The organism is Synechococcus sp. MW101C3, from assembly GCF_002252635.1.
GTDB lineage: Bacteria > Cyanobacteriota > Cyanobacteriia > PCC-6307 > Cyanobiaceae > MW101C3.
Map to the genome: position 1 here is coordinate 220,360 of NZ_NQKX01000006.1, position 55,125 is coordinate 275,484.

The 55,125-nt window shown below is 67.3% G+C and carries 56 protein-coding genes, 1 tRNA gene and 1 pseudogene (2 of these 58 cut by a window edge); 34 read left to right on the top strand and 24 right to left on the bottom strand.

Going from position 1 to position 55,125, the window contains the following annotated elements:
- The 7 genes from CJZ80_RS09415 to CJZ80_RS09445 all read left to right on the top strand — a co-directional run.
- On the top strand, positions 1-1,530 hold the 3' portion of the coding sequence (locus CJZ80_RS09415) for a phycobilisome rod-core linker polypeptide (protein WP_094512734.1). It extends 1,488 nt beyond the left edge of the window; only the last 1,530 of its 3,018 coding nucleotides appear in the window; its start codon lies off the left edge, out of view; it ends in the stop codon at positions 1,528-1,530.
- Positions 1,531-2,031: 501 nt separating this feature from the next.
- Positions 2,032-2,517: an allophycocyanin gene (locus CJZ80_RS09420; protein WP_094512735.1), complete on the top strand. Its 486-nt coding sequence runs from the start codon at positions 2,032-2,034 to the stop codon at positions 2,515-2,517.
- A gap of 42 nt (positions 2,518-2,559) precedes the next feature.
- The gene (gene apcB, locus CJZ80_RS09425) at positions 2,560-3,048 is read left to right on the top strand and encodes an allophycocyanin subunit beta (protein WP_094512736.1); all 489 of its coding nucleotides are present in this window, start codon (positions 2,560-2,562) and stop codon (positions 3,046-3,048) included.
- Between the two features lie 33 nt (positions 3,049-3,081).
- The gene (locus tag CJZ80_RS09430) at positions 3,082-3,282 is read left to right on the top strand and encodes a phycobilisome linker polypeptide (RefSeq protein ID WP_094512737.1); all 201 of its coding nucleotides are present in this window, start codon (positions 3,082-3,084) and stop codon (positions 3,280-3,282) included.
- A 154-nt stretch (positions 3,283-3,436) separates the two neighbouring features.
- Positions 3,437-4,675, top strand: a complete 1,239-nt coding sequence (locus CJZ80_RS09435) for an FtsW/RodA/SpoVE family cell cycle protein (RefSeq protein ID WP_369803022.1) — start codon at positions 3,437-3,439, stop codon at positions 4,673-4,675.
- Positions 4,676-4,723: 48 nt separating this feature from the next.
- Positions 4,724-5,446, top strand: coding sequence for a cytochrome c biogenesis CcdA family protein (locus CJZ80_RS09440; protein ID WP_094512739.1), 723 nt, complete (start codon positions 4,724-4,726; stop codon positions 5,444-5,446).
- Entirely contained in the window at positions 5,443-6,807 is a 1,365-nt protein-coding gene (locus CJZ80_RS09445; RefSeq protein ID WP_094512740.1) for a cytochrome c biogenesis protein ResB, read from the top strand. The genes CJZ80_RS09440 and CJZ80_RS09445 overlap by 4 nt, the downstream gene beginning before the upstream one ends.
- 77 nt (positions 6,808-6,884) lie before the next feature.
- On the opposite strand, the gene queF is transcribed toward CJZ80_RS09445, so the two are convergent.
- Positions 6,885-7,289, bottom strand: coding sequence for a preQ(1) synthase (queF, locus tag CJZ80_RS09450; RefSeq protein ID WP_094512819.1), 405 nt, complete (start codon positions 7,287-7,289; stop codon positions 6,885-6,887).
- A gap of 350 nt (positions 7,290-7,639) precedes the next feature.
- On the opposite strand from queF, the gene CJZ80_RS09455 reads away from it, so the two are divergent.
- The gene (locus CJZ80_RS09455; RefSeq protein ID WP_094512741.1) at positions 7,640-7,861 is read left to right on the top strand and encodes a DUF4278 domain-containing protein; all 222 of its coding nucleotides are present in this window, start codon (positions 7,640-7,642) and stop codon (positions 7,859-7,861) included.
- A 354-nt stretch (positions 7,862-8,215) separates the two neighbouring features.
- Positions 8,216-8,554, top strand: a complete 339-nt coding sequence (locus CJZ80_RS09465) for a P-II family nitrogen regulator (RefSeq protein WP_094512742.1) — start codon at positions 8,216-8,218, stop codon at positions 8,552-8,554.
- Between the two features lie 590 nt (positions 8,555-9,144).
- On the opposite strand, the pseudogene CJZ80_RS15690 reads toward CJZ80_RS09465, so the two are convergent.
- Positions 9,145-9,841 (bottom strand): annotated as a pseudogene (locus CJZ80_RS15690) (TlyA family RNA methyltransferase); the annotation flags it as partial.
- Between CJZ80_RS15690 and CJZ80_RS15695 the strand changes: the two are divergent.
- Positions 9,779-9,937, top strand: a complete 159-nt coding sequence (locus CJZ80_RS15695; protein ID WP_233132963.1) for a hypothetical protein — start codon at positions 9,779-9,781, stop codon at positions 9,935-9,937. The pseudogene CJZ80_RS15690 and the gene CJZ80_RS15695 sit on opposite strands and share 63 nt — an antisense overlap.
- A 128-nt stretch (positions 9,938-10,065) precedes the next feature.
- The gene (gene purB, locus CJZ80_RS09475) at positions 10,066-11,367 is read left to right on the top strand and encodes an adenylosuccinate lyase (RefSeq protein WP_094512821.1); all 1,302 of its coding nucleotides are present in this window, start codon (positions 10,066-10,068) and stop codon (positions 11,365-11,367) included.
- A 161-nt stretch (positions 11,368-11,528) separates the two neighbouring features.
- On the opposite strand, the gene CJZ80_RS15700 is transcribed toward purB, so the two are convergent.
- From CJZ80_RS15700 to CJZ80_RS09485, 3 genes are all read right to left on the bottom strand, one after another.
- On the bottom strand, positions 11,529-11,720 hold the full coding sequence (locus CJZ80_RS15700; protein ID WP_144037002.1) for a hypothetical protein: 192 nt from the start codon (positions 11,718-11,720) through the stop codon (positions 11,529-11,531).
- Positions 11,721-12,232: 512 nt separating this feature from the next.
- Entirely contained in the window at positions 12,233-13,657 is a 1,425-nt protein-coding gene (locus CJZ80_RS09480; RefSeq protein WP_094512744.1) for a sodium/glutamate symporter, read from the bottom strand.
- A complete protein-coding gene (locus CJZ80_RS09485; protein ID WP_233132949.1) occupies positions 13,654-15,687 on the bottom strand; it encodes a prolyl oligopeptidase family serine peptidase in 2,034 nt (677 codons plus the stop codon). The genes CJZ80_RS09480 and CJZ80_RS09485 overlap by 4 nt, the downstream gene beginning before the upstream one ends.
- Positions 15,688-15,727: 40 nt before the next feature.
- Between CJZ80_RS09485 and def the strand changes: the two genes are divergently transcribed.
- The 4 genes from def (at position 15,728) to rpsU (ending at position 17,817) form a co-directional block, all read left to right on the top strand.
- Positions 15,728-16,333 (top strand): peptide deformylase, encoded by a 606-nt coding sequence (def, locus tag CJZ80_RS09490; RefSeq protein WP_094512745.1) that lies wholly within the window; start codon positions 15,728-15,730, stop codon positions 16,331-16,333.
- A gap of 6 nt (positions 16,334-16,339) precedes the next feature.
- The gene (locus CJZ80_RS09495; protein ID WP_094512746.1) at positions 16,340-16,537 is read left to right on the top strand and encodes a hypothetical protein; all 198 of its coding nucleotides are present in this window, start codon (positions 16,340-16,342) and stop codon (positions 16,535-16,537) included.
- Positions 16,538-16,600: 63 nt separating this feature from the next.
- Complete coding sequence (locus CJZ80_RS15940) at positions 16,601-17,590, top strand: DUF3747 domain-containing protein (protein WP_094512747.1); 990 nt, start codon at positions 16,601-16,603, stop codon at positions 17,588-17,590.
- A 56-nt stretch (positions 17,591-17,646) separates the two neighbouring features.
- Entirely contained in the window at positions 17,647-17,817 is a 171-nt protein-coding gene (gene rpsU / locus CJZ80_RS09505) for a 30S ribosomal protein S21 (protein ID WP_006172073.1), read from the top strand.
- Between the two features lie 373 nt (positions 17,818-18,190).
- Here the strand turns inward: rpsU and CJZ80_RS09510 are convergent, their stop codons facing one another.
- A complete protein-coding gene (locus CJZ80_RS09510; RefSeq protein WP_094512748.1) occupies positions 18,191-19,819 on the bottom strand; it encodes a YifB family Mg chelatase-like AAA ATPase in 1,629 nt (542 codons plus the stop codon).
- A 56-nt stretch (positions 19,820-19,875) separates the two neighbouring features.
- On the opposite strand from CJZ80_RS09510, the gene CJZ80_RS09515 reads away from it, so the two are divergent.
- Genes CJZ80_RS09515 through CJZ80_RS09525 form a run of 3 tightly spaced genes read left to right on the top strand, consistent with a single transcriptional unit; the run spans position 19,876 to position 22,513 of the window.
- Positions 19,876-20,235: a histidine triad nucleotide-binding protein gene (locus tag CJZ80_RS09515; RefSeq protein WP_094512749.1), complete on the top strand. Its 360-nt coding sequence runs from the start codon at positions 19,876-19,878 to the stop codon at positions 20,233-20,235.
- A gap of 57 nt (positions 20,236-20,292) precedes the next feature.
- Entirely contained in the window at positions 20,293-22,278 is a 1,986-nt protein-coding gene (locus tag CJZ80_RS09520; RefSeq protein ID WP_094512750.1) for an ABC transporter ATP-binding protein/permease, read from the top strand.
- Positions 22,279-22,285: 7 nt separating this feature from the next.
- Complete coding sequence (locus CJZ80_RS09525) at positions 22,286-22,513, top strand: chlorophyll a/b-binding protein (RefSeq protein WP_144037003.1); 228 nt, start codon at positions 22,286-22,288, stop codon at positions 22,511-22,513.
- Positions 22,514-22,534: 21 nt separating this feature from the next.
- Here the strand turns inward: CJZ80_RS09525 and CJZ80_RS09530 are convergent, their stop codons facing one another.
- From CJZ80_RS09530 to psbX, 5 genes are all read right to left on the bottom strand, one after another.
- Entirely contained in the window at positions 22,535-24,067 is a 1,533-nt protein-coding gene (locus CJZ80_RS09530) for a DUF2079 domain-containing protein (RefSeq protein WP_094512751.1), read from the bottom strand.
- 91 nt (positions 24,068-24,158) lie between these two features.
- Positions 24,159-24,644 (bottom strand): hypothetical protein, encoded by a 486-nt coding sequence (locus CJZ80_RS09535; RefSeq protein WP_094512752.1) that lies wholly within the window; start codon positions 24,642-24,644, stop codon positions 24,159-24,161.
- A complete protein-coding gene (locus CJZ80_RS09540; protein ID WP_233132950.1) occupies positions 24,641-25,159 on the bottom strand; it encodes a Tol biopolymer transporter periplasmic protein in 519 nt (172 codons plus the stop codon). The genes CJZ80_RS09535 and CJZ80_RS09540 overlap by 4 nt, the downstream gene beginning before the upstream one ends.
- A gap of 55 nt (positions 25,160-25,214) precedes the next feature.
- Complete coding sequence (locus CJZ80_RS09545) at positions 25,215-26,228, bottom strand: Ycf66 family protein (protein ID WP_094512753.1); 1,014 nt, start codon at positions 26,226-26,228, stop codon at positions 25,215-25,217.
- Positions 26,229-26,540: 312 nt separating this feature from the next.
- Entirely contained in the window at positions 26,541-26,663 is a 123-nt protein-coding gene (gene psbX, locus CJZ80_RS09550) for a photosystem II reaction center X protein (protein WP_094512754.1), read from the bottom strand.
- Between the two features lie 78 nt (positions 26,664-26,741).
- Here psbX and CJZ80_RS09555 point away from each other — a divergent pair, with 78 nt between their 5' ends.
- Positions 26,742-27,071: a YggT family protein gene (locus tag CJZ80_RS09555; RefSeq protein WP_094512755.1), complete on the top strand. Its 330-nt coding sequence runs from the start codon at positions 26,742-26,744 to the stop codon at positions 27,069-27,071.
- Between the two features lie 154 nt (positions 27,072-27,225).
- Here CJZ80_RS09555 and accC read toward each other — a convergent pair whose 3' ends face one another.
- Positions 27,226-28,575, bottom strand: coding sequence for an acetyl-CoA carboxylase biotin carboxylase subunit (accC, locus tag CJZ80_RS09560; protein WP_094512756.1), 1,350 nt, complete (start codon positions 28,573-28,575; stop codon positions 27,226-27,228).
- Positions 28,576-28,803: 228 nt separating this feature from the next.
- Between accC and CJZ80_RS09565 the strand changes: the two genes are divergently transcribed.
- The 3 genes from CJZ80_RS09565 (at position 28,804) to msrB (ending at position 30,651) form a co-directional block, all read left to right on the top strand.
- Positions 28,804-28,885: transfer RNA gene (locus CJZ80_RS09565), tRNA-Leu, on the top strand.
- A 15-nt stretch (positions 28,886-28,900) separates the two neighbouring features.
- The gene (locus tag CJZ80_RS09570) at positions 28,901-30,172 is read left to right on the top strand and encodes a glycosyl transferase (protein WP_094512757.1); all 1,272 of its coding nucleotides are present in this window, start codon (positions 28,901-28,903) and stop codon (positions 30,170-30,172) included.
- A 38-nt stretch (positions 30,173-30,210) separates the two neighbouring features.
- Positions 30,211-30,651 carry a peptide-methionine (R)-S-oxide reductase MsrB gene (msrB, locus tag CJZ80_RS09575; protein ID WP_094512758.1) on the top strand — a complete coding sequence of 147 codons (441 nt, stop codon included), beginning with the start codon at positions 30,211-30,213 and terminating at the stop codon, positions 30,649-30,651.
- A gap of 136 nt (positions 30,652-30,787) precedes the next feature.
- Here msrB and CJZ80_RS09580 read toward each other — a convergent pair whose 3' ends face one another.
- Entirely contained in the window at positions 30,788-31,987 is a 1,200-nt protein-coding gene (locus CJZ80_RS09580) for a PRC-barrel domain-containing protein (protein WP_094512759.1), read from the bottom strand.
- A 79-nt stretch (positions 31,988-32,066) separates the two neighbouring features.
- The gene (smc, locus tag CJZ80_RS09585; protein ID WP_094512760.1) at positions 32,067-35,651 is read right to left on the bottom strand and encodes a chromosome segregation protein SMC; all 3,585 of its coding nucleotides are present in this window, start codon (positions 35,649-35,651) and stop codon (positions 32,067-32,069) included.
- Between the two features lie 111 nt (positions 35,652-35,762).
- Here smc and CJZ80_RS09590 point away from each other — a divergent pair, with 111 nt between their 5' ends.
- On the top strand, positions 35,763-36,179 hold the full coding sequence (locus CJZ80_RS09590) for a hypothetical protein (RefSeq protein WP_094512761.1): 417 nt from the start codon (positions 35,763-35,765) through the stop codon (positions 36,177-36,179).
- Positions 36,176-36,580 (top strand): phage holin family protein, encoded by a 405-nt coding sequence (locus CJZ80_RS09595; RefSeq protein ID WP_094512762.1) that lies wholly within the window; start codon positions 36,176-36,178, stop codon positions 36,578-36,580. Before CJZ80_RS09590 ends, CJZ80_RS09595 begins: the two co-directional genes overlap by 4 nt.
- 61 nt (positions 36,581-36,641) lie before the next feature.
- On the opposite strand, the gene CJZ80_RS09600 is transcribed toward CJZ80_RS09595, so the two are convergent.
- Entirely contained in the window at positions 36,642-37,817 is a 1,176-nt protein-coding gene (locus CJZ80_RS09600) for a class I SAM-dependent RNA methyltransferase (RefSeq protein ID WP_094512763.1), read from the bottom strand.
- A 1,008-nt stretch (positions 37,818-38,825) separates the two neighbouring features.
- On the opposite strand from CJZ80_RS09600, the gene CJZ80_RS09610 reads away from it, so the two are divergent.
- Positions 38,826-39,617, top strand: a complete 792-nt coding sequence (locus tag CJZ80_RS09610; protein WP_158217463.1) for a M23 family metallopeptidase — start codon at positions 38,826-38,828, stop codon at positions 39,615-39,617.
- A 41-nt stretch (positions 39,618-39,658) separates the two neighbouring features.
- Here the strand turns inward: CJZ80_RS09610 and CJZ80_RS09615 are convergent, their stop codons facing one another.
- On the bottom strand, positions 39,659-39,868 hold the full coding sequence (locus CJZ80_RS09615; protein ID WP_094512765.1) for a hypothetical protein: 210 nt from the start codon (positions 39,866-39,868) through the stop codon (positions 39,659-39,661).
- Positions 39,869-39,970: 102 nt separating this feature from the next.
- On the opposite strand from CJZ80_RS09615, the gene CJZ80_RS09620 reads away from it, so the two are divergent.
- Entirely contained in the window at positions 39,971-40,513 is a 543-nt protein-coding gene (locus tag CJZ80_RS09620) for a hypothetical protein (protein WP_094512766.1), read from the top strand.
- Positions 40,514-40,518: 5 nt separating this feature from the next.
- The gene (locus CJZ80_RS09625) at positions 40,519-41,214 is read left to right on the top strand and encodes a GAP family protein (protein WP_094512767.1); all 696 of its coding nucleotides are present in this window, start codon (positions 40,519-40,521) and stop codon (positions 41,212-41,214) included.
- Here CJZ80_RS09625 and CJZ80_RS09630 read toward each other — a convergent pair.
- Positions 41,192-41,638 (bottom strand): hypothetical protein, encoded by a 447-nt coding sequence (locus CJZ80_RS09630; RefSeq protein ID WP_233132951.1) that lies wholly within the window; start codon positions 41,636-41,638, stop codon positions 41,192-41,194. The two genes, CJZ80_RS09625 and CJZ80_RS09630, sit on opposite strands and share 23 nt — an antisense overlap.
- A 149-nt stretch (positions 41,639-41,787) precedes the next feature.
- Between CJZ80_RS09630 and CJZ80_RS09635 the strand changes: the two genes are divergently transcribed.
- The 5 genes from CJZ80_RS09635 (at position 41,788) to CJZ80_RS09655 (ending at position 47,023) form a co-directional block, all read left to right on the top strand.
- Positions 41,788-42,768: a DnaJ C-terminal domain-containing protein gene (locus CJZ80_RS09635; protein WP_094512768.1), complete on the top strand. Its 981-nt coding sequence runs from the start codon at positions 41,788-41,790 to the stop codon at positions 42,766-42,768.
- A gap of 71 nt (positions 42,769-42,839) precedes the next feature.
- A complete protein-coding gene (hemB, locus tag CJZ80_RS09640) occupies positions 42,840-43,841 on the top strand; it encodes a porphobilinogen synthase (protein WP_094512769.1) in 1,002 nt (333 codons plus the stop codon).
- Positions 43,838-44,086, top strand: coding sequence for a hypothetical protein (locus CJZ80_RS09645; protein ID WP_233132952.1), 249 nt, complete (start codon positions 43,838-43,840; stop codon positions 44,084-44,086). Before hemB ends, CJZ80_RS09645 begins: the two co-directional genes overlap by 4 nt.
- 61 nt (positions 44,087-44,147) lie before the next feature.
- Positions 44,148-44,630 carry a VOC family protein gene (locus CJZ80_RS09650; RefSeq protein WP_094512771.1) on the top strand — a complete coding sequence of 161 codons (483 nt, stop codon included), beginning with the start codon at positions 44,148-44,150 and terminating at the stop codon, positions 44,628-44,630.
- Entirely contained in the window at positions 44,627-47,023 is a 2,397-nt protein-coding gene (locus tag CJZ80_RS09655) for an endonuclease MutS2 (RefSeq protein ID WP_094512772.1), read from the top strand. Before CJZ80_RS09650 ends, CJZ80_RS09655 begins: the two co-directional genes overlap by 4 nt.
- Before the next feature lie 151 nt (positions 47,024-47,174).
- Here CJZ80_RS09655 and CJZ80_RS09660 read toward each other — a convergent pair whose 3' ends face one another.
- The gene (locus tag CJZ80_RS09660) at positions 47,175-48,434 is read right to left on the bottom strand and encodes an ABC transporter ATP-binding protein (protein ID WP_094512773.1); all 1,260 of its coding nucleotides are present in this window, start codon (positions 48,432-48,434) and stop codon (positions 47,175-47,177) included.
- Positions 48,435-48,498: 64 nt separating this feature from the next.
- Between CJZ80_RS09660 and cgtA the strand changes: the two genes are divergently transcribed.
- Positions 48,499-49,518, top strand: coding sequence for an Obg family GTPase CgtA (cgtA, locus tag CJZ80_RS09665; protein ID WP_094512774.1), 1,020 nt, complete (start codon positions 48,499-48,501; stop codon positions 49,516-49,518).
- Here the strand turns inward: cgtA and CJZ80_RS09670 are convergent.
- From CJZ80_RS09670 to CJZ80_RS09685, 4 genes are all read right to left on the bottom strand, one after another.
- Positions 49,506-49,724 carry a Calvin cycle protein CP12 gene (locus CJZ80_RS09670; RefSeq protein ID WP_094512775.1) on the bottom strand — a complete coding sequence of 73 codons (219 nt, stop codon included), beginning with the start codon at positions 49,722-49,724 and terminating at the stop codon, positions 49,506-49,508. The genes cgtA and CJZ80_RS09670 overlap by 13 nt on opposite strands.
- Positions 49,725-49,870: 146 nt before the next feature.
- Positions 49,871-51,844 (bottom strand): ABC-F family ATP-binding cassette domain-containing protein, encoded by a 1,974-nt coding sequence (locus CJZ80_RS09675; RefSeq protein WP_094512776.1) that lies wholly within the window; start codon positions 51,842-51,844, stop codon positions 49,871-49,873.
- Complete coding sequence (locus CJZ80_RS09680) at positions 51,841-52,503, bottom strand: DUF2301 domain-containing membrane protein (protein ID WP_094512777.1); 663 nt, start codon at positions 52,501-52,503, stop codon at positions 51,841-51,843. Before CJZ80_RS09680 ends, CJZ80_RS09675 begins: the two co-directional genes overlap by 4 nt.
- The gene (locus CJZ80_RS09685; RefSeq protein ID WP_094512826.1) at positions 52,500-53,468 is read right to left on the bottom strand and encodes a glutathione S-transferase C-terminal domain-containing protein; all 969 of its coding nucleotides are present in this window, start codon (positions 53,466-53,468) and stop codon (positions 52,500-52,502) included. Before CJZ80_RS09685 ends, CJZ80_RS09680 begins: the two co-directional genes overlap by 4 nt.
- Before the next feature lie 86 nt (positions 53,469-53,554).
- Here CJZ80_RS09685 and CJZ80_RS09690 point away from each other — a divergent pair, with 86 nt between their 5' ends.
- Positions 53,555-54,520, top strand: a complete 966-nt coding sequence (locus CJZ80_RS09690; protein ID WP_094512778.1) for an aspartoacylase — start codon at positions 53,555-53,557, stop codon at positions 54,518-54,520.
- 12 nt (positions 54,521-54,532) lie between these two features.
- On the opposite strand, the gene CJZ80_RS09695 is transcribed toward CJZ80_RS09690, so the two are convergent.
- Both CJZ80_RS09695 and CJZ80_RS09700 read right to left on the bottom strand, forming a co-directional pair.
- Positions 54,533-54,964, bottom strand: coding sequence for a hypothetical protein (locus CJZ80_RS09695; RefSeq protein WP_094512779.1), 432 nt, complete (start codon positions 54,962-54,964; stop codon positions 54,533-54,535).
- Positions 54,965-54,995: 31 nt separating this feature from the next.
- Positions 54,996-55,125 carry the 3' end of a hypothetical protein gene (locus CJZ80_RS09700; protein WP_094512780.1) on the bottom strand. 200 nt of this gene lie beyond the right edge of the window, so the window shows 130 of its 330 coding nt (coding positions 201-330); its start codon lies off the right edge, out of view — the gene reads right to left on this strand; its stop codon occupies positions 54,996-54,998.

Consider the following 55,125-nt stretch of genomic DNA (forward strand, 5'->3'; position numbering starts at 1 on the left):
GGCAACGGCATGAAGCAGCCGGGTCAGATGGACAGCCCCCAATTCCGCGCGTCCACTCCGCGACGGGTGGGGCCGAAGGTGGTTCGCCTCCAGCAGATTTCCACCGGTGGCGCCTCCGTGCCCCGCCGCGGTGGAGAACCCAGCATTCGTGGCACCGAATCCAGCACCCAGGCGGTGATTCGTGCCGTCTACGTCCAGGTGCTCGGCACCGCTGGCTACCAGGGCGAACGACTCACTGTCGAAGAGATCAAGCTGGAGAACGGTGACATCTCCCTGAGGGAGTTCATCCGTCTGGTGGCGCGTTCGAATCCCTTCCGCCGCCGCTACTGGTCGGGTCTGTACATCACCAAAGCGATTGAGGTGATCCATCGACGTCTGCTCGGCCGGCCTACCTTCGGCCGCTGGGAGATCAACAGCTACTTCGACACAGCTGCTCGCAAGGGCTTCTACGGCGTCATCGACGCGATCCTTGAAAGCGCCGAATACAGCCAGTCCTTCGGTGAGGACACCGTTCCCTACGAGCGGTTTGTCACGCCGGCCGATCTCAACGCCCGTCGGGTGCCGAAGCTGAAGGTGCCTTACAACGCGGCAGCGGTTGTGGAGCTCACCCCTGTGCGCCGCCCCGAAACTGCCCGTAACGAGTCGTTCCGCGGTAGCGGCGACCTCACCCAACGCAACCTGCCAGACCGTCGCCTGCAGCGCGTTGTGGGCGGCTGGAGCCCCAAGATCGCCGATGGCGAGCAGCCTGCTGCCCGTCCTTCGGTGGAGGGACCCCAGAGCATCAAGCAGCCGCCGGAGCCCACCCGGCGCTGGAGTGCTGCACGTCAGCGCTTTGGCTACGCGGCTCCTGCCTGGTCACCCGCTCCCGCCCAGACCACGCGCCAGCTTTCTTCCCCGCCGGTGGGGGGCTGGTCTGCCCGCCTGAGCGGCAATGGCGCCAGCTTCACCCAGGTTCGCGAACCCCAGGCCGCGATGGCGAACGCCCTCCAGGGTGCCCGTCCCCAGGGCTTCAGCCGCCGACGTGGCATCGGCGCGCCGATCACCTGGCGGCCCGGAGCCAGCGAGTCTTCACTTCAGGCTGTGATTGCAGCCACCTACCGGCAACTGCTGAATCGCATGCCATTGGCAGCTGAACGGCTCGGCGACGCCGAATCCCAACTGCGTGATGGGCAGATCTCCCTGTCCGAGTTTGTCGGGATCGTCGCGTCCAGTGACCTGTTCCAGCAGCGCCTCAACCGCATGGCCCCGCTTCGCGCCGCCTCTGCGGCCTATCTCGCCCTGATGGGGCGGGCCGGTCAACCCAAAGAGGTGAGTGATTTCCTGGCCGTGCGCGGCAAGCAGGGCCAGACGACCGCCCTGAGCGCTCTGCTCACCAGCGAGGAGTATGCCGCCCGCTTCGGCCGCGACACCGTTCCTTATCTCTGGGGCCTCAACACCGAGGACGGCATCCCATTGCCCACTGTGAACCGAACCGCTGCGCTCTACGCCGGCAACGCCGGACTCACCCCACCCACCCGGGGCGCCATCTGAGCATCAAGCCCAGACACTGATTCAATCGCATCTGCGCCACCCTGCACCTCCTGGATCTCAATCCAGGAGGTTTTTTGTGCTTGGGTATCAATCTGGCCCAACCAAGTGCGCAGATCGAAGTGAAACCTTGGTCAAACTTCAGGGGAGACCTCGCATGATCCTGACAAGTTGGGCGATCAACGTCCAACGGCAGCCAATGTTTTCCATGGAGTTTCCTGACAATGACCCCCAGGAACACGGCGTGATGGATCGGCGAAAATCGTTGCCCCACCTGGGATTTCGCGGTTCGCTCGCCGTGAAGAACTGTTACCGGGCCCAGGCCTGCGGTGGGTCTTGCCGCAGAATGATTCGGCGATCGGCAAGCACGATCGTCAGCCCACGCTTGCAACACCATTCGCTCTGGCCCTCAAAGCCATCGGACGTCGCAGGTCAGGGGGGCATCCCTTACCCACCGGATATCGGTCTCCATAACGGCGACCGCTTGTTTCGAGGCAGAACTGCATGAGCATCGTCTCCAACTCGATCATCAACGCGGACGCCGAAGCCCGCTATCTCAGCCCTGGCGAACTCGACCAGATCAAGTCTTTCGTAGCCGGCGGGCAGCGCCGTCTGCGGGTGGCTCAGGTCTTGAGCGAGAGCCGCGAGCGCATTGTGAAGCAGGCCGGCGGCGCCCTCTTTCAAAAGCGTCCCGACATCATCTCCCCGGGCGGCAACGCCTACGGAGAAGAGATGACAGCCACCTGTCTTCGGGACATCGACTACTACCTCCGTCTCGTGACCTACGGAATGGTCGCGGGAGACGTGACGCCCATCGAAGAGATCGGCATCATCGGTGCCCGCGAGATGTACAAGGCACTGGGCACACCGCTTGAGGCCATGGCCGAAGCCGTGCGGGAGCTCAAGAACGCCTCTCTCGGAATTCTCACGGGAGCCGATGCCGAAGAAGCTGGCTTCTACTTCGACTACGTCATCGGCGCCCTTTCCTGAGCGTTCGCCACACCCCCTGCCCACCGCCTCTTCCCCGGACACATGCAAGACGCGATCACCAACGTCATCAATCAGTCCGACGTTCAGGGCCTTTACCTGGACGATTCCTCCATCGGACGCCTTGAGCAGTATTTCGCCAGTGGCGAACTGCGTGTGAGGGCTGCTGCCACCATCAGCGCCAACGCCTCAGCGATCATCAAAGAAGCTGTGGCCAAGACGCTGCTGTATTCGGACATCACCCGTCCGGGCGGCAACATGTACACCACTCGGAGGTACGCCGCTTGCATCCGCGATCTCGACTACTACCTCCGTTACGCCACCTACGCCATGCTGGCTGGTGACACCTCCATCCTTGATGAGCGTGTCCTCAACGGCCTGAAGGAGACATACAACTCTCTGGGTGTGCCCATCGGTGCCACGGTGCAGTCGATCCAGGCGATGAAGGAAACGGCAGCTTCTCTGGTCGGCGCTGATGCCGGTCGCGAGCTCGGCACCTACCTCGACTACATCAGTTCCGGCCTGGGCAACTGATCACCTCCCAAGGAACTCAGCGAGGGCTTCTTCATGCGTCTGTTCAAAATCACGGCCTGCATTCCATGCCCAGAAAAGGTGCGGAGTCAGAGGGAGTTGCAAAACACTTTCTTCACCAAGTGGGTGCCGTATGAAAGCTGGTTTGCTGAACAACAGCGAATCATGAAGCAGGGAGGCAAGATCCTCAAAGTCGAACTGGCTACCGGCCGTCGTCAGGTCAACGTCGGCAACTAAGCCTGAGTTTTGCTTCATCTGTAGTGGTCTTCACTGATCATTACCGTCACGTCCCGGCCCAGCCGGGCTTTTTTTTGTCCCTGCTGCACTGAAAAAGTCGCAGCGACACGGCTGAATAGGGAATGGTTTTCCCTTTCCACCCGTGCCAGGTTCTCTGACACCTCGCGCTAGGTCTGGCGCCCATGCGGCGGGATCCAAGGAGGGGACCCAGCGAACCGCTGGTTTCACCTGGGAACAGTGGCCTGCCGAAGCCCGTCTGCTGCTCGGCATGGTGGCGATCTGGAGCCTGGCGGGCCTGGTGATCCTGTCGTCTGCCAGTTGGTGGGTGGCGGAGCGTGAGATGGGCGACCCGGCCTTCTACCTCAAACGCCAGGCACTGTGGATGCTGGCGAGCTGGGTTCTGCTCTGGTTGTCGATTCGCACCCAGCTGAGACGCTGGTTGAGGCTGGCTGCCCCGGCCGTACTGATCGGTGGTGTGTTGATTTTCGCCACGCTGGTGGCGGGCAGCACCGTCAATGGGGCTAGTCGATGGTTGGTGTTGGGTCCCGTTCAGATCCAGCCATCTGAACTGATCAAACCGTTCATCGTGCTGCAGGGGGCCTCACTCTTCGCTCACTGGAGCCGCATCGGCAACGACCAGAAGATGTTCTGGCTGGGCATTTTCAGCGTGATTCTGTTCCTGATCCTTCGGCAGCCCAACCTCAGCACCGCGGCACTCACTGGGTTGTTGCTCTGGCTGATGGCCCTGGCGGCGGGGCTCCCGTTGCTGGGATTGCTGGCCACCGCAGCAGCCGGCGGCATCACGGGTGTAGCGAGCATCCTGATCAACGAGTACCAGCGAGTCCGCGTGGTGTCGTTCCTGGACCCCTGGCGGGATGCTCAAGGCGATGGCTATCAATTGGTGCAGAGCCTGCTGGCCATCGGCTCTGGCGGTGTTCTCGGCGAAGGATTCGGTCTCTCCACCCAGAAGCTCCAATACCTTCCGATCCAGTCCACCGATTTCATCTTCGCCGTCTTTGCTGAGGAATTCGGCTATGTGGGGTCGGTGGTGATGCTGCTGTTCCTGTTGCTGTTCGGCTTCGTGGGGCTGAGGGTGGCCCTGGGCTGCCGCAGCAACCAGCAGCGCCTCGTGGCGATTGGTGCCACCACCTTGCTGGTCGGTCAATCCATCCTCAACATCGCCGTGGCCAGTGGCTCGATGCCCACCACCGGCCTGCCGTTGCCAATGATCAGCTACGGCGGCAACTCACTGCTGGCCAGCTTGTTGACAGCCGGATTGTTGATCCGCTGTTCCCTGGAATCAGCCGGCTTGGACCAACCCACTGGCCGGCGGCGACGCCAGGGGACGGACCGGTCGGCTGGCGACCTGGCCCACCATGCCCCGATAGGCTGACCATCCTTATCAGTGCCAGGCCAACCCCCTGGCCTTGCCAGCAAACGGATGGATGCGGTGGGGTTCCAAGTCGCAGATCTGGCCCGCTGGGCGGAGGATCTGATCATCGGTTCGCTCAACGCACCAGGCCCTTCCACCCTGGTTCTGATCTTCGCCGCTGGTTTGCTCACAAGCCTGGGGCCCTGCTCCCTTTCGTTGCTGCCGGTCACGGTCGCCTACATGGCGGGGTTTTCAAGCAAAACCTCCAAGCCATGGCTGCTGAGTGCCTGCTTTGCCGGGGGGATCGTGCTCTCCCTCGTGATGCTGGGTCTCGCCAGTGCCGTTCTGGGGCGTCTCTATGGGCAGGTGCCAGGCTTCATCCCCACCGTGGTGGCTGTGCTCGCGGTGGTGATGGGGCTCAACCTGCTGGGCCTGCTGCGCCTTCCCCTGCCGGCTGGTCCTGACCCGGAACGTTGGCGCGGGCGCGTCCCGGCGCCGCTTGGCCCGGTGGCGGCCGGTGCGGCCTTTGGTCTGGCGGCCAGCCCCTGCACCACCCCTGTGTTGGCGGTGTTGCTGGGCTGGATGGCCCAGCAGGGCCGTCCGTTGGTGGGGATGGTGCTGCTCACCTGTTTTGGTGCCGGCCAGGTGCTCCCGTTGGTGCTGGCCGGCAGTGCCGCCGCCTCAATGCAGCGCCTGCTGGCGCTGCGCGCGCTCAGCCGTTGGGTGCCTCCGATCAGCGGCGTGGTGTTGATCACCAGCGGTGGACTGGCATTGTTGGCGCAGCTCTCGTGACTCCTTCTCCCGTTCAAACCCGCACACCGACCTGGCGGCGACTGCTCGCGTGGCTCTCCGACCTTCGCCTCGCCATCGGGCTGCTGCTGGTGATCGCCGCCACCAGCGCCATCGGCACGCTGATTCCCCAGCGTGAGGCCAGTGAGGCCTATCACCAGCTCTACGACCGCAAGCCCTGGTTGGGCGTGGTCACCGGCGACTGGATCCTGAAGCTGCAGCTCGACCACGTCTACGCCAGCAGCTGGTTCCTCGCTCTCCTGGCCTTGCTGGGCCTCTCGCTTGTGCTGTGCAGTTGGCGGAGACAATGGCCCGCCCTGCAGGCAGCGCTGCGCTGGGTTGACTATCACTCCCCGCGGCAGCTCAGCAAGCTCAGCCTGGCGGAAACCATCCCCAGCGCAGACCCGGACACCGACCTGCAGAACCTGCAACACCTGTTGCATACCAAGGGCTGGCAGTTGCAGGCGGCCAACGGTCGCCTGGCCGCCCGCAAAGGGGTGCTGGGCCGGGTGGGGCCCCTTCTGGTGCACGCCGGCTTGGTGGTGCTGATGGTGGGTTCGGCCTGGGGCGCACTGGCGGGCCAGCGGCTGGAGCGCTATCTGGCGCCTGGCCGCGAGCTCGAGCTGCTCAACTCCAGAGGGGATAACCAGCTGACCGTGGCGCTCGAGCATTTCGAGATTGATCGTGATTCGGTCGGCCGCCCGGAGCAGTTCCGCTCCCAGCTCAAGCTGCTGGATTCCACCGGGGCGCCTGTGGAAGAAACCGAGATCAGCGTCAACCACCCGCTGCGCTTTCGGGGCATGACCGTCTATCAGGCCGACTGGTCACTGGCGGCGATCACGATTCAGCTGGGTCGCAGCCCCCTGCTGCAATTTCCGCTGCGCGCACTGCCCGAACTGGGCGAGCAGGTCTGGGGCCTGGCCGTCCCGACCCGCCCGGATGGCAGCGAACCGGTCCTGCTCACCCTCAGCAGCGAGCAGGGCCCCGTGGAGGTTTACGCAGCTAACGCTCAACCCATCGGCCGGCTGAGCCCCGGCGGCGCTCCGATCGACATCAACGGGTTATCCCTGCGCGTGGCCGAGGTGATGCCTGCAAGCGGCCTGTTGCTCAAGAAAGATCCAGGTGTGCCACTGGTCTACGGCGGTTTTGCGATTGCCCTCGCCGGCGGCGCGCTGAGCCTGATCGCCACACGCCAGCTTTGGGGCATCTCCGACCCGGCACACGATCAGTTGCACGTGGGTGGCCTCTGCAACCGCAATCTCACGGCGCTGGCCGGGGAGCTGCCTGCCTTGCTCCTGGAGATTCGTCAGCTGCGCCCTTCCACCGGCGAAGCCAAGGAGCAGGGGCAACCGCAAACGGTCTGAAACTCAGGGCCGGGGGACGCCCAGGAGCTGGCCCTCAGGGCCGGCTCCGGATGAGAGCAGCGCTTCCAGCCGTCGGGTCAGCAGGGCAGCCGAACGCCGTGGCTGACCCGGATCACAGTGTGGACATTGCCTCGGGGATTGAAATCGGCTTCCAGCTGCATCCAAAGCGGATCGCTGGCAGCCACGAGGTCGTCAAGGATGCGGTTGGCCACTTCCTCATGGGAAATGCTGCGGTCACGCCAGCTGTTGACGTAGAGCTTGAGCGCCTTGAGCTCCAGCACCTTGGCGCCCGGCTGGTACAGCAGGCGCAGCACAGCGAAGTCGGGGTACCCGGAAAAGGGGCACTTGCAGGTGAACTCGGGCAGCTCGATCGCCACTTCGTAGGCGCGACCGGGCCGGGGATTGTCAAAACCGATCAACTGGGACTCGGCGATCACCCGCTCGCCGTAATGCGGAGTGGTGGTGGCCGGTGGGGTGGGCAGGGTCACGGCAGCAGGGCTGGGGAAAGGCCTGTCCCGGCTTTGCTTTAGGCAGCGCGGGCCCACCGGTAGGGGAGCACAGGGCCTGCAGGCATGGGGGAGCGGGTTGTGGGGGAATGCTACAAAGACAGACCGTTCGCAACGATTTACGAAGATGAAAGGAAAATGTTCGTCACGAACAGCGCGAACTTGCTAGAAAGGCATCGAAGGACAAACCGTTGACCAGGTGAGGGGCGATCCGCTCTCCACCCCTGTCGGAAGTAGCCCCACCGCGAGGCGAAGCAACGCTCCTTCCCACGAAGCGGCACCAGCCAGCGGGCTGGTGATCCCCACCCTCTTCGAGGCCATCCATCATGACCAAGACCCAACTCGTCTACCGCGGCGTCGCCTACGACGGCACCCAACACGCTGAACTCCCGGCCCAGCCCGTTGAGCACGTCTATAGAGGCGTTCACTACCGCGAGGCCCTGCGTCACGAGCCCACCCAGCCCGACGAAGCACTTGAGCTTCACTACCGCGGCCATGCCTATCACCACAGGCGCGCCGAAGCCGCCCGCCAGGTGAACGCCGGCTGAACGCTGACACGGGGATCTCCCCGTAGCAACTGCTACACCGGAGCCCTGCAGGCTCGGGCCTAATGGCCTGAGTTGCAGGGTCTTTTCATGGATCTCGCTCTTACGTCCACCAGCGATGGGGGCTTCAGGCTGGGCCCTCAATCGGCCATCGGTATGTTGTGGTTGCAAACCCACTTCGAAATCGAGCACTGGTCGCTGTTGGCCGCTGGTCAAATCCAAGTGGACGGATCCTCTGCGGATCTTCTCTGCGAGGATGCCAGGGCCGCTGGGTTGCTTGTCTGTCGCACCCCTATCCTGCCTGTCTCGATCCAATCTTCAAACTAACCTTTTCGTTCTGAAATCTCAGGAGAATTCATGAAAAAAGTTGAGGCCATCATCCGTCCCTTCAAACTCGAGGATGTCAAAGTTGCGTTGGTGAATGCGGGCATCGTTGGCATGACCGTGAGTGAGGTCAGGGGTTTTGGCCGTCAGAAGGGCCAGGTGGAGCGCTACCGCGGCTCCGAGTTCACAGTCGAGTTCCTCCAGAAGTTGAAGCTGGAAGTGGTGGTTGAAGACGAAAATGTGGACACAGTGGTGACCGCCATTCAGGACGCCGCACGCACCGGAGAGATTGGCGATGGCAAGATCTTCATTAGCACCATTGGCACCGTGATCCGGATTCGCACCGGCGATCGCGACAGCACGGCAATCTGAAGCATCGCTTCAGCTGTTGGATTCAGCTGACCTGAAGCTCACCTTCAGGTCAGCACCGATGAAGGGCAAGCACTGAGTTCAGTGCAGTGTCGATTTCACGATCCTTTCAATAGCGGCAGCCTCAAGTGTTCCACCTGCCGCTGCGAGTTCCCTTTGCTGGCCAATCGCATCATCTGAGGGAGCATTCATCTGAGAGCTCTCACCATGGCGCGTAAGCCAGGCGTCTGATGTCCGCTCAGCGTCGGGTGATTGCTCATCAACGGATGACTGTTCACCGCCATGCGGCGCTTCAGCAGCGTTTGGAGACTCTGCCGTGGAAACAAGCTGAGTCTCCCATCCACTCGCAGCCGAATTTACACCCGCAGCCAGCTTTGCACTCTCAGCGAGCTCTGCAATCTCGGCGGCCCTTGCACGCTCAGCGGGCACTGCATTCCCAGCCTTGATCCTTGGCTCTCCGTGTTCTGAGCGCTCTGGGTGCTGTGGGTGACCACACTCTTCTGAGAGCACGCCCGTTTGTGAGCACTCGGCAGTTCCCATCAGCCCAGTGTTCCTGAGGGGTTCGTCCCCTGCAGCGCTGCTCCCGAGGGATTGAGGGCGAAGCCAGAGCAGGTATTCGTGATTGCCGGCGGGCCCCGTGAGCGGCGAGGCCACCAGCCCCGCTGCCCTCCACCCACAGGGGAGCGCCGCCGCAATCACCGCTGAAATTGCATCCACGTGGGCGCGGGGATCGCGTACCACCCCACCTTTGCCGACCCGCTCACGCCCCACTTCGAACTGGGGTTTCACCAGCACCACCGCTTCAGCCGCATCGCTGCGCAGCAAGCCGCGCAGTGCGGGCAGCACCCGCGCCAACGCAATAAAGGAAAGATCCGCCACACCCAGGTCGGGCCAGGGATCCTCCGGTCGATAGAGGTCGGCGGGATCGAGGTGCCTCAGGTTTGTGCGCTCCCGCAGCACCACGCGTTCATCGCTGCGCAGCGACCAGGCGGTCTGTCCGTAGCCCACATCGATGCCGTAGACCCTGGCGGCACCGTTCTGCAGCAAGCAATCGGTGAAACCACCTGTGGAGATGCCTGCATCGAGGCAGATGCGGCCACGCAATGCCAGCGGGAAAGCCTGGAGCGCCGCTGCCAGCTTCTCGCCGCCGCGGGACACAAAGCGGGGCGGGGCTTCGAGCTCAGGCACCAGCTCCTTGTCGACTTCCTGCCCCGGCTTGTCGAGCACGTGGCCCTGCAGCCGCACCCGGCCGGCGCGGATCAGCTGCTGGGCCTGATGGCGGCTGGTCACCAGACCCAGCTCGACCAGCAGCAGATCAAGGCGTTGTTTTCTGCCCATGACGCCTTGGCTCTGGGTATATCCGACTGGGATCCCCGGCGGATCTGAGGCCATCCAACCACGCCGGGACCAGCTGGCCAGCGCCCGCAAGTGTGTTGAAGCGCCACCGGACGCTGCGCCACGGAGGCCAGAGGACTGCCCCATAGATTGGCCAGGTGTGCCTGCGCCGTGGAGCCTTGATCGAGCGTTACACCCTGCCCGAAATGGGCGCTCTGTGGAGCGAAGAGGCCAAGTTCCAGGGATGGCTGGATGTGGAGCTGGCCGCCTGCGAAGCCAACTGCACCCTCGGCCGGGTGCCCGCTGAGGCCATGGCCGAAATCCGTGCCAAGGCCCGCTTTGAGGTGCCGCGCATCCTGGAGATCGAGGCAGAGGTGCGTCACGACGTGATCGCCTTTCTCACCAACGTGAATGAGCACGTGGGGCCTGCGGGGCGCTACATCCACGTGGGCATGACCAGCTCGGACGTGCTTGATACCGGGCTCGCCCTGCAGATGAAGCGCTCGGTACGCGTGCTGCTGCAAGAGATGGAGGCCTTGGTGGAAGCGCTGCGGCAGCTGGCGAGCGCTCATAAGGACACCGTGATGATCGGGCGCTCCCATGCCATCCACGGCGAACCGATCACCTTCGGCTTCAAGGTGGCGGGTTGGCTGGCCGAAAGCCTGCGCAACCGCCAGCGCCTGCAGCAGCTCGAGACCACGGTGTCCGTGGGCCAGGTGAGCGGGGCGATGGGCACTTACGCCAACACTGATCCCCAGGTGGAGGCTCTGGCCTGCGCCAGCCTGGGGCTGGAGCCGGATACGGCCAGCACGCAGGTGATCAGCCGGGATCGCCATGCGGAGTATGTGCAGACCCTGGCACTGGTGGGGGCTTCCCTGGAGCGCTTCAGCACCGAGATCAGGAATCTGCAGCGCACTGATGTGCTTGAGGTGGAAGAGAACTTCGCCAAGGGGCAGAAAGGCAGTTCAGCGATGCCCCATAAGCGCAACCCGATTCGCAGCGAACGCATCAGCGGGCTGGCCCGCGTGCTGAGGAGCTACACGGTGGCGGCGTTGGAAAACGTGGCGCTTTGGCATGAACGTGACATCAGTCATAGCTCTGTGGAGCGAATGATGCTGCCGGATTGTTCCTGCACCCTGCATTTCATGTTGCGTGAAATGACGGAGGTAGTCCAAGGGCTGGGTGTCTATCCCGACAACATGACCCGCAATCTTCACATCTACGGAGGTGTCGTGTTCAGCCAACGGGTGCTGCTGGCACTGGTGGAGCATGGGCTCAGCCGTGAGCAGGCCTATCAGCTGGTGCAGCGCCACGCCCACAGCGCCTGGAACACCGAGGGCGGGAATTTTCGCGCCAACCTGCTGGCCGACCCCGAGGTGACAGGCGTATTGAGCACTGCCGAACTGGACATGTGCTTCTCCACCGATCTGCACCGCGCCCAGCTTGGGGTGATCTGGGCCCGACTAGGCCTGGACGACTGAGGTGTGCGCCCGTTCTTGCAAGCGGGCCACACACGCAGAATTGCTCACGGAAACCGAAAAGGAGACGCCCGGACGTCGGTATCGTTGTATTGGCGTCGTAGTATTGCTCCCCTGACGACCAATCAACTACTATGTGTCAACGCTTTATCTCAATGACTTCGCTATTGCTGGTTTCCGCCAGCAATTTTGTTGACCGCGGGGATGCATTCAGCAACTGATCGGGCGACCAGTCGCCCGGGATTGAGGTGGAGACCACAGTCGCTCATGTTCATGACCTCATGCCAGCGCCTGAGTTGCGCCAAGCTAAGCCAGATGCTGCCGATACCGGCGATGGTAAGCAAGGCATTGAACATCGTCCTGATTTGAGGGCAGGTTCATCCCCTTCCGAGCACTCCTGAGACTAAGCAGGTGGCGCGGCCTGCCATTGCTGTGGATGGACCATTGGATGATCCAGGTTGGCTGCGCCAAGTCGTAGGCGCCTGCCTATAACCGTCTCACTTCCTGCTAAAGGGTGAACATCCTTTTCGCGCAATCAAGTAGTCGTTCGGCTTTGGGAGGATCTACGTGCGGTTGCTCAAAACCAGCTGCCAGTTGAGCGCGTTGGCCGCCTTGATCAATCTGCGTTTGGTGCGTCCCAGGTTTCTGGGCAGGTCATTCTCGGCCAAATGGTGTGTCCATCAGTGCTGATAATGGCAAGAAAAAAGGAGCATTCGTTCGAAGAGGCTGGCATCACTACAGTCAACTCTTGGCCTGCAACGTGAAGGGCCGCCGCGAGCATTGTTGGGTTACAAGCATTGCTTGCAGACTTGATTGCCTGGATTGTTCTTGGCAGGTGCCTTGATTGCCACTCTCAAAGCCGCGCGTGTCAGTCAGTATTTGCCTGCTGTGCCAGAACGAGCCCCAGAGCGATCCAGAGCAGCACAAGCACCAGGCAGAGGGAGGTCCAGGCCGGCAGTCCCCAGCCCACCACCACCAGCGGGGCCACCACGGTGATCACGCCGCCGGCCAGCAGGGGCTGCAGCAGCAACTGCTTGATCGAAAAGGCCGTCACCGCTTCGCTGCGATCGTCCGGGTCGGCCATGCGCAGCAGCAACAGGCCGCTGGCGGCCACGCCGGTGGCCTGGCCGAATTCCAGAATCGCCCGCTCGAACCAGTCGGCCGGCAGGATCCGCGGGGCCAGCAGCAGCACCACCGCCAGGTTCCAGAGCAGGCCCGCCAGCGCCAGCACCGTCAGCGGCAGCCAGTCGGCGGCCAGCAGCCGCAGGTCGAGGCAGGCCGTGGCCGCTGTGATCAGCAGATCTGCCGCCAGCGTGCCGGTCTGGCTCTGGATCGGTGTGGACACCCAGCGCTCCTGGCCGCTTTTCTCCAAAGCCAGCCGCACCAGCAGCGACCCCACCAGCGCCAGCGGGAACACCGGCAGCGCGTCGATCACCATGGCGAACACCCCACCGCTGCGATCGGCGCCCCAGCGCAGTGCTGCCAGCAGACCGCAGCCGATCGCCACGGCGATGCCCGCCAGGGCCATGTTCACCGCCCAGTCCGCCCCCTGCCGCCACCAGGCCGGCAGTTCCAACGTGCCTTCCTCAAGGGGTTGGTCGGCAGGGATCGCCTCCAGCGGTGGGGTCTGCTCCACCACGATCTCCATCGCCTCCTGCAACGGGATCGCGGCGCCGAAGCTGAGCCAGCCCCGTGCCCGCGCCAGCACCACCACCAGCCCGCCGACCACGGTGGAGGCCAGCAGCCCCACCGTGGCCATCGCCAGCCCCAAGGCCTGGCCGCCCTCCAGCCCCAGGCGCTCGTAGGTGGGGCCCATCGCCGCCGCCGAGCCATGCCCACCCTCGTAGGCCACTTCGATCAGCAGGGCCATCACCGGACTCGTGCCCAGCAGGGGCTGCAGCACCAGCAGCACCGCCAGCCCGCCCACCAGGAACTGGCCGAAGGCGAGCGTGAGGGCCATCAGCACCTGCCCGGAAAGCGGCCGCCACAGCCCACCCAGCTTTGGCAACGGCTTGCCCAGCAGCAGGCTGGCGAACACCAGCGTGAGCAGTGGCAGCGGCAACTGGTTCCAGAGGTCGATCACCGGCTGTGGCACCAGCGGCAGCAGCCCTGCCGGGGCCACCAGCAGCCCGAGGCCGCCGGCCAGCAGCGCCTCCGGCAGACCCCAGCGCTTCATCCCGAGCCGGTTGCCGATCAGGCGCCCCAGCAGCAGCAGCACCACCAGCACCACCAACGCCAGCAACGGCCAGTGCCAGCCCCGCAGCAGCGATTCCACAGCGTCCGGAAGCCTCACAGGCCGAACTGCCGGCGAAAGAAGGCCTCGGTGGCCTCCAGCACCTCGATGCGCACCTCCGGGCGGCGAAAGCCATGGCCTTCACCGGCGAACCGACGCACCTCCACCGCCAGGCCGTTGGCCGCGAGGGCCGCAGCCATGGCGTCGGTCTGCTCGGGTGGCACCACCTCGTCGTCGAGGCCCTGGAAAAAGATCACCGGGCAGCGCATCCGGCCGGCATGGTGCAACGGCGAGCGCTGCGCATAGAGCGCCTGGGCCGCCGGCCACGGGCCCACCAGGCCCTCGAGATAGCCGGCCTCGAAGCGATGGGTGCTGCGCACCAGCGCCGCCAGATCGGCCACCCCGTAGCGGCAGGCCCCGGCGCGGAACACGTCGGTGAAGCAGAGCGCCGCCAGGGTGGTGAATCCGCCGGCGCTGCCGCCCTCGATCGCGAGGCGCTCCGGGCTCGCCGCACCCGCCGCCACCAGCGCGGTGGCCGCCGCGGCGCAGTCGCTCACGTCCACCACACCCCATTGGCCGGCGAGACGATCGCGGTAGGCCCTGCCGAAGCCCGTGGACCCGCCGTAGTTCACGTCCACCACGCCCCAGCCGCGGCTGGTCCAGAACTGAACCGCCAGATTCAGCCCCGTGCCGGCCATGGCGGTGGGCCCGCTGTGACTCTTCACAAGCAAGGGGGCCAGCGGGTGGGCGCCGCCGATCGGCGGGTAGTACCAGGCGTGGGTGGGCAGGCCGCCGTGCCCCTTGAACCAGAGCGCCTGCGGGGTGCTGATCGCTTCCGCCGTCAGGGGTGTCGTCCTCGCCGGCGCTCCTGCTGATCCGGCCCCACCCGCCGGGGTGTGGCTCCAGCTGCCGTGGCGCAGATCGATCTCCAGCAGGCCCTGTGGGGTGACGGCATCGGCGGCCACGGCCACCACCCGGCCGCCGCCGGCACTCAGACCATCCAGGGCGTCAAAGGGCTGGGCGAGCGGCTGCCAGCGCCCCTCGGCGGCGCCTGGCTCCGGCAGAGCGATGGTGCCGAGTTCCCAGCGGCCGGCCCGGCAGACCGCCGCCACCAGTTGCTGGCCATCCCAGCCCGTGGTGTGCCGCCCGTACACCCAGGCCGGGAGACCGAATTCCGCCTCCATCGGCAACAGCGGCTGCCAGTGCAAGGCAGTGGTGGGGGGTAGGGAGGCCACTCTTAGGGGCAGCGGCCCGGCCGCCACCGAGGGCTCCACCGCCGCCAGGCGCTCCAGGTTCCACCAGCCGCTGCGGTCCGTGGCCACCACCAGGTCGCCAGTCGGCAGCCAGAGCGGTTGCACCACCGACACATCGGCGGCGGTGGGCCCGGTGGCGGCGCCCCCGGCCAGCGGCCTGCAGTCGTGCAACACCCCGCGGGCGTCAAAGCGGCCCAGCCACAGCTGACTGCGGTCCCAGGGCATGAACGGCTGCTGCCATTCCACCCAGGCCAGGTGGCTGCCATGGGGGCTGAGCACGGCGCTGCCGCAGAAGTCGGTGGGCTGGTGCAGGAGCACGGGCTCTCCGCCCGCCAGCGGCACGGCCACCAGTTGATCGACGCCATCGCACTCCATGACGCCGATCCAGCGCCGGCGCGGGCCGTCGATCAGGCCGTCGGCGAAAGCCCGGGCCGCTGGTGCGGTGAGCCGCCTCGGCTCCGGCAAGGGCGGCTGCGGCAGGGACGGCTCCGGCATCACGGGGGCCTCCGCCGGCAACTCCAGCGCCCACAGGCAGCGGTCGCCGTCATTGACGAACACCACGGTGGTGCCGCCGGCCACGCTTCCCACCGCCACCACGCCGCCGCCATAGGTGTGCACCCGGCTGCGCAGGTTCCAGGGGGCGGGGGTGAGCTCCTGGCTGGGGCCACCGGGCCGCTGGCGCCACAGCAGGGTGACGCGGCCCTGCTCCAGGGGCCGTTGCTCCAGCCAGAACAGCTCCTGTCCGTGCAGCAGCGGCTCCTTCACCGTGGGTGCCGCCTCCACCGCCACCCGGGCCGGCAACGCTGCGGGCTCGGCCGGGCTCCAGTTCCCCCCCACACGCACCTTCTAGAATTCACCCATCGTTTCAGGTGATGCCTTGGCCAGCAGCTTCGCCAAAATGGCCCGCCAGGCGGAGCTCACCAGCCGTGGGGTTCACGTCTCCAAGGAGGTGCTGGATCACCCCCCGCTGACCATTCACACCCTCGGCGATGCCGCGCTGCGCCAACCGGCCAAACGCATCAGCAAGGTGGATGAAGCGGTGCGGGATCTCGCCCGCGACATGCTCCGCAGCATGTATGCCGCCCATGGCATCGGCCTGGCCGCGCCCCAGGTGGGTGTCCACAAGCAGCTCGTGGTGATCGATCTCGATCCCGAGAACCCGGCCACCCCGCCCCAGGTGTTCATCAACCCCGAGATTGGCGCCACCAGCGGCTCGCTCACCACCTATGAAGAAGGTTGCCTGAGCATTCCCGGCGTGTATCTGCAGGTGGTTCGTCCCACCACCGCCGAGGTGAGCTTCCGTGACGAGCACGGCAGGCCCCGGCGGATCAAGGCCGATGGCCTGCTGGCCCGCTGCCTGCTCCATGAGATGGACCATCTCCATGGAGTGCTGTTCGTCGACCGCGTCACCGATGAACTGAGCCTCAACGATGGGCTCAAGGAGCATGGGTTCGAGCGCGCCGCCGTCCACTCCCTGCGCTGACGCCCAATGCCGATGAAACCGTTTGCCGGGGTGTTCCTGGCGCTCGCCTGCCTGCTGGGCATCGCCGCCACAGGCTCAGTGTTTGAGCTCTCCTATGGCGACCCAGATCTCGGGATCGCCACCACCCGTCTGATCCTGGCGGCCTGCCTGCCCGGCACGGTCCTCAGCCTGCTGGTCGCAATTCGTCTCAACAAGCCGGCCTAAGGGGGGCTGGCACCCTCGGGCCTCACTTCTACCATCGGCACCTCCTGCCGCTGGGCACCTCCGATGCGACATCTCCGGCCGATCCGCGCCCTGCCATTCCTGTCCGCGCTCGGCGTCGTTGCGGTGGGCGGGTCCCTTGCACCTCTCCATGCCCAAGGGGCGCTGTTCGGTGCCCGAGATGTGGCGCAGGAGCGCTTCGTGCTGGTGGCCGCGCCGATCGGGGACGGCAGTCGCGCCCAGCTCAACATCTATGAACAGGTCACCAACCGCCGTCCCTGCTTCGCTGTGTCCGGCGCCAATCCGGCCCGCGTCGATCCGTTGCTGGGCACCTTCGACTTCACCGGCATCTGCACCCGCTACATCGACGCCAACGGCTATTCGCTGCGGGTGGGTGACAACGATCTGGCCACCGTGTATCGGATCAGTGTGGTGCGCAGCGGCAACGACAACATCCTGCTGGCCACGCCGCACCGTGGCAAAACCGGCCCCGAGATGATCCTGGCTCGCACCAACGGCCAGGCCGCCGGCTTCCTTCAGTTCACACCGGAGCCGGGGTGGCGCCTGAAGCGCCGTCACTTCGGCACCCGTGCCCTCGGCCACGTCTACATCTATCGCGATAACTGGCCGGGCGAAACAACGGCCGCCCCGGCCGGATCGGGTGCACCAGGGGGCACAGCTCCTGGCAGCACCGCTCCCGCCCCTGCGGGCCGTGGAACACCAGGGGCCACAACACCACAGCCCACGACCCCAGCCGCCCGCCCCACTTCCGCGCCTGCGGTCCCCGGCAGCAGCACTCCTCGAAGCACTACCCCCAGCGCCACCGCTCCACGCACGGCGGTTCCCGGTGCAACGGCACCCGGTACCACGGCCCCTGCCACCACCGGGCCCAGCACCACAGCGCCCCGCACCACCGTCCCGCGTCCCTCATCGCCAGCGGGTGCTGCAGCACCGACCGGCTCAGCGCCCGCTACCGGTGCCACGCGCACCGCTGTTCCCCTGTCGCCGCCCCCGGTGGTTCCGCCGGCGCCAACCTCAGCACCGCGCACTCGGTGAAGCCAGGGCGGAGGCAGTTGCTACATTGAGCAATCTCCAGCCCCACTGCGTGGTTCATGACCCAGGTCACCGTCGGCGAAAATGAAGGCATCGAATCGGCGCTGCGCCGGTTCAAGCGTCAGGTGTCCAAGGCAGGGATCTTTGCCGACCTCAAGCGCCTGCGTCACCACGAAACCCCCACCGAGAAGTACAAGCGCAAGGCCCAGCAGCGCCGCCGCCGCCGCTGATCCAGCCGACCGCTCGGAACGCTCACTGCCGCATTCCCAGCACCACGCCGGCTCAACCCTGCGGAACCTCTGTTCCGTGGGGTTTTCGTGTTTCCAGGAAACCTGGCCATCGGCTCGGTAGGTCCGGCTTCGTCGGTCCCGCGTCCTCAGCCCTGTGTCGTCAGCCCGGCTTTGTCAGCCGTGTGTTGTCCGTTCGGCGGCAGGTCCTATCCGGTCTCCGTCCCATCCGCCCCGCGGCGGGGGCAGGGGTTCAGCCCGTTGGCCCGCTGAACCGGCTGGCCCGCTCCTCTCTGACTCGCCGCCTCATCCAGCCGATCGCCTGGCTGCCTGCGCTTGAGCGGGTAGTCCGCGGCGCTTTCCGACTGTCCATGGTTCAACCCGTGTCTCCCCGGACCTGCTGCTTGCCCCCACTCAGCAGCTGGTTGCCTCCACTCAGCAGCTGGTCGGCGCCGGTTTGTAGCTGATCGAAGGAGCGATAGGTGAGGGCTTCCGCCAGGTGGGAGGCCTGCACCTCGTTGCTGGCTTCGAGATCAGCGATCGTGCGCGCCACCCGCACCAGCCGTTCGGCTGAACGGGCCGAGAGCCGCCGCTGCCGGATCGCGCCGCGCCAGCGCTCCAGCGCCGCCGCCGACAACGCCAGATGCTGCCGAAGAGTCTCGCCCGTCAAGGCGCTGTTCGCTTGCCCTGCCGGGTTTCGCCGCGTCATCCGTTCGCGCGCCTGCCGCACCCGCTCCGCCACCGCCCCGCTGCTGGGCGGTGGGCTATGGCCGCCGCCCTCGCCGCTGGCGGCGGGGAGCCCCACCAGCTCATCAGCCTCCAGGCGCCGCATCACCACCTGAAGATCGATCCGATCCAGCAGTGGCCCCGACAGGCGCGCCCAGTAACGCTGGCGCACCCCTTCCGGGCATTGGCAGCTGCGCAGCGGATCGCCGAACCAGCCGCACGGGCAGGGATTGGTGGCCGCCACCAGCGCTATCCGGCAGGGGAAGCGGGTTCGCTGGCGCTGGCGGCTGATCCAGACCTCCCCCTCCTCCAGCGGCTCGCGCAGCTGATCGAGCACGGCCCGCTGGAATTCAGCCAGCTCGTCGAGAAACAGCACGCCGTGATGGGCCAGCGACAGTTCACCCGGCCGCGGCAACGCCCCGCCTCCCACCAGGGCCGTGGCGGTGCAGCTGTGGTGGGGGGCGCGGAAGGGCCGCTGGCGGATCAGGCCCGCCTCGCCGCTCAGCAGACCTGCCACGGAGACCACCTGGGTGAGCTCGAGTGCTTCCTCCGGCGGCAGCGGTGGCAGCAGTCCCGGCAGGCGGCGGGCCAGCATCGTCTTGCCGCTGCCCGGAGGGCCCACCAGCAGCAGGTGATGGTGTCCGGCTGCGGCGATCTCCAGCGCCCGCCGGCCGTGGTGCTGCCCCCGCACATCGGCCAGATCCGCCGCTGCCCCCTCGCCTGCCCCTACCGGCTTACCTGCGGCGGGCCGGCAGGGGCAGGCGAGGGCTGGATCCAAGAGCAGCTGGGCCACCTGCTGCAGCGTTTCGGCCGGCCACACCGTGAGCCCCTCCACCAGGGACGCCTCAGCGCCGTTGGCGGCCGGCACCACCAGGGCCCGCGCGCCGGCCTGCCTGGCGGCCAGGGCCAGGGCCAGCGTCCCGCGCCCAGGCCGCAGGGTGCCATCGAGGCCCAGCTCGCCGGTGCTCCAGACGCCGATCAGCCGCTGGGGATCAAGCTGGCCGCTGGCCAGCAGCACGCCCAGGGCGATCGGCAGATCGAAGGCGGGCCCCTCCTTGCGCAGGTCGGCTGGAGCCAGGCTCACGATCACCCGGGTGAGCGGGGGCCGGAAGCCGCTGTTGCGCAGCGCCGCCCGCACCCGCTCGCGGGATTCGCGGCCGGCGGTGTCGGAGAGGCCCACCAGCTGCAGGGCCGGCAGGCCCGGGGCGATGTCCACCTCCACCACCACCGGCGCCGCCTCCAGTCCCAGCAGGGCGGCGCTGTTGCAGCGTGCCAACATCGATCGGAAACCAGGGTCACCTCACCGGTTCCCGCCCTGTTCTGCCCTGTGGCGTCATGGCCTCCAGCACCCCACCTGCGGCCGACACGATCTTCGGGCGGATCCTGCGCGGTGAGATCCCCTGCGATCAGGTCCACGCCGACGACCTCTGCCTGGCCTTCCGCGATGTGAACCCCCAGGCGCCGGTGCACGTGCTGGTGATCCCACGTGAACCCCTGGTGAATCTCAATGCCGCAGGGGAGGAACACGAGGCCCTGCTGGGGCATCTGCTGCTGGTGGCCGCCAGGGTGGCCCGCCAGGAGGGGCTCACGGGGTGGCGCACCGTCATCAACAACGGCGCCGAAGCCGGCCAGACCGTCTTTCACCTGCATGTGCATGTGATCGGTGGGCGTCCATTGCACTGGCCACCGGGCTGACCGCCCCCTCCCACCGCTCCCTGCCAGCGGCGACAATGGGCGGACCTGTCACGGTCCATGAGCTTCTTCAAGGCGTTCCGCGAGCAGCTCGGCAAGCTGCAGCGCCTGGCCCAGCCTTACTTCCTCCCGCTGGAGGAGAGCAGTTCCTGGCAATTCCTGCTGCTGGTGCTGTCCCTGCTTGCGGTGGTGGTGGGCGTCACCCTGCTGCTGCTCACCGGCTCGGTGGCCGCCGCGGGTGTGCTCATTCCCGATCTGCGCAGCCGCTTCTTGCCAGGGGTGCCCGAGCAGGTGGCCGCGCTCTGGACCGGCCCGATCGGTCCGGTAGTGATGGCCCTGTTCGCCGGCGGCCTGGCGGTGTTCAGCAGCTTCCGGGCGAAGCTGCGCCAGGGCCGCTGGCTTCCCTGGCTGTTGATCGGCGTGATCACGCTGTTGATCCTGGTGATCAACGGCATCAACGTGGGCATCAGCTTTGTGGCCCGCAACGTTGATAACGCCCTGGTGGCCTACGACCAGGACGGCTTCTGGAAGATCGTGGCGATTTATGCCTTCTGCCTGGTGCTGGCTCTGCCGATCCGCGCCACGCAGAGCTACCTGATCCCCAAGCTTGGCCTGCTGTGGCGCGAGTGGTTGAGCGGTCGACTGCTCACCCGCTACCTCTCGAACCGCGCCTATTACATCCTCAATCCCAACGACGAATCCCTGCAGGAGATCGATAACCCTGACCAGCGGATTTCTCAGGACACTGCCAGCTTCACTGGCACCAGCTTGAGCGTCACGGTGGAGATCCTCTCCGCGCTGCTCACCTTCGTGAGCTTCATCATTGTGCTGTGGAGCATCAGCGTGAACCTCGCGCTGCTCCTGCTGGCCTATTCATTGGGGGGCACCGCACTGATCGTGTTCGCCAGCCGCAAGCTGGTGGCGTTGAACTATCAGCAGCTGAAGCTGGAGGCCGATTTCCGCTATGGCCTCGTTCACATCCGCGACAACGCCGAGTCGATTGCCTTCTATCGCGGTGAGCAGCAGGAAGGCAAAGAGGCGGAGCGCCGGCTGAGTGGCGCGATCGTGAACTACAACAAGCTGATCGTGTGGGAGGCGCTGATCCAGGTGATCCAGCGCTCCTACGACTACTTCTCGCGCTTTCTGCCCTGGCTGGTGATCGCTCCGGTCTATTTCGCAAAGGAAGTTGATTTCGGCGTGTTCGGGCAGGCGAGCATCGCCTTCAGTCAGGTGTTGTTCTCGGTCAGTTACATCGTCAACAACATCGATCGCCTGGCGGCCTTTTCCGCGAGCATCAGCCGCCTGGAGGGCTTCCAGCTCAAGGTGGATGAGATCGGCAGCCAGGCCCGCGAACGCAGCTACCAGGATTCACTGCTGGCAGATGCCTCACACCAGACCATCCTCGTGAAGCATGCGGATCTGGTGCCACCCCACACCGACCGCCGCCTGATTCACGACATCAGCCTGGAGGTGGGCCCTGCTCAGCGGTTGCTGGTGGTGGGCCCCAGCGGCTGCGGCAAAACCTCGTTTCTGCGCATGGTGAGTGGCCTGTGGCCGGCTGCGGCCGGCACGGTGGAGCGGCCACCGCTGGCGGAGTTGTTGTTCATTCCCCAGAAGCCCTACATGATCCTGGGCAGCCTGCGGGAACAGCTCTGCTACCCCCAGCAGCCTGAGCGCTTCAGCGACGACCACCTGCGCAGCGTCCTGGAAGAGGTGCGCCTGCCGGAGCTGGTGCGCCGCTACCCCGACCTTGACATCAAGCAGGACTGGCCCCGCCTCCTCTCCCTCGGCGAGCAGCAGCGCCTGGCCTTCGCCCGGTTGCTGCTCAACTCGCCGCGGTTCGTGGTGCTCGATGAGGCCACCAGCGCCCTCGATGTGAACACCGAGAAGCATCTCTACAAGTTGCTCACCGAGCGGGACATGGCCTTTGTGAGCGTGGGCCACCGCCCCACCCTGGCCGCCTTCCACGACACCGTGCTCGAACTGGATGGCCAGGGCGGCTGGCGCCTGCTGCCGGCCACCGGCTATGACTTCACTCGAACCTGAACGCCCCATGCCCACCGATCCGGAACCCGCCACCGACCAGGCCACTGCTCAAGCGGCAGATCCCGCCGTGCCAGCTCCCACAAGCGCCACCACGGCCGATGCCCCTGCCTTCGGCTGGAGCGGTTATGCCGAACGGGTCAATGGCCGCTTCGCGATGATCGGCTTTGCCTCCGTGCTGCTGATCGAAGCCCTCAGCGGTGACACCTTCCTGCACTGGGCTGGCCTGGTGCCCTGAGCCTGGCTTGGGGCAGGGTTCTCATGAGAACACATCCACCGATTTGAGCACCGATGGGGACCAGGGCAGGGGGTGATTGGTGCGAAAGAGCATGAAATCAGGAGATTGGTAGATCATGCGGAAGGATTGATCGGCCTTGAGTCGCCGTTGCAGCACGCGATCCTTCTTCGAATCGGAGCCATTCAGCAGAATGTAGTCGTAGTGCTGCAGGAACTTTGATGTCATGTATCGCTCGCCATCACTGTGCAGGCGCTTGCTGATCACTCTTCGATGGGAGAGGTGGGGAGCGATGTCGATGGGAGCCAGAACTGCCGAGTCTGGCTGAATCAACGACACAACGCGATGGGCCTCTTCAATCCGCTCAAAAGACGAATGGTTCGTCATGATCCTGATGAACTTCGTTAACCCGAACATGCACAGGACAGCCCACACAAGCAAAAGGCTGGATCGGATCTTCGGAAAGCCGTAGGTTCGCGAGGAAATCGCAAACAGAATGATGAACGGAACGATCGGCAAACTGTAATGGAGCATGAGCCCCTTGTGATTGGGGTGATCGCTCAGCAGATTCAGCAACAGCGCAGGAGTGGCACCCATCAGTTCGGGAAATGCCTTGATGTTGCTGGTGAAGATGACAGGGAGAATCAGCAGGAACAGGTAGAAGGCATTCTCAACGGAGAACAGATGGCGAATCAGAACCATCGGGTTGAACAGGATGGTTGTGACCACCTCTTGGTGGGAATTACCGAGATAGCTGAAAAACCGGCCAATCCAGTCGTGCTTTATCACCCCACCCCCGAATGATGGGGTAACGACCGAAATGATCAGGGCAAGGTAGAGGGTGGACAGGCCCATCACCAACAGGCCTGTCCTGCGGTCCCGCCTGATCAGGAAGTAGGCACCAAGCCCGATGCATGTGAGCGCCAGGGCCTGCTTGCAGGCCAACACCACTCCGATCGCCAGAAGGGTCATCCAGAGATGGCCTCTCCGCTGGCTGTAGATGGCCAAGAAGAGAAATGGAATGGCAATGATTTCGGGATGGAAGTCGGAAACACTTGCATTGATCACCACCGGATAGAGGAAGTAGATGAAGGCCATCAGCCTTGCGTCCTGATCGCTCAGTCGAAAATCTTTCGCGATCAGATAGACGATTGGCCCACTGATTGCCAGGCTGAATGCCTGAACGGCGAACAGCCACTGAACCGATGGATGAATCCTGTACAGCAAACTCAGGGGGTAGAAGATCCACGAGGCATGATCGCCAAGAATGTGAAAGCCCAGGTAAGAGGAGATCGGTGGCAATCCCTGGCTGATCAGGTACACAGCCTGATCAAAGATGCCGAGGTCGAAGGCACTGGAAGAAAGGGTGTAATGGCGGTAGGAGGCGCTCAGGAAGAACACCACGAAGAGGGCCAGAGAGGCCAGCCACAGGCCACGCGGAACCTTCCGATCGGCACCGTTGACGCCAGCGGTGGTTCCGGCCCTGTTGCCCGGCGAGGGCGTTGATTCCATTCTTCTTGATTCGGTCATGCCGTGCCCATCTCCTGCCTCAGCCATGCTTCCACAGCAGGTTGTGAGGGCCCCCACTCCGCCGTCGCACCTGCCTGATGACCCATGCCGGGGCCGGCCATCGCGCCGGGTTTTCGGTTCATGGCAGCTCCAGCAGGTCCACCTGCCAGATCCCGCCGCGGCTCACCTCCACCGCCAGCTGGCGCCCATCGCTGCTGAGGCTCACCTGGCGCGGCACCCCCGCTGGATCCAGCGGCAGAGGCTGAAACCCCTGGATCGAGCGCCGGTACAGCCCCAGCTCGGTGCGGCCGTCCCGCTGCCGCACCACCGCCAGCCGCTCACCGCTCCCATCCACGCTGGCGCTCACCGGTTGGGCATCGGGGCGGTTCAGTCCCGGCACGGGAACCGGCCGGTTGGTCCGCAGATCGACCAGAACCACCTGCTCCCGGCCCTGGCGGCCGCTGATCAGGGCCAGCCACCCGCTGGCCAGGGACGGCTCACGCCCAGTGGCGCCGGCTTGCTCCAGGGCCTGGTTGATCGGTACCAGCGGCCGCAGGGGGGAGGCACTGCAGCCGGCCAGACCGACCAGCAGCAATCCAACAACCAGGGTCGGCGGCTTCCTCATCGCCCCGGCACTGCCAGCCCGGGCGGCAGATCGGGTTCGAGCAGACCACTGAGATCGAACAGTTCCACCTGCCGCTGGCCGCCTCGCACCAACTGCATGGCGAGGCGCCGGCCGTCCGGGGCCAGGCTGAGTCGCTCGGGCTCCTGGCCTCCCGGCAGGGGCAGGGGAATGCCACGGCCGTTGGCACGGTCCTCGATCACCGCCAGGCGCCGCTCACCCCGCTGCACGATCACGGCCAGGTAGCGACCGTTCCAGCTCAACGACGGGGAGCTGTGGGGCTGCTGCCGCTGCAGGTGGCGCAGGGGAATCACTCTGCCGCTGAGCCGCTCCTGGAGCAGCACGGTGGTGCGCCCGCCGCGCTCCACCAGGCTGGCCAGCAGCCGGCCATCCCCGCTCAATGCCGGCTCCTGGCGCGCCTCGGGTCCGAGGCCGGTGGAGGGGGCCGGCCGGCTGCTCGGGCCCAGCCCGCAGCCTGAGAGCCAGACCACCAGCTGCAGGGCCAATAGCCAGGGCACCCAGCGCAGGGGGCATGGCTGGCCCCAGCCCAGAGCTCTCACCGGTGGCTGGAGGTCAGTCGTCGAAACGGGAGCTGTTGTCGCGGCTGGAGCCAGGGCGAGCGCTGCTGGAGGCACTGCGGGCACCGGCAGCACCGGACGCATTTCGAGCACTGGCGCTGCTGCTGGAGCGCAACGGTGTGTAATCCGCGTCGCTGGCCGGATCAGGGGTGCTGCCGGAGGCTGGTGCACCGCCAAGACCGCCGCGCAGCGGTGAACCCATGGGTACCCCGGCTGCGGGCCGTGACGAGGGCTCAGCGCCGCCGGGTAGTGGACCGGCACCCTGAACAGGGGCGTTGCCGGTGCGCCGGCTGGAGCGGGGAACAGACTCGCCGCTGGCGGTAGGGCGGGTGCCTCGGCGCGGCTCCGCAGCCACATCCCGATCACGACGGCGAGCGCCGAAGGCGGGGCCTGAGCTGGGGGCTGCAGTGCTGCGGGGGGATGAGCCTGCGCGGAAGCCGGGATCCACAGCGGCCGGGCGGTCGTCGACGCGGGGGGAGCGGGGGGCAGGATCCCAGTCGTCGGTGTCGGCGGGGCGGCGGCTGGCGGCCCGCTCGGGGATGGCAGGGCGGGCGGTGCGGCGCGGACGGTAGAAGTCGTCGTCTTCGGGTTCCGCTTCGCGTGAACGGATCCTGCGGCGCAGGGGCTGGGGTTCTTCCAGGCGGTCGACATCGGGGTTCCAGTCGCCGCCACCCATGCGGCCACGGGCGGGAGGTGGCAGGGGTTCGTCGTCGTCGAAGAAGGAGGAGCGCCGGGCCTGCTCGGTGGTGACGCCCCTCAGGCGCACGCTCTCGTAGGCGAAAAAGACGGTGGTGCCGGCCAGCAGAAACTGACCGAACTGGAGGATCGGATCGAGGCGCCAGCCCTGGAAGAAGAGGATCCCACCGCAGAGGAGGCCGATCGCCGCGAAGAAAACGTCGTAGTCGCGAGCGAGGGCGGGCTTGAAGCTCCTCATGAAATAGAGAAAGGCTCCGCCGACGGCCAACACGATGCCGACGATGCTCGCCCAGTTCAGGCTGGCATTAACCACGTCTGGAAGACCTCAGGCAGAACGGACGTCCGCATCCTCCGACTGGAGAACCCGTTCAAGCACTTTAGGGACATGTCCAGAGCGCGGCCGGGAAGACCCATTCACCGTTGCCGCACCAACGGTGAGCAGCAATCAAGCCAGTGACGGGAGCCTGCCGGTTGCGTTCTGCAGGCCGATCCTGCGGAGCTCTGCGGCGGATCTTTGCAACGCACTGCTACTGGAGACCGGCGTGGCCTCCAGTAGCTCAAGGCCGGGCTGCTTCTCGACGCTTGGGTCTGCCTGTGCGAGCGCTGGCCGTGTTGGTCAAGCGGATCAGAGCTTGCGGTCGACCTGGTCGGTTTGGCTGATCAGCACGAGCGCGATGCTGATGGGGATCACCACAATCACCGCTCCCCACACGAGGCTGCTCAGGAAGTTGGCGAGGGAAGGGGTCATGGTGGCGCTGGTGGAGGCTGGGATCCTAGTCAAGGGCCACCGCTTCCTACGATCAATGGCCTTTCTGCTTAGAGCTTTGTGACGGCTGCAACCTTGCTGCGTTCGCTGCCGGCGCTGAACCTGCTGCTGGGTCTGGTGCTGGGCGCCTGGACCCTGCTGTTTCTGTTCCGCATCGTGCTCACCTGGTACCCCCAGATCGATCTGCAGCGGGGCGCCATGCGGTTGATCGGCTGGCCCACGGAGTCGCTGCTGGCCACCACCCGCCGCGTGGTGCCGCCGATCGGTGGCGTCGACGTGACACCGGTGATCTGGGTGGGGTTGATCAGCCTGGTGCGCGAGTTGCTGCTGGGCCAGCAGGGCCTGCTCACCCTTGTGGCGCGGCATGGATCCACCCTGGGGGCAGGCTGAACCGGTTCGCCCGGGGCGAAAAGGAGACATCCTCAGAGTGCTGGCCGAACCACCACCGACAAGCCGCCCGTCACAGAGTGGTGGCTGAACGCCGCCGGCCCCGAACCAGCAGCCAGAACTGCCAGCCGGCAAACCACTGGCTGATCTGCCGGCATCAGCCTGGCAGCATCTCCTGCTCCACGAACTTGGTGTGGATGTCGCCGCGCTGAAACTCGGGCCGGTCCAGCAGGCTGAGGTGGAAGTCGATCGTGGTGGAGATGCCTGTGATGGCGCATTCCATCAACGCGCGCCGCATGCGCCGGATGGCGCCCTCACGATCGGGTGCCCACACGATCAGCTTGCCGATCAGGGAGTCGTAGAAAACCGGAATCTCGTAGCCCGTGTAGACGTGGCTGTCGACCCGCACTCCAGGCCCGCCCGGAGGCAGCCAGCCGGAGATGCGCCCCGGCGCTGGCCGGAAATTCTTCTGTGGATCTTCGGCGTTGATGCGGCATTCAATGGCGTGCCCGCGCAGCTGCACATCGGCCTGCCGCATGCGCAGGGGCTCACCACCGGCGATATGCAGCTGCTCGGCGATCAGGTCGATGCCGGTCACCATCTCCGTGACCGGGTGCTCCACCTGGATGCGGGTGTTCATCTCCATGAAGTAGAAGGCACCGCTCTTGTCAAGCAGGAACTCCACGGTGCCGGCGCCTTCGTAGGTGATGCTGCGGGCCGCTGCCACCGCCGCTTCCCCCATGCGCTGACGCAGGTCAGCATCAAGCGCCGGGCTGGGCGCTTCCTCCAGCAGCTTCTGGTGACGGCGTTGGATCGAGCAGTCGCGCTCCCCAAGATGCACCACGTTGCCGTGGCGGTCGGCCAGCACCTGCACTTCCACGTGCCGGGGCCGGTCGATGAACTTTTCCATGTAGAGGCCAGGATTGCCGAAAGCAGCCTCGGCCTCGCCCTGGGCCGCTTTGAACAGGCTCTCGAGCTGGTCGGCATCGGGCACCAGCCGCATGCCCCGCCCGCCGCCACCGGCGGTGGCTTTGATCATGACCGGATAGCCCATGGCCGCGGCAACTGCCGCTGCCGTCTCGGCATCGGCCAGCAGGCCCTCGCTGCCCGGCACGGTGGGAACACCCACCCGCTGCATGGTGGCCTTGGCGGTGGATTTGTCGCCCATCGCCCGGATCGCCTCCGCCGAAGGACCCACGAAGGTGAGGCCGTGTGCGGCGCAGATCTCAGCAAACCGGTCGTTTTCGGCCAGGAAGCCATAGCCGGGATGGATGGCGTCAGCGCCGCGGGAGATGGCCGCCGCGATGATGTTGGGAATGTTGAGATAGCTCTTTCGGCTGGGCGCCTCGCCCACGCACACCGCTTCATCGGCGAGTTGCACGTGCAGGGCGTTGCGATCCACAGTGCTGTAGATGGCCACTGTGGCAATGCCCAGTTCTCGGCAGGAACGCAGGATTCGCAGCGCGATTTCGCCCCGGTTGGCGATCAGCAGCTTGCCGATGGGCATCCCATATGCATCTAGGCGCAGCGGACTGTATCAGCGCTCAATCAAGCGCCTGCCGCCCGGTGCCATCCCGGCAGCCGGCCCGGTGGAAGCGGCCCACCAGTTAAGCGCTGATGGTTGGTGCTGACCCATCTGCGCTGTGCCATCGCGCGAGGTGTGGGGCGCAGCGGAAGGGTGGGCCGGGCGATCGGTATATTGACGAGTCGAAGGGGGTTCGCCCCTGACGGCCACGCGGATGTGGTGGAATTGGTAGACACGCACGTTTGAGGGGCGTGTGGCTTCGGCCTTGCGAGTTCAAGTCTCGCCATCCGCATTTCTCTTCCCCAACTTGACCGGCCCGCCGTCCGCCACAGCGATCGTGCTGGTCTGCAACGGCCCCGGTGAACTCACCACCTGGGTGCGGCCTCTGGCCGAACGGCTGCATGCGTCCCTGGCCTTGCGTCCCCGCCAGCCTCAGGCGGCCACCGAGCTGCGGCTGGTGCTGGTTCCCTGCCCGAATGCCACCGGCCATGAGCGCCAGGCCGCCGAAAGGCTTGGCCTGTTCAACTCGATAGTGCCAGCCGACAGGTTCTGGAAGCTGCTGCTGCGTCCCCGCCGCTATGGCCCTTGGCCGGCCAGGGGTGTGGTGGTGTTCCTGGGCGGCGACCAGTTCTGGACGGTGCTGCTCAAGGCCCGCCTCGGCTATCGCCACCTCACCTACGCGGAGTGGGTGGCGCGCTGGCCTCGCTGGAACGACCGGATTGCTGCGATGGGTACGGAGGCTGAGCGCCGCCTGCCCGCCCGCTGGCGCCACCGCTGCACCATCGTGGGCGATCTGATGGCTGACCTCTCCGAGACGGCCCGTGCTGAGGCGCCCTTGCCGGCCGGCCAGTGGGTGGCCCTGCTGCCAGGTTCGAAGCGCGCCAAGTTGCTGGTGGGGGTGCCCTTTCTGCTCGACACCGCCGACCGGCTCGCCGCTCTGCGGCCCGACTGCCGCTTTCTGTTACCCGTGGCACCCACCACCACCGTGGCCGAACTGCTCGCACTGGCCGGACCCGCCAATCCGCTGCAACGGCACTACGGCAGCAGCGAGCCCCGCTTGCTAGAGCCCTCCGCCGAGGCACCATCCCGCTGGCTGGAAACCGCCGCCGGCACGCGCATCCTGCTGGTGGAGCAGCATCCCGCCCACGGGGCGCTGAGCCAGTGCGCCCTTGCCCTCACCACCGTGGGCGCCAACACTGCCGAGCTCGGCGCCCTCGGGGTGCCGATGATCGTGCTGGTGCCCACCCAGCATCTTCAGGTGATGCAGGCCTGGGACGGATGGCTGGGGCTGGTGGCACGCCTGCCGCTGCTGCGCTGGTTGCTGGGGGTGGCGCTTACCGCCTGGCGGATGCGCCAGCGCGGCTTCCTTGCCTGGCCGAACATCTCCGCCGGGCGGGCTGTGGTGCCCGAGCGGGTGGGGCCGATCCTTCCCCAGGAGATCGCCGCTGAAGCCGCTGACTGGCTGTCCCATCCGGACCGTCTGGCGGGGCAGCGGGAGGACCTGCGCAGCTTGCGGGGGCAGCCCGGAGCTGTGGCCGCTCTGGCCGCGATGGTGACTGATCTGCTTCCCACTGCGTAGGTTGAGGGCTGCCTTCTCGCCGCTCGTCGCCTCCGGCCATGGCCCCTTCCGATTCAGCTGCCGCTTCCTCCCCCGCTCCCACCCCGGCGGAAGCGGATCAGATCTGGCAGCAGAAGCTCACGCCTGAGCAATACCAGGTGGCGCGCCTCGGGGGCACGGAGCGGGCCTTCACCGGTGCCTATTGGAACAACAAGCAGGCCGGGCACTACAACTGCGTCTGCTGTGGCACCCGGCTGTTCACCTCCGACGCCAAGTACGACTCCGGCTCCGGTTGGCCCAGCTTCTGGAGCGGCCTCGATCCCAAGGCGATCACCACCGTTGAAGACCGCAGCCACGGCATGGTGCGCACGGAAATCCGCTGTGCCAACTGTGAGGCGCACCTTGGACACCTGTTCACCGACGGTCCAGCGCCCACCGGTCTGCGGTACTGCGTGAACTCGGCTTCGCTCGACTTTGAACCGAAGGAAGGGGCAGGATGAAAATCGCTCCACGAGCGCTGTGATCAGCCCAGGCAATGATTAGCGACGGGCGCAATCAGTCTTGGCTGCCAAGCCTACAGTCCGCATCACTTCAGGCCGCGCTGTGACAGTGGATCTTCATCACAGAAGGCCGTGATCACCAGGGATCTTCAAAATCGTTACGGCGGCGCCGAGCGGCCTGATCGGTCACATCCTCATCTCTGTACGGCTCCACGTCCACATCGACGGGATCCTCGGCCATGGGTGGGCGCCGACGGCTGTCCGGGCGCGCCTGAAGAGGGCGCTCGCGCAGGGGCAGCGTGCGCTCTGAGCGTGGCGGGAGAGGGTCAAGGGGTTCCAGTGGTTCACGGCCGGGCTGGTCATTGCCGTAGCCGCTCTCCTCGCCGCGGATGAAGTCCCGGTCTTGAGGACGACCGAGGCCGCGGACCTCGTCGTTGCCATGGCCACGGCCCTCTTCCCGGTTGAAGCCCCGGTCGTCGTCGCGGTCGAAGCGGCGCGACTCGCCACGGCCATAAGACTCCCCCTCCTCGTCGTCGAGGTAGCGGCGCTGACGCAGCGGCTCCTGCCGCCGCCGCTCCAGCTCCACATATTCGAGCTCCTGATCGACGCTGGGCTCCACAGCCCGGTTGGTGGCGGGCTGGATCCGGCGCTGCTCCTGGACGCTGGGCTGCCCGGAAGCCAGTTGGTTCTCCACCGGCACCATCGTCTGGCGGAAGCGATCGCGCTCTTCCTGCTCCCAGCTGGGGCCGCCGATGCCGAGCTTCTCGAGCAGGCCCGTGCCCAGCTGCTTGAGTTTTTCTTCCGCCCCCTCGTACACAATGATGCGGTCGGGGCCGCTGCTGACGACCTCCTCCACCGCCAGTTCCCAGGTGCTCAGCACCCCCTCGCCCAGCAGGGGCACGCCGAGGGCCCCCAGCACCAGGGTGGTGAGCTCACCGGTCTCGATGTCGAAGCTGAAGCCGAGCACCCGGCCGAGCTGCTCGCCTGACTCGCTGATCACCTGGCAGTTGATCACCTTGCTATAGCGCTCGGGATTGAACCCCTGCGCCAGCGAATCGGCGGAATCCACCAGGATCACATCGCCCACCTGACGGATGCGGTCGAGCGGCATCCAGCGGGGCAGGCCCGGCAGGAAGCGGGTGAGGGGGTTGTCGCGCAGGCCGAGGGCCACCACCTCACGCCGGTCAATGTCCACCACCACCTCGCCCACCACCCCGAGGCGGCGCCCCGTGTCACGGGTGATCACCTGGGTGCCCATCAGCTCCGACCGCAGCCAGAGACGGTCGCTGGGTGCGGCGGCGGCGGGATCGGCGGAAGGAGGAATGGAAGAGGTCAACGGCCAGATCCCGCGGGGTGTCGGCGACATTGGGGCTGGGGGTCATTGTGACCCACGACCCCGGTGCTGGGGGTTCGGTCTAGGCGGCAGTGGGCAGACCCACCACCTGAGTGTGGGCGCCACGGGCCTGGGTGACGCCGATCGTGCGGGTGGCGGCCGCGATCATCGGGCGCCGGTGGCTGACCACCAGGAACTGGGCCTGGTCCGCCTGGCTGGCGATCAGGGCGGCCAGCCGCTCCACGTTCACCCCATCGAGGAAGCTGTCCACCTCGTCGAGGGCATAGAAGGGAGAAGGGCGAAAGCGCTGCAGGGCAAACAGGAAACTCAGCGCCGTGAGCGATTTCTCCCCCCCTGACATCGAGGCCAGCCGCCGCACCGCCTTGCCCTTGGGGTGGGCCACCAGGGTGAGTCCCCCTTCCAGCGGTTGCTCCGGGTTTTCCAGCTGCAGGTGTCCTTCGCCATCGGAGAGCCCGGCGAAGATCGTGCGGAAGTGCCCGTCCACAGCCTGGAAGGCCTCCAGGAAGGCCTCCTGACGCAGCGTGGCCACGGTTTCAATTCGCAGCAGCAGCTCCTCCCGTTCCTTGCTGAGCACCTCGAGGCGCTCCTCCAGTTCGGCAATCCGCCGCTCCAGCACCTCCAGCTCCTCAAGGGCAAGCATGTTCACCGGCTCCAGCGCTTCCATCCGCTGCTGCAGCCGCAGCTGCGACTGCTCCAGTGCCGCCAGCCCCGCCTCGCGCACGCCCGCCGGCAGCTCCGGCAGGGGATCAGGCAGCTCGCGCTGCATCGCCTCCAGCCGCAGCCCCAGCCCCCGCTCCTGCTCAGCCAGTGCAGCGAGCTCCTCCTGCAGCCGCTGCAGATCCCACTGCTGCTGCTGCAGGGCGAGGCGTGCGGCCGCGAGGCGGGCTTCGGCCTCATCGCGCGCGCGCCGCCGCTCCCCGAAACGTTCCTGCAGCGCACTTTGCTGGGCTTCCAGGGCGGCTCGGCGCTGTAGGGCCTCGCTCTGCCGCTCCCGCCACTGGCCATGGGCTTCAGACAAGGCGAGCACGGCCTGACGCAGTCGCTGCTCCTCGCTGGCCAGGGCGTCGAGCTGATGGCCGAGCCGCTCCGCCGCCAGGGTGCGTTCCCGGCGCGCCGTCAGCAGGGCGTCGCGGTGCTGGCGGGCCTCGTGCAAGGCGGCATCGGCGCTTTCGAGCTCCTGCTGCAGCCCCTGCCAGCGGTCGCTGTCACCGCTGCCCTGGGCGGCGGCCTCCTCCTGCTCCAGGGCCGCCAGCTGCTGCTGCGGAGCTTCCAGCAGCGCCACCACCTCACTGTGGCGTTGCTGATCGGCAGCTTCGGCGGCGCGGGTGTGCGCGAGGCGCTCGTTGAGCTGCCGCAGACGCTCCAGCTGGGGGCCGGTAGCCCGCTCAGTGGCAGCGCGCTCGGCTTCAAGGCCGGCCAGCCGTTGCTGATGTCCCTGCAGCAGCGGCCGCAACTGCTCCAGCTGGCGCCCCAGCTCAGCCTCCTGGCGGCGGCAGGCCACCAGGCTTTCGCCCAGTTCCAGCAGGCGCCGCCGCAACGGTTCGGCCTCGTCGTGCTCGCCGCTGCTGCCGAAGCTGAGCCTGTCGCTGCGTTGCTGCAGGCTGCCGCCGGTCATGGCGCCACTGCGCTCCAGCAGCTCGCCCTCCAGGGTGACGGCGCGGCAACGCCCCAGTTCCTGGCGGGCGCTGGAGAGGTCTTCGAACACCAGCGTGTCGCCGAACACGTAGCGGAACACCTCGCCGTAGACGGGCTCGTAGCGGATCAGATCCACCGCCCGCCCCACCAGCCCACCGGGGTTGCTCCAGCTGCTGGGCGCCGCCTGGCTGCTGCCGCCGCGGATGCGGTTCAGGGGCAGGAAGGTGAGCCGGCCGGCCCGGCGGCTCTTGAGCAGCTCGATCGCCCGGGCGGCGATGCGATCGTCGTCGACCACCACCTGGCCCAGGCGCGCCCCGGCCGCCACCTCCAGCGCCAGCCGTACCCGTTCCTCCACATCGCCCAGCTGGGCAACAGGGCCGTGGATGCCCTCCAGGCCGGATTCGAGCAGCAAGCGCAGCGCGCCGGTGCCCCGGCTTTCCTGCAGGGTTTCGCGGCGGCTTTCCAGGCGTGCGATGTCACGCTCCAGGCCGATCTGTTCCTGCTCCAGCCGGGCGCGGGTGCGTTGCTGCAGCGCCAGGGCTTCGGCCAGCTGCTGGGCCTGCTGCTGCTGCCCGGCCAGGGTGCGCTGCAGCGCGAGGGTTTCCGTCTCCAGACCGGCCCGCCGTTGCTGCAGCTCCTGGTCGTCGCCGCTGCCGCCCTCCAGCTCGGCGCCCAGTTCCAGCAGGCGCTCCTGCTGCTGGCGCAACCGCTCAGCCAACTGCTGCCGCTCCTCCAGCAACGGGGCAATCACGCTCTGCAGCTGGCTGCGCTGCTGGCTGCGTCGCTTCTGTGCCTCCAGCCAGCTGCCCGAACGCCCGGCCACCTCGCCCAGCCGACGCCGCGAGAGGTTGACGGCTGCTTCAGCGTTGTGGCAGGCCTGCTCGGCCGCCTCCAGCTCCTGGCGATCGTCGTCGCCCGTGAGGGCGTGCTGCTGCTGCCGCAGTTCCCCTTGCTGGCGGCTGAGCGCCTGGCGCTGCTGCTGCAATTGCTCGGCTTCCTGCTGATTCCGCTCGCCCTGACGGGCCAGTTCCCGGTTGCTGGAGTCGAGGCCGGCCAGTTCGGCCTGAACGCCGAGCAGCTGGTCTTCGCCGAGGGCCTTCACTTCCGCTTGCAGGGCTTCAAGCTGCTGCGCGTTCTGCTCCAGAGCCTCCTGGGCGGCAGCGATGGCCAGCCGGTCGGCGTCCTGCTGCGCCGTGAGCGCCGTTTGGCGGCGCGTCACGTCGGCGCGTTGCGCCTGGGCCTGCTCGAAGCGCAGCAGCTGTTCCTGCAGGCGGCCGTCGTGGTGCTGCTGGCGCAGGTCCTGGTACAAGCGGGCCTTGGCGCAATCGCGCTCGAGTTTCTGGCGGCTAGCCAGCAGCTCCTGCTCAACGATGCGGCAGCGTTCCTGTCGCTCCTGCACCTCGTCGAGCTTGGCGCGGGTCTGCTCGATGCGGCTGTCGAACAGGGCCACGCCCGCCAGTTCGTCGATCAGGCCCCGCCGCTCACGTGCGCTCATCGACACGATGCGGGTGACATCGCCCTGCATGACCACGTTGCTGCCCTCCGGATCCACCCGCAGGCGCCGCAGCTGGGTCTGCAGTTGCTGCAGGTTGCAGGGCACGCCATCGGCGCTGTAGCTGCTGCTGTAGGTGCCGCCTGGCGCCACCCTCAGGCGCCGGCTCACGGTCCATTCGCGCTGGCCGGCCTGGATCCAGGGGCCCTCTGCCGGGGCTTCAAGGCCCTCTTCGGTGCCATCCGGCTGCCAGTCGCCGAGATCAAAGCGCACACTCACCACCGTTTCGGCGGCCTTGCCCTGGCGCAACACGGCGCTGTTGATCAGATCCGGCAGGCGCTCGGCCCGCATGCCGCGGCTGGAAGCCAGGCCCAGGCAGAAGAGCACTGCATCCAGGATGTTGCTCTTGCCCGAACCGTTCGGCCCGGTGACCACGGTGAAATTGGGTTCGAGGCTGATCGCCAGCGATCCGCCGAACGACTTGAAATGTTTGAACTCGACCTGATTGATGTGAACCAACAGGCCCGCGCTTCGAGCAGGCCGAATCTATCGGACTCCGACACAATCTCAACCCCCACCCGCGAGGCGCTGCTTAGCCTGGAACCGCAAGCGTCACCCCCGGGCAGCCCCATGGATCAGCACACCCCGACGCTCAGCGCCGAACGGTTCCGCGAGCGGTTCGAGGCCCTGCTGCCCACCATCCAGCAGGAATGGCCCCAGGTGGCAAAGGAAACCCTAGAAGCCACCCGCGGCAGCTTCGACGAGGTGGCCTCCCTGATCGCCGAGCACACCGGCCGCACCGTCAGCGGAGTGCGTGGCCAGCTGCTGGATCTGCTTCATGGCGCCTCCGATCAGACCCGCCAGCTGGCCGATCGCATCGGTCCCCTGGAGGAGCAGCTGGAGAACCTGCTCGACGACCTGAACACCAGCCTGCGGCCCCGCCTTGAGAAGCCAGTACGTGAGCGCCCCCTGCTGGCCGTGAGCGTGGCGGCGGCCGTCGGGGTCGTGGTCGGCCTGCTGCTCTCCACCGGGCGGCGCTCCGAATGAGTGGCGACAACCACCGCCGCAACGACGAGGGCGCCGGCGTGGGCCGCATGGCAGCGGGACGCATCACCGCCCTGGTGGCTTCGGTGATGGACCTGCACGTGCGCATCGCCCTGCAGGAGGCCGACAAGGAGAAGCGCCGCCTGATCAGCGGCGGCCTGCTGCTCGGTGCGGGCATCAGCATGGTGATACTGGCCACGGTGGCCAGCCAGCTGGCCCTGGTGCTCTGGCTGCAGCTGGGGCTGGCCTGGGGCTGGATCCGGTCGGTGCTGGCCGTGATGGCCCTCGATCTGGTGCTGGCCGGGCTGTTCCTGCGCATCGGCGGGCAGCTCACCAAGGGGCCCTACCTGCCCCAGACCACCGCTGGCCTGACCAAGACCACGCGAGCGATTCTGGGCCGCTGAGGCACGCGCCAGGCGGTCGCGATCAGCGGAGGTGTTCAGCGGAAGAGTTCAGCGGAAGAGTTCAGCGGATCGTGTAATTCAGCCAGCGGCAATCGATTCCGCCGTTGCTCACCGGAACGCGCCGGTTGGCCTTCATGCGCAGGGCGCCGGTGTGGGCGGCGTTGCCGCTCAGCAGCCACAACGACCAGCCGGAGCAGCGCTCCTTGAGCAGGCGGCCGAGATCGCTGTAGAGCGCCTCCAGATCGTCGTCGGCGCCGAGGCGCTCGCCATAGGGAGGGTTGCAGACCAGCACGCCGGGGGTTTCCGGGGGCTGGAAGTCCCGCACATCACCGGCTTGCAGGTCGATCCAGGGGGCCACACCGGCCGCGGCGGCATTGTGGCGTGCCTGCTCCAGCACGTCCGCGTTCTGCTCGCGTCCCACGATCGGCGCCAACGGGCTGCCGTCGGCCAGACCGGTGCGGCGGCGGCAGGCGGCAGCAGCCACCGCCTGCCGCCACAGCTCCGGGTCGAAGTCGGGCCAGCCCTCGATCGCGAAACGGCGCGGCTGGGGCTGACCGTTGGCGTCATCCAGCAGCCCCGGAGCCCGCGCCAGCGCCAGACAGGCCGCCTCGATCAGCAGGGTGCCGGAACCGCACAGCGGATCCGCCAGCGGCACCTGGCCATCCCAGCCCGTGCAGGCGATCAGGCCGGCGGCCAGGTTCTCCTTGAGCGGCGCCAGGCCCATGGCCGCCCGCCAGCCGCGGCGGTGCAGGCTGCTGCCGGCGGCTTCCACGCTCAGTTGCGCCTGGCCGCCGCCCAGGTGCAGTTGCAGGCTGAGATCGGGATGGTCCAGGTCGATGCCGGAGCGGCGGCCGTGGCGTTGGCGCTGCAGATCCACAAGAGCGTTCTTCACCTGCAGGGCCGTGAAGTGGCTGTGGTTGAGGCCCGGGGCCGAGCCGGTCACATCGACGCGGAAGCTGGCGTCCGGCGGCAGCCAGTGGTCCCAGTCGGCTGCCCGTTGGATGCCGTCGTAGAGCGCATCGGCGCCCGCACAGGGAAAGACCGCCAGGCGCCGCAGCAGGCGAAAGGGCAGACGCGCCTCCAGCAGCACGCGATAGAAGCCCGCCGGCTCGATCCGAAAGCTGGCCGCCCGCCGTAAGGGCCGCACATCGCTGGCACCGAGCTGGGCCAGCTCCTCAGCGCCCTGCTGCTCCAGGCCCTGGGGCAGCACCGCCACGGCAGCGACAGGTTCGGTCATGCCCACCGGCTTTCCCCCATGCCCTGTGCCTTCACTGCTGCCACAATGACAAGGTCCGTCCTCGGGCGGACTAGGTGGCTCACACCGGTGCTTCGGACAGCGGTTCGATTCCGCTCAGCTCCATTCCCGCCTCTGCGGGCCTCCAGGGGCTGCAATGGTTTCGACGGGGTATGAGGAGGGTGACTGAAGCCTGCTCGGTAAGAGCAAACCCGTAACAGCGAACAACATCGTTCGTTTCTCCCGTCAGACCGCCCCTGTGGCTGCCTGACTCCTATAGGGAGATGGGGTAAGTCAGCCTTATCACCCAAATGACTCACGGGGGCTGGAAGGCCCCCATTTCATTGGCGCCTGCAGCGGACCTTCCTGAGCGGTTCTGTTGGTCTTCCGAGGGGAAGATCGCTGCACCCAACGCCTGCCTTGCGGTGGTGTCCATCACCGTCCGATCTGTGCGGCCAGGCCCGGCAGGATGAACAGCTGGCCTGGCATCATCATTCACCCGTGCCAGGTGGACGCACGTCAGGAAAAGCGCTCTTGATCGCGTTCATTTGCCCTGCTGCGCTGCTGCCCCATGGGTTGGGGTCCGGCATGTCTGTGTTCTGCGGCCTTGGCGCCATGAGCGCCAGTTCCTTGGCGGCGGCACTTACAGAAACGCTGGGGTGGCAAAGATCTGCTCAACACATACGAAGCAGCACGCTATCGATCCCTCCCAATCGATCACCTCACAGGGACCACTCTGATGTGGGCTGATCTCGATCGATGTTGAACCGGGTCGGCATGCCCGACCAATGACTGTGCTGAAGACGTTCGTCTGGCTTGAGCAGCAGCCGAGCAGATGCACGGCAAGGGTGCGGGCCATTGTTGGCGCGGCGATCTCGCGGTCGCCGCGGCTGCCATGGGCTCTGGGCCGCTGCCGCGGCCATCGGCGCATAGCTTCGCTGCCGCTCCGGCGGCCCCTTGGCAAGCCGATCAGCGCCGATACGTTGAGCCGGCTTGTGTGGCATGGCGGACATGAAGCGGGCAGCTGACACTGGCGTGCGGCGCAGCCGGCAGCGGCCTGGCCGGAGGCGCGCCGAAGCCGGTGGGGGCAAGGCGCTGGCCTTGCTGCTGGCGCTGTGTTGCCTGACCTGGGCAACCTGCGGTGCTGTGGCTGCCTACGAGAGCGCTCTGCCGCCGCGGCCGCTGGACGTGCCTGCCGAAACTCCGGTGGCGGACTTGGGCGCCAACGAGGCGTTGCCAGAGCACCTGCTGGCCGTGCTGCAGCCCGGCCCTCAGCCCCACCCGGAGCCGCTGCCCCTGGCCGCCGGCACTCTGCCGCTGCCACCACCCACACCGCCACCACTGCTGGTGCCGCTGGGGAACAGCCCCGTGCTGGCCTATCCCCTGGCCGTGCCGGCCACCGAGCTCGACCCTTACGGCTGGCGTTACTCAGAGTCGCGTGGTCGCTGGCGGATGCATGCCGGTGTGGACCTGATCGTCCCCGCTGAATCGGCCGTGCTGGCGGCCCTGCCCGGCACCACCAGGCTGGTGGATGACGTGAGCGGGTACGGCCTCACGGTGGTGATCGATCACGGCGATGGCTGGCTCACGCTTTATGCGCACCTGCTCGATGTGGCCGTGGTGCCCGGGCAGGGTGTGAGCAGCGGTGAACGCATCGGCCGGGTAGGCCAGACAGGCAGAGCAACCACGCCCCACCTGCACTTCGAGCTGCGGCGCCAACGGGACGGCCGCACCGTGGCCATGGATCCATGGCCGGTGATGGCGGCGCCGCTGCTGGCTGGCGCGGCGGCTGTAGGCCGCTGAACCGCGATGGCTGCAGAAGGCGGATGCCGCAGCCCCGGTCCTCAGGGCTGCAGTGGTTTCATGATGGCGTCTTCCCTTTGCGTCTCCAGCTGGGTTTGCTGGCGTGCCGCTTCCTGGGCGCGGCGCAGGCTGCCGTCCATCGCCGCAGGGCCGGTCGGAGCGGCACCTGTGGGTGGAGCGGGGGCGCCCATGCGTGTCCACCACAGGCCGCCCAGCAGCAGAGCGGCGATCAACAGCGTGAGGAGTCCCATGGCGGCGCAAGGGTGTGGACTGAGCATGGCGTGGCAGGGCGCTGGCGGCAGCAGCCGGGGCCGACCGGTGGCACGCTGGGACCCGCCGCCCCGGGGAGGGCCATGCCTGCCTTGAACCGCTGCGCTGTGAGCGTCGTGCCGCGCCAGCCCCTGCTCGACTGGGCCTTAGGGCTCGGCCTGGAGCTGCCGGGAGCAGCCGCGCGTGAAGCCGGGCTGTATCTGCTCCCCCCCTATGCCACCGATGCGGAGGCGGAAGGCTTGCTGCGCCGCGCCCACGCTGTGATCTTTGAAACGGAACTGGCGGTGTGGTGCCCCGTGCAGCACCTCTGGCCCCAGGACCGCAGCTACGGAGTGTTCCGCCGTTGGTTCGAGCCCCGTTTCCATCCACTGGTGCAGGATCTCGTCGCAGGCGGCAGCCTCACCGCCGACTCCTCCAAGGCGGCCGTCCTGGCCGCCGCTGCTGCCCGTGCTCCGCTGGCGGGCGATGACGCAATGCCAGAGCGGACGGGCATGCCGCTGCCGCTGCGAATCCTGGCCGGGGTCGGTGCGCTGTCGTTTCTGCTGATTGGCCTCAACAGCCTGCTGCTGCCGCCGGCCGCCCCACCGGCCGCCCCGCCCCAGCCACCGGCCGGTCAGGCGACCTGAGCGCGATGGCGGCCGCTGCGTCAACAACCCTCTCTGCAGCAGCCGTGCTGGCGGCGGTGCTGCCACTGGCAGTGGGTGCGGCGATGAGTCCGCTGGTGCTGGTGCTGCAGGTGCGCCAGTTGCTGGCACCTGCTCTGGGGCTGGCGCGGGCCTGGGCGTTCCTGTTGGGCGCTGCCGTGATCACCCTCGTTTGGCTGGGGCTCGGCCTGGCCGTCGGCGATCTGCTGCCGCCCCGCCCCACGGGGCCGGATCCGGTGGCGGCGACCCTGCATCTGGCCGTGGCGGCGTTGCTGGTGTCGCTGGGCGCGGCCAATCTGCTGCGTGCACAGCCTGGTCTCGCGGTTGCCCCACCACCCCCGACACCTGCAAGGGCCGCCGCGCCGTGGTCGGCGTTTCGGCTCGGTCTGGGGGCGATGGCGGCCAACCTCAGTTCTCTGGCGCTGTTTCTTCCGGCGGTGCAGGATCTTGCCCGCGCCTCGCTCGACGCCGCTGAACGCGCCGGCCTGTCGGCATTGCTGGTGGGCTTCACCCTCCTGCCTGCCCTGTTGCCGCCGTGTCTGGTGCTGGCCAGTGGCCGCCGCGGTGAGCAGCTGCTGGAGCGGCTCGGGCGCTGGCTGAACAGCCATCAGCGCCAGGTGAGTGCCACGCTTTGCTTTGTGTTCGCCGCTCTGCTCACCGTCAACGGGCTGGCTCGGCTGTAGGGCTGCGGAAGCCGCTCCAGGCCTTGAGCTGCTCGAGGGTCTGCAGGCCTTCCCGCCGCTCCCCTTTGAGGGTCCAGGTGGGGTAGGCCCGCACGCCGGCGCTGCTGCAGCGCTGCCGCCCCGCGTCGTCCTTGTCGCATTCCACGTAGGGAAGGCGGCGGCCCGCCTCGGTGCCGAACAGGTTCTTCTGCTCGAAGCAGTAGGGGCACCACCAGGCGCCGTAGAACACCGCCCCCTGCTGGATCAGAAAGTCGACCAGTGCCAGTTGTTCGGCGTTGGAGGGCTTGAGGGCTTCACCGAGCGTGCCGGTGCTGGAGGTTGCTGGCCTGGAGCCGGAGGCCACAGCGGGCGCAGCTGCCAGCGCTGCCGGGCCTGGCTGGGCACCAAGGGCACTGAGGGCGAGAACCACGGCGAGCAAAGGCATCGGCAGCGCCAATCACGACCTGCAGCGTAGGCAAAGCCCCAACGGCGGCGTTCGGGCTTCCGCCCTCCGCCGGCCTTCCACCACGACGCTCCGGCTGGGAAACTGGAGAGGCTGAACGTTCTTGCTGACGTGCCGATGAGCCTGCCTCGATGAGCGCCAACGGCTATCGCGACTACTACAAAGTGCTGGGCCTTGAACGGGGAGCCGACGCGGACGCCATCAAGCGTTCCTTCCGCAAGCTGGCCCGTCAGCACCATCCGGATGTGAACCCCGGCGACGCGGCGGCAGAAGCACGCTTCAAGGAGATCAGTGAGGCCTATGAGGTGCTCTCCGATCCTGACAAGCGCCGCAAGTATGAACAGTTTGGCCAGTACTGGAGCCAGATGGGCGGTGGCGGCGCACCGGGTGTCGATGTGGATTTCAGCCGCTACGGCAACTTCGACGACTTCATCAACGACCTGCTCGGTCGCTTCGGCGGGGCCGCCGGCCCCGGTGGCTTCGCGGGTGCACCGGGCGGGTTCGGCTTCTCGGGAGGCTTTCCGGCCGGGTTCGGCGGCGGCTTCACTCCAGGCACCGGCCGCGCTAGCGGCGCCCAGCTGGACGCGGAAGCCACGATCACCATCACCTTTGCCGATGCCTTTCGCGGCTGCGAGCGCACCCTGGCCGTCAACGAAGAGCGGGTTCAGGTGCGCGTGCCCGCTGGGGTGAAGAACGGCAGCCGCCTGCGCCTCAAGGGCAAAGGCAACCTCCAGCCCGGCACCGGCCGGCGCGGCGACCTCTACCTCAACCTCACCCTGCAGGAGCATCCAGTCTGGAAGCTGGAGGGGGATCAGCTACGGGCCGATCTGCCACTCAGCCTCGACGAGCTCGCCCTTGGCGGGGATATCCGGGTGATCACCCCTGACGGCGATGCCACCGTTCAGGTACCCCCCGGTGTGCCCCTGGGGCGCAGCCTGCGCTTGAAGGGCAAGGGCTGGCCCCAGAAAGATGGCCGCGGCGATCTGTTGCTCACCCTCACCCTTGCCCTGCCTGACACCTACAGCCAGCAGGAGCGAAAGCTGCTCGAGCAGCTGCGCGATGCGCGCAGCACCGACCCAAGGCGGGAGTGGTGCAAAGCCGCCATTCTCTGAACCCCTGCCACAGGAGGGCCTCCGAGGCGGGGAGCGCTGATCCGTAGGATCCGGCCAGCAGGTTTGCCCGTATGGAACTCACCTATCGACCCCGTCGGTTGCGCCGCACCCCGGCTCTTCGAGCGATGGTGCGCGAGTTTCACCTCGACCCCGCCGATTTCATCTACCCCCTGTTCGTGCACGAAGGGGCCAGCAATGAGCCGATTGAGGCCATGCCCGGCTGCCAGCGCTGGAGCCTGGAAGGGCTCGTGGAAGAAGTGGGCCGCGCCTGGGATCTGGGCATCCGCTGCGTGGTGCTCTTCCCCAAGGTGGCCGATGGCCTCAAAACGGAAGACGGCGCTGAATGCTTCAACGAGGGCGGGCTGATTCCTCGTGCCATTCGCCGCCTGAAACAGGAACACCCGGCCATGGCGATCATGACCGACGTCGCTCTTGATCCCTATTCCTGCGATGGCCATGACGGCATCGTCAACAGCGAAGGTGTGGTGCTGAACGATGAAACCGTGGCCCAGCTGTGCCGTCAGGCGGTGGCTCAGGCCCGCGCCGGCGCCGATCTGCTCGGCCCCAGCGACATGATGGATGGCCGGGTGGGAGCGATCCGGGAGGCGCTCGATGAAGAAGGCTTTGAGCACATCGGCATCATCAGCTACACCGCTAAGTACGCCTCCGCTTACTACGGCCCCTTCCGGGAGGCACTCGATTCCGCCCCGCGTCCGGTGGGGAACAAGCCGATCCCCAAAGACAAGTCCACGTATCAGATGGATCCGGGCAACGGCCGCGAGGCGCTCACCGAAGCCTTGCTGGATGAGCAGGAAGGGGCCGACATCCTGATGGTCAAGCCGGGCCTGGCTTATCTCGACATCATCCATCGCCTGCGCGAGGAATCGGAACTGCCGATTGCGGCTTACAACGTGAGTGGTGAGTACGCCATGGTGAAGGCAGCTGCCCAGCGCGGCTGGATCGACGAGCGCGCCGTGGTGCTCGAAACGCTGCTCTGTTTCAAGCGCGCCGGTGCCGATCTGATCCTCACCTACCACGCCTGCGATGCGGCCCGATGGCTGAGCGAACGGTGACCTCCTCCGAGCCGGCGGCACCTCGCCCCACTGGTCAGGGCCGGCGGCGCCCCTCCCCATTGATGGTGTGGGTGCTGGCCCCCTGGCTGGTGGCTCTGTTGCTCGTGCTGCTCGCCCTGCGCCTGCTCGCCCTTGAGGATTTCAATCTTCAGGCCTCCGGCTGGGGCCTGCTGGGCAGCGCCGCCATCTGCTTCTCGATCGGCTGCGTCTGCCGGGTGTCGCTGCTGCTGGCCGACCGGCGCTGAGCTCCGCCTCACCACAGGTCCTGTGGCGGCTCAGAATGGACTCAAGACCAGGACACTGTCGATGCCGGTGCGAAGACTGGGCCACGTGGCCCTGCGGGTGCAGGACATGGCCCGCGCCAAGGCGTTTTATCAGGCCCTCGGCCTGCGCCTCACCTGGGAAGCCGACGATTGGTCCTATCTGCAGGCCCCCGACGGCGGTGACGGGGTGGCCCTGCTGAGCCCGGCCTATACCGCCGCCGGGCCCCACTTCGCCTTTCACTTCAGCGAGCGCGCCGAGGTGGATGTTGTTCACGGCGAGCTGCGCGCCGCTGGCCATCCGGTGGGCCCGCTGCATGATCACCGCGACGGCACCGCTTCCTTTTACCTCCAGGATTCGGAAGGAAACTGGCTGGAGATGCTCTACGAGCCGCCCGAAGGCATCCCCTCCAACCAGGGCGAGGAGCCGATCGCTGCGGCTCTGCCTGATGGCTCCTCAGCCGCCATGGCCGGCGCCGGAGCCACCGGAGCCGCTGCCCTAGCCGGACAGGTGCAGGGGCTGGCTTGAACCCGATCGAGGCGGAAGCCCTTGACCTGTTGGAGTGGCCTCGCCTGGCGGAGCACCTGGCCAGCTTCGCCAGCACGCGCGCCGGTGCCCGCCACTGCCGCTCCCTGCTGCCCGCCGCCAGCTGCGCCGAGAGCGAGCGCCTGCTCTGTGAAACCACGGAGTTGCTGGGCCTCGATGGCGTGCTGGAGGGGGGGCTGAGCTTTCAAGGCGTCGCCGATCTCGGTGGCACCCTCCAGCACTGCAGCAAGGGGGGCACCGCCTCCGGTGAGGCCCTGCTGGAGGTGGCCACCACACTGGCGGCCGGCCGCCGCCTGCGCCGCCAGATCGAGGACGAGGACCTGCGGCCCGTCACCAGTGGCCTGGTGCAGAACCTGCGCACCCTGCCGGAGCTGGAGCAGCGTCTGCGCTTCTGTATCGAGGAAGGCGGGCGTGTGGCCGACCGCGCCAGCCCGGCGCTGGCCGCGCTGCGGCTGCAGCTCTCGGCTCTGCGCCAGCAGCGGCGTGAGCGGCTCCAGGAGCTGATTCGGCGTTGCGCGCCCCTGCTGCAGGACAACGTGATCGCCGAACGCAACGGCCGGCCAGTGCTGGCGGTGAAGGCGGGGGCGGCCTCCCAGCTCAGCGGCCTGGTGCACGACAGTTCGGCCTCCGGCAGCACCGTGTTCATCGAGCCCCAGGCGGTGATCACCCTGGGCAACCGGCTGCGGGAGCTGGAAGGAAAGGAGCGCGAGCTCGAGCAACAGGTGCTGGCGGAGCTCAGCAGCCTGGTGGCGGCGGACACAGACGCCCTCCACACCCTGCAGACGGTGCTGGTGCAGCTCGATGGCGCCGTGGCCCGCGCTCGCTACGGCCAGGACCTTGGCGGGGTGCGCCCCGAGCTGTCCGCCACTGCCGAGGCCCCCTTCCAGCTCGTGGATCTCTGCCATCCGCTGCTGCTCTGGCAGGAGCGGCGCGAGGGCGGCAGGGCGGTGGTGCCGGTCACGGTCACCGTGGGCAGCGACCTGCGGGTGGTGGCGATCACCGGCCCGAACACCGGCGGCAAGACAGTCACGCTCAAAAGTGTGGGGTTGGCGGCCCTGATGGCGCGCGCTGGCTTGTTCCTGCCTTGCCGCGGCACGCCGCGGCTGCCCTGGTGCGGCTCTGTCCTGGCCGACATCGGCGATGAGCAGTCGCTGCAGCAGAACCTCTCCACCTTCAGCGGCCACGTGCGACGCATCGCGCGCATCCTCGAAGCGCTGCCGCCGCCGGGAACGCACGGTGGCGCCTCCCTGGTGCTGCTCGATGAGGTGGGTGCCGGCACCGACCCCACCGAAGGCACCTCCCTGGCGATCGCCCTGCTGCGCCATCTCGCCGCCCGCGCCCGCCTCACCATTGCCACCACCCACTTCGGTGAGCTGAAGGCGCTCAAGTACGAGGATGCCCGCTTCGAGAATGCCTCGGTGGGCTTTGACGTCGAAACCCTCTCGCCCACCTATCAACTGCAGTGGGGCATTCCGGGCCGCAGCAACGCCCTGGCCATTGCCAGCCGCCTCGGCCTGGAGCCGGCCGTGATCGCGGGCGCCACCGCCCTGCTGGCGCCGAAGGGGGAAGGGGAGCTGAACCAGGTGATCCGTGGCCTGGAGGATCAGCGGCGCCGCCAGCAGGAGGCTGCCGAAGAGGCGGCTGTGCTGCTGGTGCGCACCGAGCTGTTGCACGAGGAGCTGCTGCAGCGCTGGCAGCACCAACAGGAGCAATCGGCGGAACTGCAGGAGCAGCGGCGCCGCCAGCTGGAGCACTCGATCCGCGATGGCCAACGGGAAGTGCGCCGCATCATCCGCCGTCTTCGCCAGGGCGACACCGATGGGGAGGAGGCGCGTCAGGCGGGCCAACGGCTCAAGCGCCTGCAGCAGGAACATCAGCCTCAGCCGGAACGCCGACAGCACCGCGGCTGGCGGCCCTCTTTGGGGGAGCGGATTCGCGTGCTCTCGCTCGGCAAGGCGGCGGAAGTGCTGGAGATTGCCACCGACGGCCAGGAGCTCACGGTGCGCTGCGGCGTGCTGCGGCTCACCGTGCCGCTCGACGGGGTGGAATCCCTCAGTGGCGAGAAGCCGGCGCCACCGGAGCCGCCTGTGGTGCAGGTGCGCCGCCAGCCCGGCCGCAGCGGCGGCAGCGCCCAGGTGCGCACCGAACGCAACACCGTGGACGTGCGCGGCCTGCGGGTGCACGAAGCGGAGGCAGCCGTGGAGGAACGGCTACGCGCGGCGGAAGGGCCGGTGTGGGTGATCCACGGCATCGGCAGCGGCAAGCTCAAGCGTGGCCTGCGCCAGTGGCTTGACACCGTGCCCTACGTGGAGCGGGTGAGCGATGCGGAGCAGGGTGACGGTGGCCCAGGCTGCAGTGTGGTCTGGGTGGCATGAAGCCTCAGATCACTACAACACCGGTGATGGTGAGTGCCAGACCGGGGCTGAGAGTGTGCAGGGTGGGAACGACCCGGGGGCATTTCACTCTTGAAATGGCTGACCCGTTAACGAGGTGGTCTTCCCCTTATGCACCTCCGCCCTGCTGGGCTCAGAGATCGAGCACGGGCAGTTGAGGTTCCGGCCCCGTGCGCTCGGGGCCGGCGGTGGTGGTCGGTGGCAGTGCCAGTGCCTCCCCGGCGGCATCGAACAGCCGCCAGCCGCTGGGGTCCACGTCGATGTGGATCCGCTGCCCCGGCACCACCCGCTGGGAGGGGTCGGCCCGCAGCTGCACCAGATGGCCGCCCTCCAGCAGCCGGGCGCTGATCAGCAGTTCATTGCCGAGCGCCTCCACATGGGTGACGTCGCCCGGCAGATTCCGGTTGGTGGCCGGTGCCAGCTTCAGATGCTCCGGCCGGAGCCCGCCTGTAAGGGGCGTGGAAACTCCACGGGCGGCATGGGAGGCCAGGGCGGCGGCCATCGGGCCTTCCACCAGGAAGCGACGGGCATCGAGCTGAATCTGATCGCCACCTGCGGCCTGCACCGGCAGCAGATTCATCGGTGGGCTGCCGATGAACTGGGCCACGAACAGATTCGAAGGCCAGGTGTAGAGCTCCATCGGCGTGCCCAGCTGCTGCAGCCGGCCTTGGTTGAGCACGGCGATGCGATGCCCCATCGTCATCGCCTCCACCTGGTCGTGTGTCACGTAGAGCGTGGTGGTGCCCAGCCGCTTCTGAAGCGCCACGATCTGGGCGCGGGTGCCCGTGCGCAACTTGGCGTCGAGGTTGCTGAGCGGCTCATCCATCAGGAAGACGGCGGGCTCCCGGGCGATCGCCCGCCCCAGGGCCACCCGCTGCTTCTGGCCGCCGGACAACTCCTTGGGACGCCGGTCGAGCAGGGGCGTGAGGCCCAACTCCTCGGCCACCCCGGCGATGCGTGCCTCAATGCGCTGCTCCCGCTTCGAGGGCAGGCGCAGGGGGGCGGGCAGCCCGCGGCTGCAGCGATGCAGGCTGTCCTGCAGCTGCTGGGCCACGCTGCGGGGACGGCTGCGCCGCAGCCCGAAGCCGATGTTGTCGGCCACGCTCAGGTGTGGGTAAAGCGCGTAGCTCTGAAACACCATCGCCACGTCCCGCTGGGCCGGGCGCAGGCCACTCACGGGCCTCCCGCCCACCAGCACTTCGCCATCGGTGGGGGTTTCCAGGCCCGCCAGGATGCGCAACAGAGTGCTCTTGCCGCAGCCGGAGGGACCCACCAGCACCAGGAATTCACCATCGGGCACGTCGAGGTCGAGCTGGCGAAGCACCTCCACAGGCTGGCTGCCCCGCCGTGGTGGAAATGTTTTGCTGACCTGCTGGAAGCGAACCTCTGCCAAGACGGAGCCTCTGACCGGCCGATCCTAGGGTTGGCCTCAGGTTCGGCCTTCGTTAAGGGATTCCTTGCAGTTCATCGATCAAGCCCGCATAGCGGTCCAGGGCGGCCGGGGCGGCGACGGCATCGTCGCGTTTCGTCGGGAAAAATATGTGCCGGCCGGTGGTCCTTCCGGCGGTGATGGCGGCCATGGTGGGGCCGTATGGCTGCAGGCCGATGCCAACCTGCAGACCCTGCTGGATTTCAAATACAAGCGGCTGTTTGCCGCCCCGGAAGGCCGCCGCGGCGGCCCGAACCGCTGCTCCGGCGCCGGCGGGGAGGATCTCGTGGTGCGGGTGCCCTGCGGCACCGAGGTGCGCGACCCTGACACCGAAGCCCTGCTCGGCGATCTGATCGAGCCAGGGGATCGCTTGCGGGTGGCGGCTGGAGGCCGCGGCGGGCTGGGCAACGCCCACTACCTGAGCAATCGCAACCGGGCCCCCGAGAAGTTCACCGAAGGCAAGGACGGGGAAGAGCGGCAACTGCAGCTCGAACTCAAGCTGCTGGCGGAGGTCGGCATCATCGGCCTGCCGAATGCCGGTAAGAGCACCCTCATCAGTGTGCTGTCGGCCGCCAAGCCGAAGATCGCCGATTACCCCTTCACCACCTTGATCCCGAATCTCGGTGTGGTGCGAAAACCCAGTGGGGATGGCACGGTGTTCGCCGACATCCCCGGTCTGATCGCCGGCGCCGCCCAGGGCGCGGGGCTGGGCCACGACTTTCTCCGCCACATTGAGCGCACCCGACTGCTGGTGCACCTCGTGGATGGCTCCAGCGCGGATGTGGCCCACGACCTGGCGGTGGTGGAAGCGGAGCTGGTGGCCTACGGCCATGGGCTGGCCGATCGCCCCCGGCTGCTGGCCATTAACAAAGTGGAACTGCTGGATGAAGATGCCCTGGCAGCGGCTTCAAACGCACTGAAGGAGCGTTGGCCCCGGGAGGTGCTGGCCATCTCCGGGGCAACGCGTCAGGGGCTCGATCGATTGCTGGAAGCGGTCTGGAAGGAACTCGACCGCAGCGAACAGGCCCTGGTGGCTCAGTCGTCGTAGACGCGGCACTCAGGGGCTTCCGGGTTCAGGTCGCAATAGACCTCAAGCGAATTGGGATCGTGATTGTCCTCGGGGTGATGGGTCTTGTATTCCTGCAAAGACTTGAGCTCTTCCTCAAGGTGACGCACCTTGGCCTCGTTGCCCGTGGCCTTGGCGGTTTCGATTTCGATCTGGTCCTTGAGGATGTGCTCGTCGATGGAAGTCATAAGACGGCCGACCTGCGGCAACCGAATTTTTCCAGTCCACCCTACGGGTCGTGCGCCAGCTTCGCCGGGCCGTGTGGGCTCCAGCTCATCAACCCCCCGCCAACATGGGGTAGATCCCTGTGCCAGCGGGTGGTTTTGCCCTGGTCTCAGGCCGGCAGATCACTCAGTTCCAGCCATCGCTCCTCGCCGGCATGGATGCGTTCCACCAGGGCGGCCAGTTCCTGGGTGAGGCTCTCCAGCCGGGCGTAGTCGCCCTGCCCGCCGCCGGCCAGCTCTGCTTCGAGCCGGCTGCGGCGCTCCTCCCAGCCCGGCAACTGCTGCTCCAGATCCGCCAGCTCGCGGCTTTCCCGGTAGCTGCGGCGCCGGGGCCGCTCGGTGCGTTCGCCCGTTCCCCTGGCCGGCGGGGCGGACGCTTCAGGCGTGGGCGGCGCTGCAGTGGGCGCCGGTGAGGGTTTGGCCGCGGCCTGGGCGGACTGGGCCAGGTAGGCGCTGTAGTTGCCCTCGAAGCGCCGCAGCACCCCGCCCTCGAAGCAGAACAGCCGGTCCACGGTGCGATCGAGGAAGTAGCGGTCGTGGGACACCACCACAACGCAGCCGCGGAAATCCTCGAGGAAGTCTTCCAGCACCGTGAGCGTGTGCACGTCCAGGTCGTTGGTGGGTTCGTCGAGCAGCAGCACGTTGGGCGCCTGAATCAGCAGCCGGCACAGGCAGAGCCGCCGCCGCTCGCCCCCGGAGAGCTTGCCGATCGGGCTGTGCTGCTGGGCGGGGGGAAACAGGAAGCGCTCCAGAAGCTGGGACGCACTCACCTGCACACCGCCCAGATCGATCCGGCTGGCTGCCTCCTGCACAAAATCGATCACCTTGCGCTCCATGCCCTTGCCGGCGAACAGATCGTCGGTCTGCTGGTCGAAGTAGGCCAGCTGCACGGTGCTGCCCAGCTCCAGGCGGCCCTGCTGGGCCTGGCGCCGCCCGGCGATCAGGTCGAGCAGGGTGGACTTGCCGGAGCCGTTCGGGCCGATGATGCCCACCCGGTCTTCCGGGCTGAAGTCGTAGCTGAAGTCGCGCAGCAACGGCGTGCCGCTCGGGGTGGTGGGCGTGGTGGCCGCCTCTCCCCCGGCCGGGCCCTGCGGCGCCCACACGCTGAGATGCTCCGCCGTGATCGCCCGCTTGCCCAGCCGCCGACTGGTGGTGGCCAGGCTGAGCTGGTCCTTGCCGGCGCGCACCGGCGCCTCCCGCATCGCCTCGATCCGCTGGATGCGGGCCTTCTGCTTGGTGCTGCGGGCCTGCGGTCCGCGTTGCAGCCATTCCAGTTCGCGCCTCAGCACTCCCTTGAACTTGGCCGCACTGGCTGCTTCGGCGGCCTCCTCACCCGCCTTGATCTGCAGGTAGCTGGCGTAGTTGCCCTCATAGGTGCGGGCTTCGCCCCGGTCCACCTCCACGATGCGGCGGGTGACCCGGTCGAGCACGTAGCGGTCGTGGGTGACCAGCACCAGGGCGCCGCGGAAGCGGTCCAGGTGGTTCTGCAGCCATTCGATGCAGTCGGCATCCAGGTGGTTGGTGGGTTCATCCAGCAGCAGCACGTCCGGCTCAGCCACCAGTGCGGAGGCCAGGGCCAGGCGCTTGCGGAAGCCACCGGAGAGCTCCCCCACCTTGCGCTGGGTGTCGCGGATGCCGAGCCGGTCGAGCACCTCGCGGCACTGCTGCTCCAGATCCCAGGCCTGGCAGTGGTCCATGCGGCTCTGCAGATCGCCCAGCTCCGCCAGCAGGGCGTCGTGCCTGGCCCCCGACGACCCGGCCAGCGCCTCACTCACCGCCGTGAAGCGCCGCAGCAGCTCCGTTTTCTCTCCACTGCCGGCGAACACCTGCTCCAGCACGGTGCGCTGGGGGTCGAGCGTGGGGTCCTGGTCGACCAGCACCACGTTCAGGCGGGGCGAGCAGCGGCGTTCCCCTTCCCCCGCCGGCTCCACCCCGGCGAGCACCTTGAGCAGGGTCGATTTGCCGGCGCCGTTCGGGCCGATCAGCCCGAGCCGATCGCGCTCGCCCACGTGCAGGGTGAGGTCGCGGAAGAGGGTCTTGATGCCGAAGTCCTTGGCGACCCCCACCAGGCTGATCAGGCTCATCGGCTGACGCCCTGCGCCTGGGCCTCGAGATGGGCGAACACGCTTTTGTCACCCACATCAGCCTGCGCCGCCATCGGGAATTTGCGCAGGCACAGCACCAGCAACAGGGCCGCCTGCAGCAGCAGCAACCCGAACGTCTGGCGGGGATCCAGCAGCCCGCTGAGCCGGCCCAGCAGGGCCACGGGCAGCACGAGGGTCACGCCGATCGCCTCCGGCCGCTGAAAGCAGAAGAACTCCTTGAAGCCGATGCCGGCCTGGGCGGCGAAGAAGGGGCCGATCGCCCAGATCCAGCGGGGATCGGCCGCCAGCGTGTCGAGCATGGCGTCGGGGCCCACCCGCAGCGCCAGTCCCACAGCACCGGCGCAGCCCAGCAGCCAGAACAGCTGCAGCGCCCGGTGCAGAGGCCGCAGGTAGATGTGAATCCACTGCAGCGCCAGCCCCAGCCCTGCCGCCATCACGACCAGCCACGGCCACGACCAGACCCCGCCGAAGCGTTGCCACTGCCACAGCAGGGCCAGCTCCGCGATCGCGAGCGCAAGCAGAGCGAGGCGATAGCCGAGCACCTCACGCCGGTCCTCGGCCGTGATCGTGAACAGTCCGTAGACACCCTCGAACACCGGATCGGTGCTGGCGCTGGGATCGATCGATCGGGCGTTCATCGCATCATCTCGAGGGGAGAAGCCTTCACCAGTGTGGTCAGGTCGGGGCCGGCCGGAATGATCCCGGAGGGGTGCAGTGGAAACAGAGCACCGAAGTAATCCTGCCGCCACGCCATGGGGAAGCAGGTCTTGGCGACTCCTTCGATCGCATGGAAGCGGCTCCGCCAGCCCCATAGGGCGGGGAATTGCCAGAGCGGCCGGCGGCTGCAGCCGAACAGGGGGGCATAGACCAGTTCCAGGCGAATCAAGGTGGGGAACAGCACCACGTCGGCGAGGCTGGGGGCGGTGCCGCACAGCCAGGGCCCAGCGGCCTGCAGCTCCGCCTCGGCGGCCTCGAGGGCCTCGAACAGGGCTGACTCGGCGCGGTTGTAAGCCGCCTGGTTGCGGGCGAAGCCGCAGCGGTACACGCCGTCATTGACGTCTCCCTGCAGGCGCTGGCGCCAGGCATCGCGGCGCTCGCTCTGATCAGCAGGTTCAAGATCGGGCACCCCCTCGGGTGCCGGCCAGCGGTTGAGCAGCTCGATCAGCCGCGCGCTCTCATTCACCACGATGCGGCGCTCGGCGCGGTCGTAGAGCACCGGCACCGAAGCCGGCGCGGTCGCTGGAGCTCCGCAGCTGCTGTAGAGGTCGGCCAGAGCCTGGGCCCCCTCGAAGGGCGCTGAGAACTGCCAGCGGCCGGCGCCGGGGTCCGGTTCCACAACCACCAGATCAATCGTCGATTGCAGCTGGCGCAGGGTCCATACCAGCCAGGCGCGATGGGCCCATGGGCAGCTGCGGCCCACGATCAGCACATGGCCCGCGCTGGTGCCGGCTGTGGCCGGCAGGGGCGGCAGCACGGCGAAGGCCCCGGCGGGACGGCAGTAGTTGCCCTCGGCGTCGGCGGGGCCCAATCCACCCATCAGCTGTTGCCATTGCCAGCGCCAGGCCGCGCGAACGCAGGCCACCACGGGCGGAGGAACGGCCATTTCCACTACGGGCGAGTGCTCCGACTCTGGCCTGGCCGGGATCCCCTGCCAGCCTGTGGCGCAGGTGTTCGCAGGGACGGGCGCAAATGGCCGCAGACAAGGTGCTGGTGGTGGGCGGAACCCACGGCAACGAACGCAATGCCCCCTGGCTGCTGGAGCACTGGGGCCGCCACCCCGCCCACCTCGACCGCGCCGGGCTGGCGGTGGAGCTGGCGGTGGGCAATCCCGCGGCTCTGGCGGCAGGGGTGCGGTACCTCGATCACGATCTCAATCGTTCCTTTGGCCTGGAGGCTCTGGCGGATTCCGAGCGCAGCTCCCTGGAGCTGCTGCGGGCGCGCCAGCTGCTCGCCGATTTCGGGCCCACAGGCGCCACTCCCTGCGGGGTGGTTCTCGATTTGCACAGCACCACGGCGGCGATGGGCAGCTCCCTGGTGCTCTACGGGCGCCGCCCCACCGACCTGGCCCTGGCCGCCGGCATTCAGGCGCAGCTGGGGCTGCCGATCTACCTGCACGAGGGCGACCCCGCCCAGAGCGGCTTTCTGGTGGAGCGTTGGCCCTGCGGTGTGGTGATCGAGGTGGGTCCGGTGCCGCAGGGGGTGATCACCGCCACCATCTGCCACCAGACGGCCCTGGCCGTGGAGGCGGCGCTGGCCACCCTGGCAGCTGCACGCGCCGGGTCGCTACGGCTGCCGGTGGCTCTCACCGTCCACCGCCACCTTTGCAGCCTCGATCTGCCGCGCCATCCGGATGGCCGTCCGGCCTGCTGCCTGCATCCCAGTCGTCAGCACCGCGATTGGCAGCCCTTGCAGCTCGGCGATCCCCTGTTTCAAGGCGCCGATGGGGCCACCGTGCCGTTCGAGGCGGAAGCGGCCGGCATGATCGGCACTGCCATGGCAGCAGGAGATTGCACCTGGCCGGTGTTCATCAACGAAGCGGCCTATGGCGAGAAGGGCATCGCTCTGAGCCTCACCAGGCGGGAGCGGTGGCCCAGCAGCCAGGAGTGGGTGGAGGCCCTCCAGCAGCTGGCCCGGGATCTCGCTTGTGCCCGTTGAAGGGTGAGGCGCTCAGCGAGGGGCCTGGCCACCATCGGGGCTGGCCTGATTCAGCGGAGCTGCCTGGGGGGCGGGGGTGGGCCGGGGAACGCCGTTGTAGACCACGCCAAGAACCTGGCGGCCATCGGCCGAAATCCTCAGCTCGGTTTCGGTGTTCGGCGGCAGGCCGAGCACCTGCCAGCCAGGAGGGCCTCCCAGAAAACGGAAGGTGTAACCCTCGGCATCGGCCTTGATCAGGCAGTTGCCGGCGGCACGGTTGTACATGCAGGCGTCAGGGCGGTAAACGCTGAGCCCGCCATTCAGTTTCTCGGCCTGCATGCGGGCCAGGTTGGTGGCCCGCTGGCGGGTGAAGGGGAAGGTGTTGTAGGGATCGGTGGTTTGGCCGATCACGGCGGAGGCCGACAGCAGCAGGCTGGCGCCCAGGAGAACGGGGGAGAGTCGCATCAAGGGAAAAGAGCGGCAGGGGCGCCGGAGATCAACCGCAGACCCAGGTGCCTTGCTCCTTGGTGCAGGGAAGGTCGGAGCTGGATCCATCTGCCCAGTAAATCCTGAGCCGGTCGTCCTGGCTACCCATACGGAAGGTGAGCGACTTGACGACGCCGGCA

Bases quoted from the DNA above. Each gene is read 5' to 3' on its own strand.
- CJZ80_RS09420 (WP_094512735.1), top strand. From the start codon at position 2,032: ATGAGCATCGTCTCCAACTCGATCATCAACGCGGACGCCGAAGCCCGC.
- apcB (WP_094512736.1), top strand. From the start codon at position 2,560: ATGCAAGACGCGATCACCAACGTCATCAATCAGTCCGACGTTCAGGGC.
- CJZ80_RS09430 (WP_094512737.1), top strand. From the start codon at position 3,082: ATGCGTCTGTTCAAAATCACGGCCTGCATTCCATGCCCAGAAAAGGTG.
- CJZ80_RS09440 (WP_094512739.1), top strand. From the start codon at position 4,724: ATGGATGCGGTGGGGTTCCAAGTCGCAGATCTGGCCCGCTGGGCGGAG.
- CJZ80_RS09455 (WP_094512741.1), top strand. From the start codon at position 7,640: ATGACCAAGACCCAACTCGTCTACCGCGGCGTCGCCTACGACGGCACC.
- CJZ80_RS09465 (WP_094512742.1), top strand. From the start codon at position 8,216: ATGAAAAAAGTTGAGGCCATCATCCGTCCCTTCAAACTCGAGGATGTC.
- CJZ80_RS15700 (WP_144037002.1), bottom strand. From the start codon at position 11,720: ATGTTCAATGCCTTGCTTACCATCGCCGGTATCGGCAGCATCTGGCTT.
- CJZ80_RS09495 (WP_094512746.1), top strand. From the start codon at position 16,340: ATGCCGATGAAACCGTTTGCCGGGGTGTTCCTGGCGCTCGCCTGCCTG.
- CJZ80_RS15940 (WP_094512747.1), top strand. From the start codon at position 16,601: ATGCGACATCTCCGGCCGATCCGCGCCCTGCCATTCCTGTCCGCGCTC.
- rpsU (WP_006172073.1), top strand. From the start codon at position 17,647: ATGACCCAGGTCACCGTCGGCGAAAATGAAGGCATCGAATCGGCGCTG.
- CJZ80_RS09510 (WP_094512748.1), bottom strand. From the start codon at position 19,819: ATGTTGGCACGCTGCAACAGCGCCGCCCTGCTGGGACTGGAGGCGGCG.
- CJZ80_RS09515 (WP_094512749.1), top strand. From the start codon at position 19,876: ATGGCCTCCAGCACCCCACCTGCGGCCGACACGATCTTCGGGCGGATC.
- CJZ80_RS09520 (WP_094512750.1), top strand. From the start codon at position 20,293: ATGAGCTTCTTCAAGGCGTTCCGCGAGCAGCTCGGCAAGCTGCAGCGC.
- CJZ80_RS09525 (WP_144037003.1), top strand. From the start codon at position 22,286: ATGCCCACCGATCCGGAACCCGCCACCGACCAGGCCACTGCTCAAGCG.
- CJZ80_RS09530 (WP_094512751.1), bottom strand. From the start codon at position 24,067: ATGGCTGAGGCAGGAGATGGGCACGGCATGACCGAATCAAGAAGAATG.
- CJZ80_RS09535 (WP_094512752.1), bottom strand. From the start codon at position 24,644: ATGAGGAAGCCGCCGACCCTGGTTGTTGGATTGCTGCTGGTCGGTCTG.
- psbX (WP_094512754.1), bottom strand. From the start codon at position 26,663: ATGACCCCTTCCCTCGCCAACTTCCTGAGCAGCCTCGTGTGGGGAGCG.
- accC (WP_094512756.1), bottom strand. From the start codon at position 28,575: ATGCCCATCGGCAAGCTGCTGATCGCCAACCGGGGCGAAATCGCGCTG.
- msrB (WP_094512758.1), top strand. From the start codon at position 30,211: ATGGCCCCTTCCGATTCAGCTGCCGCTTCCTCCCCCGCTCCCACCCCG.
- CJZ80_RS09590 (WP_094512761.1), top strand. From the start codon at position 35,763: ATGGATCAGCACACCCCGACGCTCAGCGCCGAACGGTTCCGCGAGCGG.
- CJZ80_RS09595 (WP_094512762.1), top strand. From the start codon at position 36,176: ATGAGTGGCGACAACCACCGCCGCAACGACGAGGGCGCCGGCGTGGGC.
- CJZ80_RS09600 (WP_094512763.1), bottom strand. From the start codon at position 37,817: ATGACCGAACCTGTCGCTGCCGTGGCGGTGCTGCCCCAGGGCCTGGAG.
- CJZ80_RS09610 (WP_158217463.1), top strand. From the start codon at position 38,826: ATGAAGCGGGCAGCTGACACTGGCGTGCGGCGCAGCCGGCAGCGGCCT.
- CJZ80_RS09615 (WP_094512765.1), bottom strand. From the start codon at position 39,868: ATGGGACTCCTCACGCTGTTGATCGCCGCTCTGCTGCTGGGCGGCCTG.
- CJZ80_RS09620 (WP_094512766.1), top strand. From the start codon at position 39,971: ATGCCTGCCTTGAACCGCTGCGCTGTGAGCGTCGTGCCGCGCCAGCCC.
- CJZ80_RS09625 (WP_094512767.1), top strand. From the start codon at position 40,519: ATGGCGGCCGCTGCGTCAACAACCCTCTCTGCAGCAGCCGTGCTGGCG.
- CJZ80_RS09630 (WP_233132951.1), bottom strand. From the start codon at position 41,638: ATGCCTTTGCTCGCCGTGGTTCTCGCCCTCAGTGCCCTTGGTGCCCAG.
- CJZ80_RS09635 (WP_094512768.1), top strand. From the start codon at position 41,788: ATGAGCGCCAACGGCTATCGCGACTACTACAAAGTGCTGGGCCTTGAA.
- hemB (WP_094512769.1), top strand. From the start codon at position 42,840: ATGGAACTCACCTATCGACCCCGTCGGTTGCGCCGCACCCCGGCTCTT.
- CJZ80_RS09650 (WP_094512771.1), top strand. From the start codon at position 44,148: ATGCCGGTGCGAAGACTGGGCCACGTGGCCCTGCGGGTGCAGGACATG.
- CJZ80_RS09670 (WP_094512775.1), bottom strand. From the start codon at position 49,724: ATGACTTCCATCGACGAGCACATCCTCAAGGACCAGATCGAAATCGAA.
- CJZ80_RS09675 (WP_094512776.1), bottom strand. From the start codon at position 51,844: ATGAGCCTGATCAGCCTGGTGGGGGTCGCCAAGGACTTCGGCATCAAG.
- CJZ80_RS09680 (WP_094512777.1), bottom strand. From the start codon at position 52,503: ATGAACGCCCGATCGATCGATCCCAGCGCCAGCACCGATCCGGTGTTC.
- CJZ80_RS09685 (WP_094512826.1), bottom strand. From the start codon at position 53,468: ATGGCCGTTCCTCCGCCCGTGGTGGCCTGCGTTCGCGCGGCCTGGCGC.
- CJZ80_RS09690 (WP_094512778.1), top strand. From the start codon at position 53,555: ATGGCCGCAGACAAGGTGCTGGTGGTGGGCGGAACCCACGGCAACGAA.
- CJZ80_RS09695 (WP_094512779.1), bottom strand. From the start codon at position 54,964: ATGCGACTCTCCCCCGTTCTCCTGGGCGCCAGCCTGCTGCTGTCGGCC.